Origin of the sequence: Halorubrum aethiopicum (assembly GCF_001542905.1) — an archaeon.
In the GTDB taxonomy this organism is placed as follows: domain Archaea; phylum Halobacteriota; class Halobacteria; order Halobacteriales; family Haloferacaceae; genus Halorubrum; species Halorubrum aethiopicum.
In genome coordinates this window covers 779,236-834,426 of sequence record NZ_LOAJ01000001.1, presented here as the reverse complement: position 1 = coordinate 834,426, position 55,191 = coordinate 779,236, and the positions used below count along the sequence as shown (strand labels likewise).

Annotated in this window: 54 protein-coding genes (1 of these 54 only partly in view); 19 read left to right on the top strand and 35 right to left on the bottom strand. The window is 70.5% G+C overall.

The features are described 5' to 3' along the window. Positions 1-41 precede the first annotated feature (41 nt). The 3 genes from AXA68_RS03995 to rio1 all read right to left on the bottom strand — a co-directional run bounded on the left by AXA68_RS03995 (position 42) and on the right by rio1 (position 2,500). Entirely contained in the window at positions 42-584 is a 543-nt protein-coding gene (locus AXA68_RS03995) for a KH domain-containing protein (protein WP_066413137.1), read from the bottom strand. A gap of 116 nt (positions 585-700) precedes the next feature. Then, positions 701-1,471: a hypothetical protein gene (locus tag AXA68_RS03990; RefSeq protein ID WP_066413135.1), complete on the bottom strand. Its 771-nt coding sequence runs from the start codon at positions 1,469-1,471 to the stop codon at positions 701-703. A 60-nt stretch (positions 1,472-1,531) separates the two neighbouring features. Then, the gene (gene rio1 / locus AXA68_RS03985) at positions 1,532-2,500 is read right to left on the bottom strand and encodes a serine/threonine-protein kinase Rio1 (RefSeq protein WP_066413127.1); all 969 of its coding nucleotides are present in this window, start codon (positions 2,498-2,500) and stop codon (positions 1,532-1,534) included. Between the two features lie 123 nt (positions 2,501-2,623). On the opposite strand from rio1, the gene AXA68_RS03980 reads away from it, so the two are divergent. Beyond that, positions 2,624-4,669 (top strand): DUF460 domain-containing protein, encoded by a 2,046-nt coding sequence (locus tag AXA68_RS03980; RefSeq protein WP_066413124.1) that lies wholly within the window; start codon positions 2,624-2,626, stop codon positions 4,667-4,669. Positions 4,670-4,730: 61 nt separating this feature from the next. After that, positions 4,731-5,717 carry a tyrosine--tRNA ligase gene (locus tag AXA68_RS03975; protein WP_066413122.1) on the top strand — a complete coding sequence of 329 codons (987 nt, stop codon included), beginning with the start codon at positions 4,731-4,733 and terminating at the stop codon, positions 5,715-5,717. A 39-nt stretch (positions 5,718-5,756) separates the two neighbouring features. Here AXA68_RS03975 and AXA68_RS03970 read toward each other — a convergent pair whose 3' ends face one another. The 3 genes from AXA68_RS03970 to AXA68_RS03960 form a co-directional block, all read right to left on the bottom strand. Then, positions 5,757-6,500 carry a topoisomerase DNA-binding C4 zinc finger domain-containing protein gene (locus AXA68_RS03970; protein WP_066413119.1) on the bottom strand — a complete coding sequence of 248 codons (744 nt, stop codon included), beginning with the start codon at positions 6,498-6,500 and terminating at the stop codon, positions 5,757-5,759. A 66-nt stretch (positions 6,501-6,566) separates the two neighbouring features. Beyond that, the gene (locus tag AXA68_RS03965) at positions 6,567-7,886 is read right to left on the bottom strand and encodes an amidohydrolase (protein WP_066413116.1); all 1,320 of its coding nucleotides are present in this window, start codon (positions 7,884-7,886) and stop codon (positions 6,567-6,569) included. A gap of 72 nt (positions 7,887-7,958) precedes the next feature. Continuing rightward, a complete protein-coding gene (locus AXA68_RS03960; RefSeq protein WP_066413104.1) occupies positions 7,959-9,242 on the bottom strand; it encodes an MFS transporter in 1,284 nt (427 codons plus the stop codon). A 182-nt stretch (positions 9,243-9,424) separates the two neighbouring features. Here AXA68_RS03960 and AXA68_RS03955 point away from each other — a divergent pair, with 182 nt between their 5' ends. Together AXA68_RS03955 and AXA68_RS03950 are read left to right on the top strand one after the other, a co-directional pair. Beyond that, positions 9,425-9,766, top strand: coding sequence for a dihydroneopterin aldolase family protein (locus tag AXA68_RS03955; RefSeq protein ID WP_066413101.1), 342 nt, complete (start codon positions 9,425-9,427; stop codon positions 9,764-9,766). Between the two features lie 182 nt (positions 9,767-9,948). Then, a complete protein-coding gene (locus tag AXA68_RS03950) occupies positions 9,949-11,181 on the top strand; it encodes an aminotransferase-like domain-containing protein (RefSeq protein WP_066413099.1) in 1,233 nt (410 codons plus the stop codon). Positions 11,182-11,223: 42 nt separating this feature from the next. On the opposite strand, the gene AXA68_RS03945 is transcribed toward AXA68_RS03950, so the two are convergent. After that, complete coding sequence (locus AXA68_RS03945; protein WP_066413096.1) at positions 11,224-12,225, bottom strand: D-2-hydroxyacid dehydrogenase; 1,002 nt, start codon at positions 12,223-12,225, stop codon at positions 11,224-11,226. 117 nt (positions 12,226-12,342) lie between these two features. Then, positions 12,343-13,410, bottom strand: coding sequence for an ABC transporter ATP-binding protein (locus tag AXA68_RS03940; RefSeq protein ID WP_066413093.1), 1,068 nt, complete (start codon positions 13,408-13,410; stop codon positions 12,343-12,345). Between the two features lie 360 nt (positions 13,411-13,770). Here AXA68_RS03940 and AXA68_RS03935 point away from each other — a divergent pair, with 360 nt between their 5' ends. The 4 genes from AXA68_RS03935 (at position 13,771) to AXA68_RS03920 (ending at position 17,292) form a co-directional block, all read left to right on the top strand. Beyond that, positions 13,771-14,805: an ABC transporter substrate-binding protein gene (locus tag AXA68_RS03935; protein ID WP_066413091.1), complete on the top strand. Its 1,035-nt coding sequence runs from the start codon at positions 13,771-13,773 to the stop codon at positions 14,803-14,805. 7 nt (positions 14,806-14,812) lie between these two features. After that, entirely contained in the window at positions 14,813-15,718 is a 906-nt protein-coding gene (locus AXA68_RS03930; protein ID WP_066413090.1) for an ABC transporter permease, read from the top strand. Positions 15,719-15,721: 3 nt separating this feature from the next. Next, entirely contained in the window at positions 15,722-16,591 is an 870-nt protein-coding gene (locus tag AXA68_RS03925; protein WP_066413087.1) for an ABC transporter permease, read from the top strand. Positions 16,592-16,794: 203 nt separating this feature from the next. Next, a complete protein-coding gene (locus AXA68_RS03920) occupies positions 16,795-17,292 on the top strand; it encodes a hypothetical protein (protein ID WP_066413084.1) in 498 nt (165 codons plus the stop codon). Between the two features lie 33 nt (positions 17,293-17,325). Here the strand turns inward: AXA68_RS03920 and AXA68_RS03915 are convergent, their stop codons facing one another. The 6 genes from AXA68_RS03915 to AXA68_RS03890 form a co-directional block, all read right to left on the bottom strand. Next, the gene (locus AXA68_RS03915) at positions 17,326-18,693 is read right to left on the bottom strand and encodes an ABC transporter ATP-binding protein (protein WP_066413080.1); all 1,368 of its coding nucleotides are present in this window, start codon (positions 18,691-18,693) and stop codon (positions 17,326-17,328) included. After that, positions 18,690-19,808, bottom strand: a complete 1,119-nt coding sequence (locus tag AXA68_RS03910; RefSeq protein WP_066413078.1) for an ABC transporter ATP-binding protein — start codon at positions 19,806-19,808, stop codon at positions 18,690-18,692. The genes AXA68_RS03915 and AXA68_RS03910 overlap by 4 nt, the downstream gene beginning before the upstream one ends. 7 nt (positions 19,809-19,815) lie before the next feature. After that, a complete protein-coding gene (locus AXA68_RS03905) occupies positions 19,816-20,802 on the bottom strand; it encodes an ABC transporter permease (RefSeq protein ID WP_066413076.1) in 987 nt (328 codons plus the stop codon). After that, on the bottom strand, positions 20,802-21,797 hold the full coding sequence (locus tag AXA68_RS03900; protein WP_269799185.1) for an ABC transporter permease: 996 nt from the start codon (positions 21,795-21,797) through the stop codon (positions 20,802-20,804). Before AXA68_RS03900 ends, AXA68_RS03905 begins: the two co-directional genes overlap by 1 nt. Before the next feature lie 202 nt (positions 21,798-21,999). Next, entirely contained in the window at positions 22,000-23,634 is a 1,635-nt protein-coding gene (locus AXA68_RS03895) for an ABC transporter substrate-binding protein (RefSeq protein WP_066413072.1), read from the bottom strand. 103 nt (positions 23,635-23,737) lie between these two features. Next, positions 23,738-25,393, bottom strand: coding sequence for a GTPBP1 family GTP-binding protein (locus AXA68_RS03890; protein ID WP_066413069.1), 1,656 nt, complete (start codon positions 25,391-25,393; stop codon positions 23,738-23,740). Positions 25,394-25,559: 166 nt separating this feature from the next. On the opposite strand from AXA68_RS03890, the gene AXA68_RS03885 reads away from it, so the two are divergent. Beyond that, positions 25,560-26,405: an HFX_2341 family transcriptional regulator domain-containing protein gene (locus AXA68_RS03885; protein ID WP_066413067.1), complete on the top strand. Its 846-nt coding sequence runs from the start codon at positions 25,560-25,562 to the stop codon at positions 26,403-26,405. A gap of 381 nt (positions 26,406-26,786) precedes the next feature. On the opposite strand, the gene AXA68_RS03880 is transcribed toward AXA68_RS03885, so the two are convergent. Next, entirely contained in the window at positions 26,787-27,809 is a 1,023-nt protein-coding gene (locus AXA68_RS03880) for a transcription initiation factor IIB (protein WP_066413065.1), read from the bottom strand. Between the two features lie 160 nt (positions 27,810-27,969). Here AXA68_RS03880 and AXA68_RS03875 point away from each other — a divergent pair, with 160 nt between their 5' ends. Beyond that, entirely contained in the window at positions 27,970-28,491 is a 522-nt protein-coding gene (locus tag AXA68_RS03875; RefSeq protein WP_066413063.1) for a DUF7858 family protein, read from the top strand. 80 nt (positions 28,492-28,571) lie between these two features. Here the strand turns inward: AXA68_RS03875 and AXA68_RS03870 are convergent, their stop codons facing one another. From AXA68_RS03870 to rnz, 3 genes are all read right to left on the bottom strand, one after another. Beyond that, on the bottom strand, positions 28,572-29,357 hold the full coding sequence (locus tag AXA68_RS03870) for a cell division inhibitor (RefSeq protein ID WP_066413061.1): 786 nt from the start codon (positions 29,355-29,357) through the stop codon (positions 28,572-28,574). Positions 29,358-29,451: 94 nt separating this feature from the next. Further along, on the bottom strand, positions 29,452-29,871 hold the full coding sequence (locus tag AXA68_RS03865) for an HIT family protein (RefSeq protein WP_066413059.1): 420 nt from the start codon (positions 29,869-29,871) through the stop codon (positions 29,452-29,454). A 64-nt stretch (positions 29,872-29,935) separates the two neighbouring features. After that, positions 29,936-30,868: a ribonuclease Z gene (gene rnz, locus AXA68_RS03860; RefSeq protein ID WP_066413057.1), complete on the bottom strand. Its 933-nt coding sequence runs from the start codon at positions 30,866-30,868 to the stop codon at positions 29,936-29,938. 88 nt (positions 30,869-30,956) lie between these two features. Between rnz and AXA68_RS03855 the strand changes: the two genes are divergently transcribed. Next, entirely contained in the window at positions 30,957-31,331 is a 375-nt protein-coding gene (locus tag AXA68_RS03855) for a DUF7538 family protein (RefSeq protein ID WP_066413055.1), read from the top strand. Positions 31,332-31,433: 102 nt separating this feature from the next. Here the strand turns inward: AXA68_RS03855 and AXA68_RS03850 are convergent, their stop codons facing one another. Beyond that, entirely contained in the window at positions 31,434-31,934 is a 501-nt protein-coding gene (locus AXA68_RS03850; protein ID WP_066413053.1) for an MOSC domain-containing protein, read from the bottom strand. Positions 31,935-32,166: 232 nt separating this feature from the next. Between AXA68_RS03850 and AXA68_RS03845 the strand changes: the two genes are divergently transcribed. Beyond that, on the top strand, positions 32,167-34,113 hold the full coding sequence (locus AXA68_RS03845; protein ID WP_066413052.1) for an ABC transporter ATP-binding protein: 1,947 nt from the start codon (positions 32,167-32,169) through the stop codon (positions 34,111-34,113). A gap of 24 nt (positions 34,114-34,137) precedes the next feature. Here AXA68_RS03845 and AXA68_RS03840 read toward each other — a convergent pair whose 3' ends face one another. Continuing rightward, a complete protein-coding gene (locus AXA68_RS03840; RefSeq protein ID WP_066413051.1) occupies positions 34,138-34,455 on the bottom strand; it encodes a DUF5789 family protein in 318 nt (105 codons plus the stop codon). Positions 34,456-34,573: 118 nt separating this feature from the next. Here AXA68_RS03840 and AXA68_RS03835 point away from each other — a divergent pair, with 118 nt between their 5' ends. Beyond that, positions 34,574-35,350 (top strand): creatininase family protein, encoded by a 777-nt coding sequence (locus AXA68_RS03835; RefSeq protein ID WP_066413050.1) that lies wholly within the window; start codon positions 34,574-34,576, stop codon positions 35,348-35,350. A 5-nt stretch (positions 35,351-35,355) separates the two neighbouring features. Here the strand turns inward: AXA68_RS03835 and AXA68_RS03830 are convergent, their stop codons facing one another. The 4 genes from AXA68_RS03830 to mdh all read right to left on the bottom strand — a co-directional run bounded on the left by AXA68_RS03830 (position 35,356) and on the right by mdh (position 37,499). Next, complete coding sequence (locus AXA68_RS03830; RefSeq protein ID WP_066413048.1) at positions 35,356-35,640, bottom strand: hypothetical protein; 285 nt, start codon at positions 35,638-35,640, stop codon at positions 35,356-35,358. A 97-nt stretch (positions 35,641-35,737) separates the two neighbouring features. Then, positions 35,738-36,139: a DUF5790 family protein gene (locus AXA68_RS03825; RefSeq protein ID WP_066413046.1), complete on the bottom strand. Its 402-nt coding sequence runs from the start codon at positions 36,137-36,139 to the stop codon at positions 35,738-35,740. 171 nt (positions 36,140-36,310) lie between these two features. After that, the gene (locus AXA68_RS16615) at positions 36,311-36,472 is read right to left on the bottom strand and encodes a hypothetical protein (protein ID WP_157884775.1); all 162 of its coding nucleotides are present in this window, start codon (positions 36,470-36,472) and stop codon (positions 36,311-36,313) included. A 112-nt stretch (positions 36,473-36,584) separates the two neighbouring features. After that, on the bottom strand, positions 36,585-37,499 hold the full coding sequence (gene mdh, locus AXA68_RS03820) for a malate dehydrogenase (RefSeq protein ID WP_066413044.1): 915 nt from the start codon (positions 37,497-37,499) through the stop codon (positions 36,585-36,587). Positions 37,500-37,681: 182 nt separating this feature from the next. On the opposite strand from mdh, the gene AXA68_RS03815 reads away from it, so the two are divergent. The 3 genes from AXA68_RS03815 (at position 37,682) to AXA68_RS03805 (ending at position 41,573) form a co-directional block, all read left to right on the top strand. Next, positions 37,682-38,275, top strand: a complete 594-nt coding sequence (locus AXA68_RS03815; protein WP_066413042.1) for a DUF7474 family protein — start codon at positions 37,682-37,684, stop codon at positions 38,273-38,275. A gap of 61 nt (positions 38,276-38,336) precedes the next feature. Next, entirely contained in the window at positions 38,337-39,689 is a 1,353-nt protein-coding gene (locus tag AXA68_RS03810; protein WP_066413036.1) for an MFS transporter, read from the top strand. A 69-nt stretch (positions 39,690-39,758) separates the two neighbouring features. Further along, positions 39,759-41,573 (top strand): histidine kinase N-terminal 7TM domain-containing protein, encoded by a 1,815-nt coding sequence (locus tag AXA68_RS03805; RefSeq protein WP_066413034.1) that lies wholly within the window; start codon positions 39,759-39,761, stop codon positions 41,571-41,573. A 54-nt stretch (positions 41,574-41,627) separates the two neighbouring features. Here the strand turns inward: AXA68_RS03805 and AXA68_RS03800 are convergent, their stop codons facing one another. Next, positions 41,628-42,371, bottom strand: coding sequence for a DNA polymerase sliding clamp (locus AXA68_RS03800; protein WP_066413032.1), 744 nt, complete (start codon positions 42,369-42,371; stop codon positions 41,628-41,630). Between AXA68_RS03800 and AXA68_RS16610 the strand changes: the two genes are divergently transcribed. Further along, positions 42,358-42,732, top strand: a complete 375-nt coding sequence (locus AXA68_RS16610) for a hypothetical protein (RefSeq protein WP_157884774.1) — start codon at positions 42,358-42,360, stop codon at positions 42,730-42,732. The genes AXA68_RS03800 and AXA68_RS16610 overlap by 14 nt on opposite strands. Before the next feature lie 196 nt (positions 42,733-42,928). Here AXA68_RS16610 and AXA68_RS03790 read toward each other — a convergent pair whose 3' ends face one another. Next, positions 42,929-44,308, bottom strand: coding sequence for a phosphoglucomutase/phosphomannomutase family protein (locus tag AXA68_RS03790; RefSeq protein ID WP_066413017.1), 1,380 nt, complete (start codon positions 44,306-44,308; stop codon positions 42,929-42,931). A 542-nt stretch (positions 44,309-44,850) separates the two neighbouring features. Between AXA68_RS03790 and AXA68_RS03785 the strand changes: the two genes are divergently transcribed. Both AXA68_RS03785 and AXA68_RS03780 read left to right on the top strand, forming a co-directional pair. Continuing rightward, on the top strand, positions 44,851-45,384 hold the full coding sequence (locus AXA68_RS03785) for an NADPH-dependent FMN reductase (protein WP_066413014.1): 534 nt from the start codon (positions 44,851-44,853) through the stop codon (positions 45,382-45,384). Beyond that, positions 45,381-45,809, top strand: coding sequence for a rhodanese-like domain-containing protein (locus AXA68_RS03780; protein ID WP_080505148.1), 429 nt, complete (start codon positions 45,381-45,383; stop codon positions 45,807-45,809). Before AXA68_RS03785 ends, AXA68_RS03780 begins: the two co-directional genes overlap by 4 nt. A 270-nt stretch (positions 45,810-46,079) precedes the next feature. On the opposite strand, the gene argF is transcribed toward AXA68_RS03780, so the two are convergent. From argF to AXA68_RS03735, 9 genes are all read right to left on the bottom strand, one after another. Next, complete coding sequence (gene argF, locus AXA68_RS03775; RefSeq protein WP_066413012.1) at positions 46,080-46,994, bottom strand: ornithine carbamoyltransferase; 915 nt, start codon at positions 46,992-46,994, stop codon at positions 46,080-46,082. Positions 46,995-47,187: 193 nt separating this feature from the next. After that, positions 47,188-48,297 (bottom strand): [LysW]-lysine hydrolase, encoded by a 1,110-nt coding sequence (locus AXA68_RS03770; protein WP_066418347.1) that lies wholly within the window; start codon positions 48,295-48,297, stop codon positions 47,188-47,190. Positions 48,298-48,401: 104 nt separating this feature from the next. Beyond that, positions 48,402-49,529: an aspartate aminotransferase family protein gene (locus tag AXA68_RS03765; RefSeq protein WP_066413009.1), complete on the bottom strand. Its 1,128-nt coding sequence runs from the start codon at positions 49,527-49,529 to the stop codon at positions 48,402-48,404. Beyond that, positions 49,526-50,515, bottom strand: coding sequence for an acetylglutamate/acetylaminoadipate kinase (locus AXA68_RS03760; protein ID WP_066413003.1), 990 nt, complete (start codon positions 50,513-50,515; stop codon positions 49,526-49,528). Before AXA68_RS03760 ends, AXA68_RS03765 begins: the two co-directional genes overlap by 4 nt. Further along, complete coding sequence (gene argC, locus AXA68_RS03755; RefSeq protein WP_080505147.1) at positions 50,512-51,630, bottom strand: N-acetyl-gamma-glutamyl-phosphate reductase; 1,119 nt, start codon at positions 51,628-51,630, stop codon at positions 50,512-50,514. Before argC ends, AXA68_RS03760 begins: the two co-directional genes overlap by 4 nt. Next, positions 51,627-52,577: a lysine biosynthesis protein LysX gene (gene lysX, locus AXA68_RS03750; RefSeq protein ID WP_066418343.1), complete on the bottom strand. Its 951-nt coding sequence runs from the start codon at positions 52,575-52,577 to the stop codon at positions 51,627-51,629. The genes argC and lysX overlap by 4 nt, the downstream gene beginning before the upstream one ends. Positions 52,578-52,617: 40 nt before the next feature. Next, the gene (gene lysW / locus AXA68_RS03745; RefSeq protein WP_066413002.1) at positions 52,618-52,806 is read right to left on the bottom strand and encodes a lysine biosynthesis protein LysW; all 189 of its coding nucleotides are present in this window, start codon (positions 52,804-52,806) and stop codon (positions 52,618-52,620) included. A 217-nt stretch (positions 52,807-53,023) separates the two neighbouring features. After that, positions 53,024-54,544, bottom strand: coding sequence for an argininosuccinate lyase (argH, locus tag AXA68_RS03740; protein ID WP_066413001.1), 1,521 nt, complete (start codon positions 54,542-54,544; stop codon positions 53,024-53,026). Next, a protein-coding gene (locus AXA68_RS03735; protein ID WP_066412995.1) for an argininosuccinate synthase crosses the window boundary here: on the bottom strand, positions 54,545-55,191 show its 3' portion. It continues 577 nt past the right edge of the window; 647 of the gene's 1,224 nt are visible here — the last part of the coding sequence; its start codon lies beyond the right edge, outside the window; it ends in the stop codon at positions 54,545-54,547. It abuts the gene before it with no gap.

The following is a 55,191-nucleotide window of genomic DNA, read 5'->3' as shown; positions in this document are numbered from 1 at the left end:
CGGAGGCGGGCGAGCGGAACTCTCGCGTCCCGTGTGGAATCCTACCGCGGCGCGTTGAAGCTCACGTCGTCGTTCAGCTCGTTGGACTTGCGCTCGAGATACGAGTACACCGCGCCGTGGGGCGCGCCGTCGAGCAACATCCCCACCGCCCGCCGGACGACCTGAAGCTCCTCGGGGCCGCCGACGGCCCCGACCGTGGTGCCGTAGACGACGACGTTGGCGCCGGTCAGCTCCTCTATCAGCTCGCGGGTCCGGCCGTTCTCGCCGATGATCCGGCCCTTCTTGCGCTGGAGGTCGTTGTCGTTGCGGGTGTGCTCGGTCAAGTCGATCAGCTCCAGCGTCCGGAGGTCGTGATCGAGGATCGACAACGCGGTCTCGGGTTTGAACCCCCGCCCGATCGCCTTGATCACGTCCGGCGCGACCAGCGCGGCGACTGGGTCGTCCGTCTCCTCGATGGCGACGCTGCCGGACTCCGAGTCGATGTCGAGTCTGACGCCCGCCCGCTCTTCGATCTCCCGCATCGTCTCGCCCCCGGAACCGATGACGACGCCGATCCGGTCCTGCGGAACCGTCACGTGTTGCATACACCGAACTACCCGGCGGAGCCTTTTAAACGTGTTCCGCGAGCCGCGGTGTGTGTCCGGATACCGGGCGCGTGCGGCCGGCTACCGTGGATTCTCCGTCGTCCGACCGCGGACGCTCACGCCGACCACGACACCGAGCGGTCGACGACGCGGTACCCCTGCGCCGAGAGGACCGCCCCGACGTACCGCTCCGCGACCAGCGTCTGCGGGACCGACCGCAGGTCGAACCGGCGGTCCGTCGTCATCTCGATGTCGGCGATCGTCCCCGCGTCGCCCTCACGTATCGACACGTGGTAGGTGCCCCACGGCCGCCCGCCGGCCGTGGCGCTCACCTCGAGGGTTTCGACCGCGTCGTCGCCGGACGTGACCGCCCCGGTGTCGTCCGTGACCGCCCCGTCGGCGCCGATCCCCGGCGACCGCACCTCGACAGCCATCGAGATCGACCGCAGTCCGAACAGGTAGGAGAGCTCGTAGGTCGCGCGGGTCGCCGGGCCGTCGTCGGATCCTCGTCGCTCGCCGCTCTCGTCGCCGCCACCCGCGCCGTCCCGATCCTCGCCGTCCGGGTTGATCTCGTCCGCGATCGCCCACTGGAAGGCGAGGACCGGCGGGGTGGCGCTCCGGAACGCGGCGACGACCGCGGAGGGATCCGCGTCGGCGACCAGCCGCGTTCGCCCGCTCCGGGACACGAGCGGGATGCGGACGAGGGCGACGACGCCGACCGCGACCAGCACGGCCGGGAGGGAGTCGAGCGACAGGAACGCGGCGGCGGCGACGGCGACGACGAGGAGGGCGACGAGCCAGCTGACCGCGCGCTCGACGCGGTGGTATCTCCGGACGGCCGACGCGACTTCGGGAGGGATCTCCGCGGCATCGTTGCTGGAGGGCATGGAGGCTCGTCGACCGGGACGCAAATCAGTACTTCCCTTCGGACACTCGCTCGCCCGGACTCACTCCTCCGGATCGTCGGTCGGATCGGAACCCGGCTCCTCCCCCGGCTCGCCGCTCGGGTCGGGCTCCGGTTCGGTCACGTACGCGCGGAGGTCGTCGGGGTCGACGTCGATCCCCTGTCGCGTGAAGAAGGTCGCGACGTTCTCGCAGTCGCGCTCGAGGAACTCCTCGGCGTTCGGGTGGTGAACCGTCACCGCCTGTCCCAGGTCGATGACCACCAGCTCGCCGTCGTGGATGATCATGTTGTACTCCGAGAGGTCGCCGTGGATCAGCCCGGCGCGATACAGCCGGCGCATGTACTCGCGGACGACCTCGTAGGCCGTCTCGGGGTTCTCGACGTCGACCTCGCTCAGCCGCCGGGCGCGGTCCTCGGCGTGACCGACCAGCTCCATCACGAGCACGTTCCGCTGGACCGCGATCGGTTCGGGGACGCGAACGCCCGCCTTCCGGGCGCGTTTCAGGTTCGCGAACTCCTTGCGGGTCCACGCCAGCACGACCGCCTTCTTGTCGTTCGCGATGCCCTCGAAGCGCGGGTCGCCCTCGAGGTACTCGCGCATCTGCCGGAAGTTCGAGGAGTTGATCCGGTACACCTTCACCGCGACCTCGCGGTCGGGCGTGACGCCCGCCGGACCGCCGCCCGCGGCCGCGGATCCCGGCTCCGGCCGCTCGCCCGCCTTCCCGCCGAGCGCCTCGAAGACGCTCGCCTCCTTGCCGGTCGACACCGGCCCGCCGAAGGCGTCGACGTAGCCGTCCTGGACCAGCTTGTACACCGCCGCCAGCGTCGCGTCGTCGAAGACCGACTCCTGGAGTTTGAACTGCTCGGTGTCTTTGATCCGTTTGCGGAACTCGTCGAACTCGCGGTCCTGCCGCCGGGCGATCCGGTCGGCCTCCGTGTCCGAGACGTCCAGCTCCTCCCACTCGTCGCCGGGCTGGTCCTCGGGCTCGAGCAGCACGAACTCCTCGCTCATTCGTCCGGTCTTCGCCGGGGCGACGTATAAGCGGGCGGGTCGGACCCGGAGTCGACCCGGGGGGTCACGCAGGCGATCACCCGCGGCGTGGGGTATATACGGCCGAGCGGCCTATGTGTCTCCGTGACATCCCGGACCATCCGCGCCCGCGACCGGCCGGTGTTCGGCGTCGACGTGCAAAGCGGCGACGTTCGCGGCGACGACCCCTCCTACGCGCTCGTGATCCTGGACCCGGTCGACGACGACGACCCCGACGCCCCCGACGCGGAGGGGCCGCTCGCGCGGATCACCCGCGACGTGGTCTCGCTCCGGAAGCTCCGCCGGCTGATCGACGACCGCGAGCCGCTGTACGTCGCCACCGACAACGCCTACGAGCTGGCACCCGACAAGAACGCGCTCGTGGGGCTTCTGCGGTCGCTGCCGGACGGCACCCGGCTCGTTCAGGTGACCGGCGCGGAGCGGCCGGAACCGCTCTCGCGGGTCGCCTCCAGACACGGGATCCCGTACGGGAAGAAGCCGATGGCGGAGGCGGAAGCGGCCGCCCGGCTCGCGGCCGCCAACGTCGGCCACGAGGTGACCGCCTTCACCGACGAGACCACGGTGAAGGTCTCGCGCGGGCGCTCGACCGGGAAGGGCGGGTGGAGCCAGGACCGGTACACCCGCCGGATCCACGGCAACGTCCGGAAGCGGACGCGACAGGTCCAGTCGAAACTGGAGGAGGCGAACCTCGAGTTCGACCGGGAGGTGACGGAGAAGTACGGCGGCTACGCGAACGCCGTCTTCACCGTCGAGGCCCGCCCGGAGGAGATCCCCGTCTCGAACTCGCGGGCGGGCGACGTCCGCGTGGAGGTCGAGCGCGAGCGCCGCGACGGGATCGAGTACGAGCCGCTCGTGAAGCGCCGCGACCGCGTCATCGTCGGCATCGACCCCGGAACGACCACTGCGGCCGCGGTCGTCGGCCTCGACGGCACCGTCCACGCGCTCTACTCCTCGCGGACGGCCGACACGGCGGAGGTGACCGAGTGGGTGATCGAACAGGGGCGGCCGATCATCGTCGCCGCCGACGTGGAGCCGATGCCCGAGACCGTCGAGAAGTTCCGCCGCTCCTTCGACGCCGCCGGCTGGCGGCCCACGACCGACCTCCCGGTCGACGAGAAGCTCCACCGGACGCGGGAGGCGAGCTACGGGAACGACCACGAGCGCGACGCGCTGGCGGCCGCGCTGTACGCCTACGACGCCCACGCCGACCAGTTCGAGCGGATCACGGAGAAGACGCCCCCGCGGCTCGACCGCGAGGAGGTGATCGCGGGCGTCGTCGCCGGCGGCGCGTCGGTCGAGGCCGTTATCGAGGACCTCCGGGCGGACCGCGACGGCGACGGCGAGACGGACGGACCGGCGGCCGAGGAGGACCCCACGGAGCCGGAGCGAACCGAGGAGGAGGAGACGATCCGGCGGCTCCGTGACCGGGTCGACCGGCTGGAGTCACACGCCGAGTCGCTGGAGGCGGACCTCGCCGAGCGCGACGAGCGGATCGCGGAGCTGGAGGCCGAACTCGAGGAGGCGAAACGCGAGGAGCGGATCGAGGCGCGGAGCCGCCGGATCGTCTCGCGGCTCGAACGCGAGACCGACCGGCTGGAGCGGGAGCGCGACGAGGCCCGCGAGACGGTCGCGGAGCTGGAGGGGAAAGTGGAGACGCTGAAGGAGCTGTGGCGGCTCGACCACTCCAACTTCGAGGACGTCGCCGAGGGGCAGGGGCTCGTCAGCGTGAAGGTCGTCGAGCAGTTCACGCTCGACGCGATCGACGCGGCCGACGAGGCGTACGGGCTCGTCGCCGGCGACGTGGTGTACCTCCGGGACGCGTCGGGAGCCGGCCGGCGGACCGCGGAGCGGCTCGCCGAGACCGACCCGCGGGCGGTGATCCGCGACGGCAACCTCTCCGAGGTCGCGGACCGCGTGCTCTTCGATCACGGGATCCCGGTCGTTCCCGCGTCGGCCGTTCCCGTCCGCGAGGTCGACGAGCTCGCCGTCGCCGAGGAGGCGGCACTGGAGGCCGCCGTCGACGACTGGGAGTCGCGCGCCGAGCGTCGCCGACGCGACGAGCGGGCCGAGCGGCTCGACCGGATCATCTCCGAACACCGGGCGGGAACGAGACTCGAGACGGAGGAGTGATCGTCGGGGCGGACGGGCCGTTTCCAGAAGTCATATGCCGAGCGGCCGCGGTATCGTAGCCATGGACGCCCACGAGCGGATCACCCGGAACACGGCCGAGGTGGTCACCGAGGAGGAGATCGAGACGCTGGCCGACGACCCCGACGGGAAGCGGGCGTACGTCGGCTACGAGCCCTCCGGCGTTCTCCACATCGGTCACATGCTCACGGCGAACAAGCTGATCGACCTCCAGGAGGCCGGCTTCGAGGTCACCGTCCTGCTCGCGGACGTCCACGCGTACCTCAACGACAAGGGGTCGTTCGCGGAGATCCGAAGCACGGCGGAACGGATGCGCGACCAGTTCATCGCCTACGGGCTCGACGAGTCGAACACCCAGTTCGTGCTCGGCTCCGACTTCCAGCTCGACGAGGACTACACGCTCGATCTCCACGCGCTCGAACTGGAGACGACGCTCGCGCGCGCCGAACGCGCCATGGCCGACATCAAGTCCGGCGACTCCGTGAAGGTCTCACAGGCGGTCTACCCGCTGATGCAGGCGCTCGACATCCCGTACCTCGGCGTCGACCTGGCGGTCGGCGGGATGGAACAGCGGAAGGTCCACATGCTCGCGCGGGACGTGCTCCCGAGCATCGACCGCGAGCCGCCGACGAGCCTCCACACGCCGCTCATCGCCGACCTCGGCACCGGCGAGGGGAAGATGTCCTCCAGTACGGGCGTCACCATCTCGATGGAGGACTCCCGCGAGGCGATAGAGGAGAAGGTGAACAAGGCGTACTGCCCGCCGACGGCCGACCCCGAGCCGACCGAGGAGGGCGTCGAGCGCGAGAACCCCGTCCTCCAGGTGTTCGAGTACCACGTCTTCCCCCGGTTCGAGACGGTCGTCGTCGAACGCCCCGAGGAGTACGGCGGCGACCTCGAGTACGCGGAGTACGAGGCCCTCGAGGCCGACCTCGAGGCCGGCGAGCTCCACCCGGCGGACGCCAAGGGCGCGCTCGCGGCGTACCTCGACCGGCTCGTCGCCCCGGGTCGCGAGCAGCTGGCCGAGTAGCCGCGACGACGACCGCGGCCGCCGTCGAGTCCCCCGTACTCAGCTCCCGCGACCGACCGGACAGGTCCCATCGAGACAGCGTCGTCCAGTGGCGGTCTCGAACGTCGGCAGCCCGCAGTCGCACTCGTCGACGGCGACGCCCGACGGGATCGAGAGGGTCGTCTCGCAGTCGGGATCGTTCTCGCAGGCGAGGTAGACGCGTCCGGGCGCGTACCGGACCCGGAGGTCGCCCTCGCAGTCCGGACACTCCCAGACGCGGTCGAACCGGTCGCGGACCGCCTCGAACAGCGGGTCACACGACGGGTCCACACAGAGGTGGAACGCCTCGCCGCGCTCGACGCGGATCTTCGGCAGCCCGCACGCCTCACAGGTCGCGTCGGTGACGCTCGCCCCGGCGGGCAGTCCCCAGCGGCGCTCGCAGTCGAGACAGACCACGTCGCCGCGCGAGCGCACGAGCGACCCGCCGTCGTCGGGACAGGTCCCGACCGGGATCCCGGCCTCGGTGACCGGGAGCGCCCGGCTGGCGGTCGCGGCCTCGGCGACGACGCGGAGCCGCCGGGATCCGTCCCGCGCCGTGACCGTGAAGCCCGCCCCGTCGCCCTCGACGACCACCGACTCCGGACGGGTGAGCCAGGCGACGGGCTGGTAGCCGTCGGCGTCGTGGACGAGCGTGGTGTTGTCGGGCTTGATCAGGACGACGACGCGACCGCGGTGCGTGCGGGTCCGGTCGCCGCGTTCGGTCACCCGACAGTCGCCGGCGAGGACGCGAAGGCGTGCTGGCATGCGCGGTCTGGCCGCGGCATGCGTCTTAAGCGGTCGGCGACGGGGCGGTGGCGGCGCGTCGGCGGCTCACGAGCCGTCCTCGACCCGCGAGACGAGGTCGCTCGCGGCCGCGGCGGCGCGAGCCTGGACCGCGTCGGCGTCGAGCGTCAGGACCTCCCGGTCGCGCATGAGGACGCGGCCGTCACAGACGGTGTGGCGCACGTCGCTCCCGCGGACCGCGTACGCGAGGTGCGAGACCGGGTCGTGAACCGGCGTCAGGTGCGGCCGATCGAGGTCGACGACGGCGAGGTCGGCCGCCTCCCCCGCGGCGATCCGGCCGCCGGGAAGCCCGAGCGCGTCCGCGCCGCCCGCGGTCGCCATCTCCACGACGGCCTCGGCGGGCACCGCGCTCGCGTCGTCCGCGGCGAGTTTGCCCACCATCGCGGCGTCGCGCATCTCGTCGAAGAGGTCGAGGTCGTTGTTCGAGGCCGCCCCGTCCGTGCCGAGCGCGACGGTGACGCCCGCCTCGCGCAGGCGCTGGACCGGTGCGGTCCCGCTCGCGAGCTTCATGTTCGAGGCCGGACAGTGGACGGCCGCGGTCCCCGTCTCCGCAAGCAGGTCGATCTCCGCGTCGTCGACGTGGACGCAGTGGGCGAGGAAGTTCCCCTCGCCGAGCGCGCCGAGGTCGTCGGCGTACGCGAGGGGTCGCTCGCCGCGCTCCTCGACGATGGGGTCGACCTCCTCGCGCGTCTCGTTGGCGTGGAGGTGGACGGGGATTCCCCGATCGGCGGCGCGTTCGATCCCCTCGCGGAGGTACTCCTCGCCGACCGTCGTCAGCGAGTGGGGCATGAACGCGGTCCGTACCCGGCCGTCCGCCGCGCCGTCGAGGTCGGCGGCGACGGCGAGGCTCTCCTCGACGTCCGCGACCGCTTCCTCCTCCCCCTTCCCGACCGTGACGACGCCGTGGCCGAGGCGTGCGCGCACGCCAGCGCGGTCGACCACGTCGGCGACGCGGTCGGTCGCGAAGTACATGTCCGCGAAGGCGGTCGTTCCGGACCGGATCATCTCTAAGACCCCTAACTCGGCCCCGACCTCGATGTCGTCGTCGGTGAGTTCGGCCTCCGCGGGCCAGACGTCCTCGCGGAGCCACGCGTCGAGCGGCTTGTCGTCCGCGTAGCCGCGCAGCAGCGTCATCGAGACGTGGGTGTGCGCGTTGACCAGTCCGGGGATCACCAGTCCGTCCGTCGCGTCGAGGGTCTCAGCGTCGTCGTCGACGTGTTCGGCGACCGTCTCGTCTCCCCCGACGGCGAGGACCGTCCCCGCCTCGCGGTCGACGACGACGTCGCCCTCGCGCACGCGACCGTCGGGGTGGAGGACCCGTCCGCCCGTGATACACAGCGTGTCCATGCGGGTCGGTTCCGCGCCGCGGGCCTAACCCCTTCCGTTCGTCGTCGAGGCTCGGTCGTCGTCGAACCCTGCCTACTCCGCGTCGACGACCGAGTACAACGCGAGGGCGACGACCGCGCCCGCCGCCGGGATCAGGGCCAGGAGCAGGAACGTCCGCGCGACGCTGGTGAGATCGAGGAGGATGCCGGCGAGCGCCGCGCCGGCCGCGCCGATGCCGAAGTTGGCGAGGTAGGTGTAGCCGTACGAGAGCCCGCGGCCGTCCGGCGGGCTGTAGACGGCGATGGCGGCCTGGTACAGCGGCTGGATCGCGAAGAGGACGAAGCCGAAGACGGCGCTGATCGCGACGAGCGGCCAGAGCCCGGCCTCGGCGACGGGGATGAACGCCGCGGCGAGGACGACGAGCGCGCCGAAGACCGCCGCCAACCCCGCCGACACCGGGATCCGGTCGGTGAGCTTCCCGCCGACGTACTGGCCGGCGATCCCGACCGTCAACAGCCCCGCGTAGAGGTAGGAGGCGAGATCGAACTCCTCGGCCATCGGGCTGTCGGGCGCGAAGAGCCCGATGCCCGAGACGTCCGGGAGGTACCCCCCGAGCACGTCCGGCAGGAACGTGAGCACGCCGCGGTAGAACACCCCGTTCATGAGGACGACCGCCATCGCCAGCGTGAACCCGAGGGTGAAGAGCGCCCGGCTGTCGGCGAGGAACCCGGCCAGGGAGTCGGGACCGCCGGACCGGTCGTCGCCCGCGGTCCCATCACCGTCGGCTCCGCTTCCCTCGTCGTTCCCGCCGACGTCGACGGCGGCCATCTCGTCGAACTCGGCGGTCAGCGCGTACGCGACGGCGAGCACGGCCGGCACGACGAGCAGCGCGGAGACGAGCCGCCAGTCGAAGACGATGAGCAGCGAGGCGGTGACGAGCGGCCCGAACGCGATCCCCAGGTTGCCGGCCATCCCGTGGTAGGCGAAGCCGGTGCCGCTCTCGGAGACGCCCGTCGAGATCAGCGAGAGTGACGCCGGGTGGTGGACGCTCGCGAAGACGCCCCACAGCGCGAGCGCGAGCGCGATGGTCGCCGTCCCCTGGGCGGCGCTCAGGAGGAGGAAGGACGCGCCCATTCCCGCCAGCCCGATCAGCACCATCGACTTCGTGCTGTAGCGGTCGGCGAGGATGCCGCTCGGGAGCGCCCCGATCCCGAAGAGCGCGTAGCCGACGGCGACGATGGTGCCGATCGTCGCGGTCGTCACGGAGAACTCCGAGAGCCAGATCACGACGAGGATCGGGATCGAGAGCTCGTAGGTGTGGACGATCGCGTGGGACACCATCGTGAACGCCACGATCGACCGGCCGTTCTCGTTCATTCACGTCCACGACGCTCGGCCGGTGGGTAAAGCGTATCGAAGGCGGCGGGGGACGCGGGAACCGAAGCCGGCGGGAGATGCGGGAACCGAAGCCGGCGAGGGACGCGAGCCCCCGCACCGAACCGCCCCCGACGACGCGGCGGCTCCGAAGCTTCTTACGCCGACGGACCGCGCCTTCGACCATGGCCACCGACGCCCAGCAGGCGTGTTTCGAGGCGGGTATCAAGTTCGGCTCGCTGTACCACCAGTTCGCGGGGACGCCCGTGAGCCCGGCGAGCACGCGGAGCCTGGAGGCCGCCATGGCGGAGGCGATCGAGAACCAGCCGTTCTGTGAGTCGGTGGACGTGACGATCCACGACGACCGCGTCGCCGACGCGATCGACCACGCGAACGGCTACACCGAGCTGACCGGCTCGCTCATGGACGTCGAGATGCGGATCGACTACGAGGGCGTCGTCGTCGACACCCGGATGGAGATGGTCGACGGCTACCCGCTCATGGAGCTGGCCTCGGTGAGGGAGTGACCCGAGGTCGGTCCGGATCCCTCGGGGGACACGCTCCCCCGTGACCTCGTTCGCGTTCGTCCGGAACGGAACGCAGTATCCCGAACGATCAACACACTATATTGTCAATATGTGGTTGATCATTCGAGTTTTCCGGACAGTAGGTTTATGATATTGAAGCCTCAGTCGGTAGACGATACCGAATGAACGGATCCGAATCGGACGATCTCGATCACCTGTTCAGCGAGACGGTCCGGGAGACCATGGACGGCTCCGTCTACGGCGCGTGGCGGTCGATCCGGGACGCGGACGCCGTCCCGCTGAGCTTCGGCTTTCCGTACCCCGACTCGTTCCCGAACGGGGAGCTGGTCTCGGCGGCCGAGTCCCTCTTCGAGTACGAGGGCGACTGCGCGCTCCAGTACGGCGGCGGCGAGTACGCCGACGCGCTCCCGGAGGTGATCGCCGAGCAGGCCCGCGACCGCGGGATCGACTGTACGACCTCGCAGATCCACGTGACGAACGGCGCGACGAACGCGATCGACACGGTGTGTCAGACCTTCCTCGACGCCGGCGACACGGTGTTCGTCGAGGCACCCACGTTCATGGGGGCGTTGCGGCTGTTCCGCAACTACGGGGTCGACATCGAGGGCTGTGAGATGGACACGGAGGGCCTCGACGTCGCGGCGCTCGAAGCGGAGCTCGCCGCCCGCGAGGCGGCCGGAGAGCCGCTCCCCAAGCTGCTGTACACGATCCCCAACTTCCACAATCCGACCGGGGTGACGCTGTCCGCGGACCGCCGGAAGCGACTCTGCGAGCTGGCGGAGACGTACGACTTCCTGGTTCTCGAGGACGACCCGTACGGCCAGCTCCGGTACGACGGGGCGGAGCCGCCGCCGATCAGGGCGCTGGACGAGAGCAGGCGGGCGGTCCGGGTCAACACGTTCTCGAAGACGATCGCGCCGGGCGTCCGGACCGGCTGGGTCATCGCGGAGGAGTCGTTCGTCGAGCAGTTCGATCGGGTCAACGCGGGCGGAGAGCCGAGCTACACCCGCGGGCTCATCGCCCGCTACGCCGAGGACGGCCGGCTCGACCGAGCCATCGAGGAGCTGTGTGCCGGGTACAGCGAGCGTCGTGACCGGATGCTCGAGAGCCTCGCGGAGCGGATGCCGCCGGGGACGTGGTGGAGCGAGCCCGAGGGAGGGTTCTTCGTCTGGGTGGAGTTCCCCGAGGGCGTCGACGCGGAGGCGATGCTTCCGGACGCCATCGACGCGGGCGTGACGTACCTTCCGGGCTCGTTCTTCTACCCCGACGACGGGGGGACGCGCAACGCCCGGATCTCGTTCAGCCACGCCTCGCCCGCCGAGATAGACGAGGGGATCGCGGCGCTCGCGAGCGCGGTCCGTGCGGAGACGTCGGCGATCGAGGCGGACGACTGAACCGGCCGGAGGAGACTCGTCCGGAGGCGGGGGCGGACGACCTCAGACGACCCGGTTCCGGAGGTTCTCGAGCTCCCCATCGACGTACCGTTCGTAGTTCTCCTCGAACAGTTCGCCGATCCGGTCCGCGTACTTCGGGGTGGTTCCCGCCATGTGGGGCGTGATCACCGCGTTCGGCAGGTCCCAGAGCGGCGACTCCGGCGGGAGCGGCTCCTCCTCGAAGACGTCGAGTGCCGCCCCGCGGATCCGGTTCTGTTGGAGCGCGGTCTCGAGCGCGGACTCCTCGACCACCTCGCCGCGCGCGACGTTCACGAGGACCGCGTCCGACCGCATCGACATGAACTCCTCGGCGCCGATCAGGCCGCGCGTCGCCTCGACAAGCGGGCAGGCGAGGACGACGTAGTCGGAGCGGGCGAGAACGTCCGGGAGCCCGGAGGGCGGATACGCCTCGTCGACGACATCCGGGGCGGTCTCGGGGGTCCGTTTCGTGCCGATCACCTCCACGTCGAACGCCGACGCCAGCTCCGCGACGCGCGTGCCGATCGCGCCGACGCCGACGATCCCGAGGGTCTTCCCGCGGAGCTCGCCCGCGGAGTAGCGCCGCCAGATCCCGTCGCGCTCCTGTTGGCGGATCCCCCTGTGGATCCGGCGCTCGAAGACGAGCAGGTAGCCGAGCACCTGTTCAGCGATCGGGTTCGCCGCGACGCCCGCGGCGTTCGTCACCGCGATCCCCCGGTCCGCGAGCCCGTCGAGGTCGTAGGAGTCGACCCCGGAGTTGAGCGTCTGGATCCAGTCGGGCGCGGCCCCCTCGGGAAGGTCATCGCCGACCGGCCGGACAGTCAAGACGACGTCCGCGTCGCCGATCGTCGCGCCGGACTCCGCGGCGGTCGTCGCCGTCCGGATCCGGTCCGTCGACGGGAGCGCCGCGTCGATCCGGGAGCGCAGTTCTCGGACGAAATCGGTGCCGAAGACGGCCGGGACGCTGTGATGGACCAGCACGTCCGTTTCGGCGGCGTCGGCCGTCGAATCGACGCTCCCTCTCATGTGGGGTCGGCACGTCGGTGCTCGGGATCGATACGTCCGTTCGCGGGCCCGAGGCGGTCCGCCGGGTCGATCGGGTTCGCCGCCGACCCCTCGACCGCGGGCGCTCGGTCGGGAAGGCTACTTCGCATACACGCTCATCGCGTCGGCGTTGAGATCGACGGAGACCTTCTCGGAGTCGGGGAGGTCCGAACGACCCTGGACGGCGACGTCGAGGTCGGGCAGCGAGTCGTCGTCGGGCTCGATCACCAGATTGGTCCGCTCGCCGTGGAAGAAGCGGTTGACGATCGTGCCGTCTATCGTGCCGGCACCCGACTCCACGAGGTCGACCTCCTCGGGCCGGATGGACGCGACCACGTCGCCTTTCAGGGCGGAGTCCCCGAGATCGATCGTCATCTCGGTTTCGGCGTCGAGCTGGAGCCGCGGCGGGTGCGTCGTGTTCTCGACGACGCCCTCGAGGAGGTTCGTGTCGCCGATGAAGTCGGCGACGAACGCGGTCGCCGGCTCGCGGTAGATCTCCTTCGGCGTGCCGATCTGTTCGATCCGGCCGTCGTTCATCACGGCGAGGCGGTCGGACATGCTCATCGCCACGTCCTGGTCGTGTGTCACGTAGAAGAACGTGCTCTCGACGCGGTCGTGGATCTCCTGGAGCTCGACTTGCATCTGTTGGCGCAGCTTCCGGTCGAGACTCGAGAGCGGCTCGTCGAGAAGGAGGATGTCGGGTTCGTTCACCAGCGCACGCGCGATCGCCACGCGCTGTTGTTGTCCGCCCGAGAGGTCCTGCGGTTTGCGGTCCTTGTATCCCGACAGGTCCACGATGTCGAGGTACTTCTCGATGAGCCGTTCGCGCTCGCCGGCGTTGACGCCGTCCTTCTTCAATCCGTAGCCCACGTTCTCCGCGACCGTCATGTGGGGGAAAAGCGAGAGGCTCTGGAACACGAGGTTCGTGTTCCGCTTGTTCGGCGGGCGGTGAACGACGTCCTCGCCCTCGATGCGGATCGAGCCGTCGGTCGGGGTCTCGAAGCCGCTTATCATCCGCAGGGTGGTCGTCTTCCCGCAGCCGGACGGGCCGAGAAGCGAGAAGAACTCGCCGCGCTGGAGGTCGATGTCGATCCCGTCGACCGCGGTCGTGTCGCCGAACTCCTTGCGGACGCCGTCGAGCTGTACCGCCGTCATTGATGTCGTCATATCGCGACCGAAGACGCGGGCGATACTTAACTTTTTGTCCAGTGAAGACGATTATATTCGAGAGAACATATACCTTAATCACATAAAATATGATATTCCACAAAATATAGCTCCAAAAGACTCTGTACGATCATCGCATCTCTGATCGGTGCGGAGAGGAGCCGAGGAGCCAGTCAAGAATAACACGATCGTTACCCGTATTCGGGAAAATATGAAAACATCGATATCATATAAGGCTGATTCCCCGATGAACATGTCTTTTGTAGAGCAGATTTATTACATATGAGTAGCAGTCGATTCACGACGATGGTAGACAGACGGCAATTCATCAAGGCGGCAGGCGCGACCGGCGTTACGGGTATGGCGGGCCTGTCAGGGTGTATGGGCGGCGGCGGCGGAACGACGGTGTCGATCCTCACGTGGACGGGATACGACGCGGTCAACGACCAGGTGGAAGAAACGCTCGATGACGTGTCACTCGAGATCTCGGTGGCGGACGGCTCCGCGAACATGTTCTCCACCGTGAACGCGGGTGGCGGCGAGGAGTACGACATCGTCATCCCGAACAACGAGTACGTCCCGCGGTTCATCGACGCGGACCTCGCGGCGCCGGTGAACACGGACGTGATGACGAACTTCGACTCGCTGTATCCCACGTTCCAGAGCGCGGCCGAGGGCCAGTTCTCGGACGGGGGAGAGATGTACGGGGTCCCCGTCCAGTTCGGGTGGTACGCGTACGGCTACGACAGCTCGGTGCTCCCCGAGGACCACGACCACTCCTACGACGTGCTCTTCAGCGAGGAGGTCGAGGGCGTCGACCTCACCGGTTCCATCACGCTGTACGACGGCTACTACAAGTCGATCATGGCGACGGGGCTCGCGCTCGGCTACACCGACGCGTTCGAGGGCGACACCGTGTCGTTCACCGACGAGCAGCTCACGAACATCGAGGAGACGCTGATCGACTTCAAGCCGAACCTCCTCGGGTTCATCCACGACGAGGAGACGCTCACGCAGGACTACCAGAACGGGAACATCATCGTCTCGTTCGCGAACCGGAGCACGCACGTGGGGATCATGAACGACGTCGACAGCGTGGAGTTCTCCCAGCCGGCAGAAGAGGAGCTCACCTGGTTCGAGGGGGCCGTCGTCACCTCCGGCTCCTCGAACAAGGAGGCCGCCTTCCGGGTGTTGAACGAGTACATCTCCCCCGAGACCGGCGCGGCGCTCTCGGAGAACCGGAACATCATGAACACCTCACAGGCCGCGATGGACAACATCGAGGCGGAGGCGCTCCAGATCGAGCCGGGCGTGCTGGAGGGAATGATCCCGTTCAAGCCCGCAGAGCAGGACGACGCGTGGATCGAGATGTTCGAACGGGTCAAGAACGCGTGAGAACGAGATGAGCACCATCCAAGATCTCGGCGACGCGTTCGAACGGCGGGGAAAGCGGGCGAAGCTCGCGCTCATGGTGGGACCGGGAGTCGGATGGCTGCTCACGCTGATACTGGTCCCGACGGCGTTCCTCGTGATGGTGAGCTTCGCGGAGGTCAGCAGCTCCTACGACGTCGTGTGGTCATTCTCGGTGTCGAACTATCGCGAGCTCTTCGTCGGGGAGAGCGGCTTCCTCCAGACGCCGTTCGTCGACTCCTTTTTCCTCTCTCTGCGCATCGCCGGGGCCACCACGTTCCTGACGGTCGTCCTCGCGTATCCGGTCGCGTACCTGCTCACGCGGCTCTCGGGACGGCGGTTCAAGGTCGTGTTGTTCGCGGTGCTGGTGCCCTTCTTCACCATCTTCATCGTGCGCATCTACTCCTGGCTCTCGCTTTTCGGCAGCCAGGGACTGATCAACTCGGCGCTGCTCGCGACGCCGCTGGTCTCCGAGCCGCTCGGGATCTTCGAGTACGGGATCGTGGCGGTGATCATCTCGCTCACGCACGCCTTCTTCCCGTACATGCTGTTGACGCTGTACTCGAGTCTCGAGGGGATCGACTACGGCGTCATCGAGGCGTCGCGGGACCTCGGGGCGACGCGGCTGGAGATCGCGAAGGACATCGTGGTCCCGCTGTCGGCACAGGGGCTGATCACCGGCTGCGTCTTCGTGTTCGTCCCGGCGCTCGGGACGTTCATCACGCCGCAGTTCCTCGCGCGCGGGAAGTTCCTCATGATCGCCGAGGTGCTCACGGCCAGAATCAACGAGCTGTACGCCATCAACTACGGTGCGGCGGGGTCGCTGTTCCTCATCATCCCGACCCTGATCGCGTTCGCGATCGTGATGCGTACCACCAGCCTGGAGGCGATGGGGTGACCCATGGCGGACAGTGAAGGACACGGTCGGCTGTCGCGGCTCGTCGGCGAGCCCGGACTGACGGGGACCGTCTCCGTCGACCGGGTCGTGAGCGCGGTCGCCGACTACGGCATGTGGGCGCTGACGATCGGGATCATCGCCTTCCTCTGGCTCCCGCTCTCGCAGATAATCGCGCTCTCGTTCATGGAGAACTCGGCGGTGCTGTTCCCGTTCGAGGGGGTCACCCTCGACAACTACGTCAGCCTGTTCACCAACGAGGGGCTGCTGGCGGCGGCCAGACAGAGCGCGTTCGTGGCGACGGTATCCGCCCTGGTCGCGACGGTGATCGGCGTCCCGCTCGGGTTCGCCATCGCCCGCCACGAGTTCCGCGGCAGGGGGATGCTCAGGGGGCTCGTCATCGTCCCGCTCCTGATGCCCGGGATCATCATGGGGATCTCGCTTCTTATCCTGTTCCGCGTGATCGGGCTCTCGCCCGGCTTCTTCGGGACGGTGCTCGCTCACTCGGTGTACGGGCTGCCGTTCATCGTGCTTCCCGTGGTCGCCAGGCTCGCCGTGTTCGACCGCAAGCTCGAGGAGGGCGCGCGCGACCTCGGCGCGGACGGCCGGAGCGTGCTGAAAGACGTCACCCTCCCGATCATCTCGCCCGCGATCGCCGCGGGCTTCGTGTTCGCCTGGCTCCGCTCGTTCGAGGACTTCATCCGGGTCTTCTTCGTCGGCGGAACCATGGACGCGCTCACCAAGGAGATGTACGGCATGGTGGTGTACTCGCAGGGGACGGAGGCGATGGACCCGATGGCGACCCTGATCGTCGTGGTCGTCGCCTCCGCGCTGGCCGTCGCGATCAACTTCCGGGACATCCTCGAGTACGTCTAGCCGTCCGTTTCCACGCGGTCTCTTTTCCGTCTCGGCCGAACCGGATCGCCTCCGGTCGAGCGCGTTCGACGGCGACCGACGACGACCGCCCGAAACGGTTTAGCGCCCCGGAGCGTGAGAGGGAGACGAACGGAGCGGAGTCGACGACCGGCCGAGGAACGGGCCTCGGCCGGGGACTGACGCCGATCGCCGCGAACAGAGAGATGGTCCAACGACGCCACGACGACTCGACCGACAGGACGGGTTTCGACGACACGAAGAACTACCTCAGCGACGCGCTCGGGCGGGTCGTTCCCGACCGGCTCGCCCGCCGCGCGGTCACACTCGCGGTCGAGACCGACCGGACGGAGTACGCGCGCGGCGACCCGGTCGAGATCACCGTCCGGCTTCGGAACCGGCTGCCGGTGCCGGTCGAACTCGAGACGACCACCCGTCGGCAGTGGGGGTGGCGCGTCGACGGCGTCCTCGAGGCGACGGACGAGAGACGCTACGTCAGGGCGGACTCGGGGACCGTCGGGTTCCGCGCGGGCGAGACGAGAGTCGCGACGGCCACGTGGAACGGCCGCTTCAGGCGCGAAGGCGGGACGGGACTCGACCGGTCGGTCCCTGCCGACCGGGGCGAACACACGATCTCCGCGTTCCTCGCCGTCGCGGACCCTGAGCCGCACCACGAGGACTCGACGCGGATACGGATCCGGTGAGACGGGAGGATCGCGTTCGACCCGGCGGCGCGTTCAGTCGTCGGCCTCGCCGACGCCGACGCTCCCGGAGACCGCCGCGCCGGCGGACGACTCGAGCTCCGTCTCCTCGCCGGCCGCGACCGCCTCGTCGCGGGCGAGGTGACAGGCGGTGTAGTGGCGCCCCTCGCCGTGTTCCGGCGGCACCTCGTAGGCGGGCTCCTCGGTCGCACAGACGCTGCGATCGGCGAACGACTCGGTCAGCAGCCGCTCCGCCTCCGCCCACTCCCCGGCGTCGACGTGGCCGATCGCCTCGTCGACGAGGGTGCCGGCCTCCCCGTCGGGCTCCGCGTCGTCGAAGTAGCGCCGACGGATCTCCGCGCGGTCCGTCGTCTCGAAGGACCGCCGTTTCACCGCGCGCTGGAACTCGACGACGCGCCGCCACTCGCGGTCGCTCATCTCGTACTCCTCGGGCCGTATCAGCGAGGGACACCGCGTCCGGAACCGACAGCCGGAGGGCGGATCGATCGGCGAGGGAACGTCGCCCGTGAGCAGCGCGGTCCGTCCCTCGCTTCGGGGGTCCGGAACCGGGATCGCGTCGAGCAGCGCCCGCGTGTACGGGTGTTTCGGGTTCTCGAACAGCTCCTCTTTGTCCGCGATCTCGACCAGCTGACCGAGGTACATGACCGCGACGCGGTCGGAGATGTGCCGGATCACGCTCAGGTCGTGTGCGATGAACAGGTAGGTGAGGTCGAACTCCTCCTGGAGCTCCCGCATCGTGTTGAGCACCTGCGCCTGAATGGAGACGTCGAGCGCGGACACCGGCTCGTCACAGACGATGAAGTCGGGGTTCACCGACAGCGCGCGCGCGAGGTTCACCCGCTGGCGCTGACCGCCCGAGAACGCGTGGGGGTAGCGGTTGTAGTGTTGCGGGTCGAGACCGACCTTCTCCAACAGCTCCTTGGCGCGTTCCTCGCGGCCCTCCTCGTCGAGCATGCCGTGCGCCTTCATCGGCTCCTCGACGATGGGACCGACCTTCATCCGCGGGTCGAGCGAGGACTGCGGGTCCTGGAAGATCATCTGCATGTCCTTGCGCTTCCGGCGGAGCGGCTCGCCGGAGAGCGTCGCCAGGTCCTCTCCCTTGAAGTAGACGCTCCCCGAGGTGGGTTCGAGCAGGCGGAGCACCGTCCGAGCGAGCGTCGACTTCCCGCAGCCGGACTCGCCGACGAGCCCGAGCGTCTCCCCCTTCTTGATGTCGAAACTGACCGACTCGACGGCGCGAACGTCCCCGCGCCGTCGTTTCACGAAGGGGAACTCGCGGTCGAAGGTCACGCCCCCGAGCATGCCGCCCTCCTCGGAGAAGTACTTACACAGGTCCCGAACCTCGAGGAGCGGGTCGTCGCCGCCCTCGTCGAGTCCGCTCATTTCTCACCCCCCGTCTCGGTGAGTCCGGCGTCGAACCCGCCGGCCGTGTCGGTCTCGATCGGTCGGCTCTCACCGTACCCCACGTCGAACGCGTCGTACTTCACGCACGCCGCGGAGTGCATTGGCTCGCCCTCCTCGGCGAGGTCGCGCGGCTCGGGGTGGACCTCGCGACACACCTCCCGCGCGTCGGGACACCGGGAGTGGAACCGACAGCCGGAGGGCGGGTCGATCGCCTCGGGCATCACCCCCTCGATCGGGTCCAGCTCGTGGACCGTCTCGTCCGGCCGCGGCATCGAGTCGAGAAGCGCCTTCGTGTACGGGTGTTTCGTGTCGTAAAACAGGTCGTCGACGGTCGCGTGTTCGATGATCTCCCCGAGGTACATGACGTTCACGCGGTCGCAGATCTCCGCGACGACGCTCATGTCGTGTGTGACCCAGATGAACGAGGTGTCGTACTTCTCCTGGAGCTCCTTCACCATCTCGAGGATCTGCCCCTCGACGGTGACGTCGAGGGCGGTCGTCGGCTCGTCGGCGATTATCAGGTCCGGCTGACACGCGAGCGCCATCGCGATGAGGACGCGCTGGCGCATGCCGCCGGAGAACTGGTGGGGGTACTCGTCGTAGCGCGACTCCGGCGCGGGGATCCCGACCTCCCGGAGCATGTCTATCGCCTCCGCTTTCGCCTCCTCCTCCGAGAGGTCCCGGTTGAGTTCGATGAACTCCCGGAGCTGGCCGCCGACGGTGAAGACGGGGTTGAGAGACTCCATCGGGTCCTGAAAGATGATCGCGATCTCCCGCCCGCGGATCTCCCGACGCATCTCCTCCTCGGTGAGCATGTCGTCTCGGGGACGGAGCTCGCCGTTTCCGTCCTCCTCGAGGCCGAAGAGGGTCCGCCCCTTGAAGGTGATCTCGCCGTCGACGATCTCGCCCGGGCTCTCGACGAGCCGGAGGAGACTCGAGGTCGCGACCGACTTGCCGGCCCCGGACTCGCCGACGAGGCCGACGATCTCGCCCTCGTGGACGTCAAAGGAGATCCCGTCGACCGCCCGAACGGTTCCGTCTTCGGTGAAGAACTGCGTCTTGAGGTTCTCGACGCTGAGTAGTGGTTCGCTCATGTGGATATCAGTTGTTGATCCGCGGATCGAGTGCGTCCTGGAGCCCGTCACCCAGAATGTTGAACCCGACGACGGTCACCAGGATGGCGATGCCGGGCCAGAGGCTGAACGTCGGTGCCGGAAGCATGTAGCCGCGCGAGGCCGAGAGCATCTGGCCCCACGAGGGGGTCGGCGGCTGCGCGCCGAACCCGAGGAACGAGAGCCCGGCGACGATGAGGATGCTCACTCCGACCTGGAGCGTCGCCTGAACGAGCACCGGCGCGAAGCTGTTGGGAATGACGTGTCTGAGGATGATGTTCCGGTCTTTCACCCCCGCCGCGCGGGCGGCCTCGATGTAGTCCTCCTCGCGGATCGAGACGACCCGCGACCGGATCAGCCGGTTGAACACGGGGATCGCCGTGATCCCGACGCCGATCATCGCGAACGTGAGGTCACGCCCGAAGGCGGTCATGAACGCGATGACCAACACGAGAAACGGGATCGCGTAGATCGTCTCCGTGACCCGCTGAAGCACGTCGTCGATCCAGCCGCCGTAGTAGCCGGAGACCGCGCCGACGAGCGTGCCGCCGGAGAGCCCGATCGCGGTCGCCATGAACCCGACGGTCATCGCGACGCGGGTCCCGTAGATCACGCGCGCGAGCAGGTCCCGGCCGCGGTGGTCGGTGCCGAGCGGGTGCTCGAGTACCCCCTGACCGAACTGGTTCTCCATGCCGACCGGCGGCAGCAGGCGCTCTACCCGCTCCGGGTCGGTCTCGGGGTTGTACAACACCGCCTCGGCGACCGCGTAGTCGAGCAGGTAGTAGTCGACCGCGGCGAAGGCCGCGACGAACGTCATGAAGCCGACGATGTAGATCCCGATGCGCGCGGTCGTGTCGCGCCGCACCTCCCTCAGCGTGTACCGGAGCCCGACGCGGGTCTCGACCCCCTCACCGCCGTCCCCGTCCCCGTCGCCGTCCGGTACGTCGTCGTCCGAAGTTGCGCTGTTGATCGACATCAGTCTTCACCGTAGGTGACCCGCGGGTCGAGGTAGCTGTACGTGACGTCCGTGATGATCACGCCGATCACGTACACGAACCCGAACACGAGCGTCGTCCCCATGATCAGTTCGTAGTCCTGATTGTTGATCGCCGTGATGATCAGCCGGCCCATCCCCTGTATCTCGAAGACGGTCTCCGTGAGGACGGCCCCGCCGAGCGCCGTCGACAGCCCGAGGCCGATTATCGTGATCACGGGGAGCTGTGCGACCTGAAAGGCGTGTTTGCGCACGATGGTCGACTCGGGGACGCCGTACGCCCGCGCGAGCGTGACGTACTCGCCCTGAAGGGAGTCGACCATCGAGGAGCGCTCGATCCGCGTGATCTGCGCCATCTGGAGCGTTCCCAGCGAGATCATCGGCAGGAAGAGGTGATGGGCCGCCTGGCGTATCACCTCCCACTGGGTCGAGGCACCCCGAACGTCGGCCGGGTTCGCCCACGGGAGGACGAGTCCGCGCGCGGGGAACCAGCCGAGGTGGAACGCGAAGACGATGATCAACACGAGCCCGATCCAGAACGACGGGGTCGAGACGCCGATCAGCGAGACGAACCGGGAGACGTGGTCCGCCGGCTCGTTCCGCCGCTTCGCCGAGATCACGCCGAGCGGGATCGCCGTGACGATCGCGAACGCGAACGCCGACAGCATGAGCAGAAGCGTCACCGGCAGCCGCAACATGATCATCTCGAGCACCGGCCGGTCGTAGTAGATGCTGAGCCCGAGGTCCCCCGTGGCCACGCCGGCGAGGTACGTCAGGTACCGCTCGTGGATCGGGCGGTCGAGGCCGTACCGGGCGCGTATCGCCTCGACCTGCTCTTGAGCCGGGGTGGGGCCCAGCATGATCTCGACCGGATCGCCGGGGATCTGGTTCGCGAGAAAGAACGTGATCGTCACGATACCGATGAGTACGGGTATCGCCTGTGCGAGCCGCCAGAGTGTGTACCGAAGTAGACTCACTGTCGTGGGTTCCTCGTTGTGGTCGATCCAGTTTGTCGCTGTCGCTTGTCCGTTTCGCCCGAGTCGACGCGGTTACGCCGACGATCGCGGGGGCGTCCGAACGCGTCCGCGAACCGCGCGGGAGGTTCGCGCTCGTTTCGCGGACGATCGCGTTCGTCCCGCGAAGGTCCGGCGGAACGCCTCCGCCGTTCGCCCGATCAGTTCACCGCGAGACCGAGACGCCCTCGATCTGGATCTCGCTCGAGATGGGGTGTGCGCTGAAGCCCTCGACGGCGCTGCGGACGCCGTAGGAGTTGTTCAGGTTGTACGCCGGGAGGTGGACCCGCCCCTCGAGGAGCGTCGTCGTCGCGTCGACGTAGAGCTGCCGGCGCTCCTCGCGGTCGGCGGACTCGCGGGCCTGCGTCAGCATCTCGGAGGCCTCGTCGTAGCCGTGGAAGGTCCCGTTGGTCACGCCGTCCGCCTCCTGGCTCAGGAGGTTGTACGCGAACGCGTCCGGGTCCGGGGCACCGGACCACCCGAGCGTGTACATGTTGTAGTCGTCCTCGCTATTGGGACCGTCGTCGCTCTGGTAGGTCTCGGTGAACGTTCCCCAGTCGAGCCGCTGGACCTGGACGTTCTCGAAACCGGCGTTCTGGAGGCCGTCGCCGATCGAGATGCCGATCTGTTCGCGCATGTCGTCCGGCGGGACGATGATCCGCCAGTCGTAGTCCATCGGGACGCCGGCCTCCTCGAACAGCGCCTGCGCCTCCTCGACGTCCTGTCCGTGCGGGATCTCGGACCACTCGTCGACGGGGAAGTCCCACTCCTCGGAGATGGACGACGGGTAGGGGCTGTACTGTCGCACCCCGGACGGCTCGACGAAGTTCTCGATCGCCTGGTCCATCGAGAAGCAGTAGTCGACCGCCTCCCTGACGAGGGGGTCGCTCGTCGGACCGTCGGCGCAGTTGAACGCGAGGTAGAAGTAGCCGACCCCGGGTTCCTGGGTGATGCTTGCGTTCTCGTTGCTCTCGACGGTCTCGTACAGCTGCGGCGGGATCGTCTCGATGATGTCGACGTTGCCCGTCTCCAGTTCGGTGACCCGCGTCGTCTGCTCTTCGATCGGATCGAACTCGATCCGCGCGATCTCCGGGAGGTTGTCGCCGTCCCAGTAGTCGTCCCACCGCTCGACGGTCGCGTAGTTCTCCGGCTCCCACTCGACGAGCTGGTAGGGCCCCGAGCCGACGGGGTCCTGGTTGTACGCCTCGGTGTCCTCCTGACGGACGGAGGCGTTGACGACGCTGCGGACCATGGCGATGGTGAACGCGCCGTACGGGTACGAGAGGTCGAACTGCGCGGTGTGTTCGTCGATCGCCTCCGCGCTGTCGATCATGTTGACCTCCGGGGCGTTCTCCGTCTGCTCCTCGACGGGGGCCGTCATCGTGTGGATGACGTCCTCCGCGGTGACGGGGTCGCCGTTCTGGAACTCGGCGTCCTCACGGATCGGGACGATGAATCGCGTGCCGTCCCGCTCGACGGTCGGCATCTCGGCGGCGATCTTCGGTTGAATGCCGACGCCGTCGCCGTACTCGTAGATCCCGTCGAAGATCTGGCCCGTGATCTGGGCGGAGGGCACGTCGTTCATCACGACCGGGTCCATGTCGAGTGGACCTTTCACCTGCGCGAAATACAGCGTCGAGCCGTCACCACCGCTTCCGTCGTCGCTTCCGCCGTCACCGCTTCCGTCTCCGCCGCCACCGCCGGCACAGCCGGCGAGGAGGACCGACGTCGAGAGGGCGGTTCCGCTCGCGAGGAGCCGTCTGCGGCTCAGATTTCGTCGTGGTGTATCGTTGCGGGGCATACGACCGAACTCATAGTAGGGAAAACATAAATGTTGTTGATCGTTTCGTAAGGATCCGCCGGGCTCACGGGAGGATCCTCAATTATCACGTCGGCGTTGGATATTATTCTTGTGAATCAGCTCCCGACGGCTCCTCCGGGTTCACGTCGCGAACGGTTCCGACACCCTTGCTCGATCCCTCGCGGAAGACGAAGCGCTGACCCTCCTCGATCAGGTACGGGCGGAACTTGAATCGCACCCGAGTTCGGCCGGTGTCGCCCGGCAGAAGCCGTCCCTCCTCGGGCGCGAACGCGGCCGCCTCCGAGACGGTCTCGACGTGGACGACCGGCTCGTACCCCTCGCGGATCCGCGTCGGGTGGTTGAGCACCATCACCTCCGCGTCGAACTCGCGGACCGGCTCGGGGTCGGCGTCGCGGGGCACGAGGGCCATCCCGCGTTCGATCTCCGCCTCGTCGACGCCCTTCAACGCGATCCCGACGATCCGGCCGGCCTTCGCCTTGTCGACGCGGTGGTAGTGCATCTCGATCGACCGGACCTCCACCTCGCGGAAGGAGCCGTCCGCCATCGGGCCGAGGAGGAGCTCGTCGCCCGCCTCGACGGTGCCGGAGTTGACCGTTCCGGAGGCGACCGCGCCGACGCCCGTCACCTTGTAGCTGCGGTCGACGTACATCCGGAACGTCCCGCGTTCCGGCGTCGCGCGCTTCGGTAGCGCCTCGAACAGCCGGTCGAGCGTGTCGACGCCCTCCTTCGTCACCGCGCTGGTCCGGACCACGGGGACGACCCCGTCGCCCACCTCCGCGACCGCGACGTCGACGCCGTGACGGTCGAGCAAGAGCGGGGTCTGGCCGGCGTCCCGGAGCGTCGACTCCACCTCGCGTTCGACCGCGGCGAGCCGCTCGTCGCTCACGGCGTCCGCCTTCGTGATCGCGACGATCGTCGGGAGTTCGGTCGCGAGCAGGATCCCGAGGTGCTCGCGGGTCGTCGCCGTCGGGCCGTCGTCGGCCGCGACGACGAGCAGGCCGTAGTCGAGCTTCTGGCCGACCAGTCCGCGGATCGTCGTGTGGAGCCACGGCTCGTGGCCCACGGTGTCGACGAACGAGACCAGCCGGTCCGCCTCCTCGACGATCCGCGCGCGGTCCGACTTCCGGTGGGGGTTGTCCATCCGGACCGCGTCGTCCGCGTCGTCGGCGAAGCCGTACACCGCGTACGAGAGGTCCGCGGAGAGGCCGCGCTCGACCTCGTGGGGCTGGACGTCGAGGAAGCCGCGCGTGCCGCCCTGGCCGTCGTCGGCCCGGCCGGTGACGAGCGTTCCGACGAGGGTCGATTTCCCGTGGTCGACGTGGCCCGCCGTCCCGACCACGAGGTGGTCGTCGTCGGCCTCGAACATCCCGCCCTCGCGGACGGTCGCGAGCCCGACGAGCCCCGCGGCGTCGCCGTCGCCGTCGGCTCCGGCGCTCCACGTCTCCACGTCGGCGATGTGGGCGTCCGCCTCCTCGGCGAGCAGCGAGAGCACGTCCATCGTCTCGGAGAAGGCCTCCGGCGGGACCCCCGCGAGCCCGCCGTCGTCGGTGACGCCGAGGACGTACGTCGCCTCGCCGTCGCCGGAGAGCACCCGGTGGCGGAGCTGTGCCACGAGCGATTCCATGCGGCCGTCGGCCAGGTGGACCTCGCGAGTGAGCCGTTCCTTGAACTCGATCGCCCCGCCGTCGCGCTCGCCGCGCTCGATGGCCCGCCGTAACGCGGACCGGTCAGCGCTCATGGAGGTTCGTAAGCGACAGCCGGGCTTAACGGTTTTCGTGGTAGCCGTCCCCACGTCACGTGATCGGTACGGAGCGCTCCGGAGACCGGACGACCCGCTCGCGACGGGTCGGAACCGTACGGTGGCGTACGCAGGGGTTTAACCCGTCCCCGCGGGGAGGGGAGGCATGGACACAACGGTCCCACGGGTTTCCGAACGGCGCGTCCACGTCGCGCCGCTCGGCCACGAACACGACCGGATCGTCGAGCCCCTCCGCAGCCACGGCGCGGACGTGGCGTACCTGCTCGCGGACGCGCCCGACCGCGACGCCGACCGCGGCACCGTCGACTTCGAGGCCGCCGCCGCCGGTCCGGACGGGAGCCGCGTCGACGTGGACCGGCTGACCGACTACCAGCGCGACGCGTGGGCGGAGATCGCCGAGTTCGCCGCGGTCCGCGCGTTGCCCGTGGAGCTCGCGGACGTGTACGACGTGCTCGGCGTGACGACCACCGTCGCCGCCCGCCACGACGCGGGCGAGCCCGACGGCGACCGGCTGTTCGCCAACGTCTCGACGGGCCCGCGGATCGCCGCGGTCGGCGTCGCCATCGCGTGTATGGTCGTCGGCGCGCGGCCCTACAGCGTCGAGCCCGAGGTCCACCGCCACGACGTGACGGAGACGCCGCTCACCGCCGGCGTCGCGGCGACCGTCGACCTGCCGATCTATCCGATGGACGCGCCGACGACGGACCAGGTCGCGGTGCTCGGGCGGCTCCGCGAGCGGGCCGACCGGAACGTGACGACGGACAAGTGGAACCTGATCCAGTGGGCCCGCGAGCGCGACCTCTCGTTCCTGCGCGAGGCCGGCGAGAGCCGGACCGCGAAGTACCGCGCGCTGGAGACGCACGTCCTCTCGCCGCTCCGCGACCGCGGCTACGTCGAACTGGAGGACGTCGGGCGGTCGGACACGGTCCGCCTCACGGAGATCGGGCGGCGCGTCTTCTTCGCGTTCCAGCACAAGCTCGAGGAGTCCTGAGACCGTCGCCGGCTCGATCGGAGGCGGGGCCACGAACCGTCGCGGATCTCTCGGAGACGGATCGACGAACCGTCACGATCCCGCTGTCGCGATCCCGCGTGTCGTGCGGACTGTACGGTTCGTCCGGACTGTCGATGGCTAACGTAGAACGGTCGACCGGGCGTCGGTGTAGATGCGTGACGCCCCGTCGGGCGGGCGCGGCATCCGCCCGCCCTCCCTGCCCTCCACCCGCCCCCACCCTCCGCCCTCCCCGCTCGCCGACGCGGTCCCCGCTGACGCGGTCGCGGTCGCCCGGCGGGCGTCACGGACGACGGTTCGCCCGTCGTTTTTTCTGGTACGGAGCGCTCTCGCGCCTCCTCGGCCTCGACGGGCGCGGCGGGATCACTCCTCCCGCAGTTCGACGTACGTCCGGCGGACCGTCACGGGCGTGACGCCCGCGACGTCGGCGGCCTCCTGCTGGGTGTAGTCGGCGTCACACTGGCGCGCCGCGGTGTACAGGCAGGCGGCGGCGACGCCGACGGGGTTGCGGCCGTTCGCGATCCCCTCCTCGACGGCGCGGTCGGCGAGGTGGCGGGCGCGCGCCTCGACGGCGGAGTCGACCTCGAGCTCGCTCGCGAACCGCGGGAGGTACTCGGCGGGCGCGGCCGGACCGATCGGGAGGCCGAGCTCGCGGTTCATCGCGTCGAAGGCCGCGCGGTGTTCCGCCTCGGTCGCCTTCGCCTCCGCGCACACCTCGCCGACGGTCCGGGCGACGTCGGCGGTGCGGCAGGCGACGTAGACGCAGGCGGCCGCGAACCCCTCGAGCGAGCGCCCCCGGAGCAGGCTCTCCGACTGCGCGGAGTCGAAGAGCGCGCAGGCGGTGTCCCGGAGGCTCGTCGGCAGCTCCAGCGCGCCGGTGAGCCGCCGGATCTCGGTGTAGGCGTACACCTTGTTGCGGTCGCGCTTCGTGGAGATCCGCGCGCGGTTGTGCTGGGTGCGCATCCGGGCCATCCGCCGGCGCTTGCGCCCCTTGAGCCGGGTCGAGCGGCCGATCTCCGTCGAGAGCCCGCGGTCGTGCCGCGAGCGCGTCAGCGGCGCGCCCGTGCGCTTGGGGTCCGTGTCGTCGTCCGCGAACGAGCGCCACTCGGGGCCGTGGTCGATCCGGTCGGCCTCGAGGACGAGCCCGCAGTCGACGCAGGCGCGCTCCGCGCTGTCGAGTTCGGTGCGACCCCCGCACTCGGGGCACTCCTCGTCGCGGACGGCGGGCGCGGTCGAGGTCGTCTCGGCGGCGTCGGCGGTGCCGACGCGGTCGGTGCGGTCGGTGCGGTCGGTGCGGTCGGCGCGATCGACGCGGGCGGACGTCGAGGCGGCGCGGGGGTTCCGGGAACGGCGCGAACGGACGCGAGTCGAGGGTGCCTTGCTCATCACACCTGAACCTCGGTCCCGATCCCTTACTTAAACCCCGGTGGATCGGGGGGTGAACGGCCGGATCGGCGCGCTCGTACCGACCGGTAACCGGTCGGTGATCGGCGTCGACCCCGCCGGAGTAGGTGGGTTTATCTACCCGAACGCGAGACCGGTTGCCATGACGCTGTCGGACATCGCGGCGGGTCTCGAGGTGACCGCCAGCCAGCACGACCGGGGGGTCGCCGTCGCCGACGACACGGAGACGCCGCTGGCCGATCGCCTGCGCGAGCACGCCGAGGACCTGCCGTGTACGCCGGAGGCGACCGCGACGCTCGTGGACGCGTACACGGCCGGCCGGAGCGTCGGCGACGCCGCCGCGGACGCCGGGGTCGCGCCCATGACCGCCGCGAAGGCGCTTCACCGCTGTGGCGTCGCGGGCGTCTGCCCGCTCGCGCCGACCCGTCGCGGGGTCGTCCGCGACTGGCTCGACGGCCGGATCGCCCGCAGCGAGGCGGCCGCGCTCGTCGGCGGCGACGATGCGGACTTCGCGCTCGCGACCTACGTCGAGACCCACGACCCGCTCCCGGCGGTCGCGGACGTGGTGGACGCGAAGCTCGCGGGGTCGTCGCCGCTCGGCTCCGGTCTCGGCGCGGACGATCCCCTCGACGACGCGCTCGGATCGCCCGGCGACCTCCGCTGACCGGGGACGCCGGGATCACGACGAACCGGCCGGACGAACCGTCCTCCCGCGGAACCGTTCTCCCGCAGAACCCTCCTCCGCTATGACCGGATCCGTTCGAGCAGCCCCGCCTCCGAGAAGTCGACCTCGAGCGTCGTATCGAAGAGCCGGGCGTACGCGTCGGCGACCGCCCGCGGATACGCTCCGTCGCCGGTCGCGGCCGCGGGCGCGGCCGCCACGCGCGGGTCCGTCGCCGGGAGGGTCACGTCGGCGTCGGCGGCCGATCCCTCGGGCTCGCCGTCGATCCCGCGAGACACCGCGACCGTCGCGTCGACGCTCGCGCCCACGTCGGCGACCCGGCCGTGGAGCCGCTGGAGGGCGTCGCTGCCGTGCGGGGTGGCGGGACGGACCGCGGCGACGCTCTCCGCGGCCGTGACCGCCGCGACCGCCTCGTTCGACGCCACCGGCGACGCGTCGACGATCACCGCGTCGTAGGCGGTCGCCGCCTCGTCGATCCGCCGTTCGAGCCTGCGCGCCGCCTCGGCGGTCTTCGCGCGGGCGACCCGCTCGAACGGGGCCCGAGCGGGGACGACGTCGGCGCGGCCCGACAGGGTCCCGCGATCGTCCCTGCCGCCGGATCCTCCGCCGCCCGCGATCGGGTACGCCGCCGCCGACAGCGACGCGCCGGCCTCGTCGGCGACGAGCGCCGTGAGGTCGGTCCCGATCCGGCCGTGGACGTACTCGGAGAGCCCCTGCGTCGCGAACGCGGCGTCGATGACCGCCACATCCCGACCGCCGCGCGCGCCGACCGCCGCCAGCTCGACGGCCGTCCGTGTCGTCCCCGCGCCGCCGGTCGCCCCGACGAGCGCGAGCGTCGTCGCGTACATGACCGCTCCTCGCCGGTTCCGCGAATAACTCCTTCGAACGGCGGCGGGAGAGGAGCGTGGCGGCCGCGTCGGATCCCCGCGGCCCGTCGTCCGCCTACTCGGAGATCCGCGCGGCGATCGCGTCGAGGTCCTCGTCCGAGAGGTCGGGGCGCTTCCCGGCGACCGCGTGGATCGGCGCGCCGCCGTCTCCCTCGAACCGCGGGACGACGTGGGCGTGGACGTGGGGGACCTCCTGGCCGGCCGCCTCGCCGTCGTTGATCCCGACGTTCGCCGCGTCGGCGTCGACCGCGTCCTGGACGCGGGGCGTGAGTTCGCTCACGGCGTCGAACACGGCGCGCGCGAGGTCGGCGTCGAGGTCGCCGACGCGCTCGGCGTGCGCCTTCGGGATCACGAGCGTGTGGCCGCGCGCGAGCGGGTTAGCGTCGAGGAACGCCAGGACGTCGTCGGTTTCGTACACCGTTCGCGCGGGGATCTCGCCGTCGACGATCGAACAGAAGATACAGTCGTCGGACATACGCGGGGGGTCGACGCCGCGACGTATCAAGGTTTCCCGAACCGGGATCCGGAACCCCTCCGAGTCACTCCTCGGCGTCGGGGAACGGGACCTCGATCAGCGTACCGTCGTCGGGGAGGAGACACTCGCCGTCGAACGCCTCGCGAGCCTCCCGCAGGATGGGCGACGCGTCCGCCGCGTACCGCGAGGAGACGTGAACGAGCGCCAGCCGCTCGGCGTTCGCGCGGTCCGCGATCGACCCGGCCTCGCGGCCCGTCGAGTGGGCCGTGTCGCGGGCGCGGTCGGCCATCCCCTCCGCGAAGGTGGCGTCGTGGACGAGGAGGTCGGCGTCCGCCGCGACCTCGACGGTGCGCTCGCGGGGTCGGGTGTCGGCCGTGTAGACGAGCGTCCGGCCGGGGCGCGGCGGCCCGACGACCTGCTCGGGCTCCACGACGGTTCCGTCCGCCAGTTCGACCGACTCGCCGGCGTGGAGCCGCCCGAACGCCGGACCGACCGGGACGCCGAGCTCCTCCGCCTTCGGGCGGTCGAACCGGCCGGGACGGTCCGCCTCCTCGAGGACGTACCCCTGTGAGACGGTGCGGTGTGTCGTCTCGAAGGGGCGGACCTCGTAGCCGTCGGCGTCGAGCGCGACGTCGCCGGGGGCGACCTCCTCGATCCGGATCGGGAACCCCGGCTGGTGGTTCGCGACGTGGACGAGGTCGTGGAGGTCCTCGCCGGTTCCCGGCGGGCAGTGGATCGAGAGCGGCTCGGTCCGGTCGTTGAACCCGAGCGTCTGAACGAGCCCGGGGATCCCGAGGACGTGATCGCCGTGGAGGTGCGAGACGAACACGTGATCGATCCCGAAGCCGGTGCCGGCCCGCATCATCTGGCGTTGGGTGCCCTCGCCGCAGTCGAACAGCAGGCGGTCGCCCTCGCGGTTGACAAACAGGGCGCTCGGCGCGCGCTCGGTGGTGGGGACGGCACCGCCCGTCCCGAGGAAGGTGACGCGAAGGGACATACGCGCCCTGCGGCCGGCGGGGGTAAACTCCTTTCGAGCCGCGGCCGCCGGTCGAAGACGACATGAGGCTCCCGCCCCGAGACCGGGCATGCACGACGAGATCGCCGCGCTCGTCCGCCAGGAGGGATGGCGCGCGGAGGGGGCCGCCGCCCGCGTCCACTACGACGGCGGCGGCGACCGGGTCGCGATCGAGTTCTACGCCGCCGCCGAGCGCGTCCTCTACTGGACCGTTCCGGAGGGAGCGGGGACCGGGACGGGGAGCGGGCGCGAGAGCGAGAACCGGGGCGCGACCGCCGACGCCGGCACCGTCGAGACCAATACTGCCGGCACCGCCGGAACAGATACCGCCGGCACCGCCGCGCCGATCCCGCGAGAGACCGTCCCGGACCCGCTGCGGCGGCGGATCCGCGAGGACCTCGACGCCGCGGGGATCGACCCCGACGCCGAGCGACGCGGCGTCTGAGTCGATCCCCGCGTCGAGCGTCGTCGAGGCGTCGCGAAACGCCGGCGACGTGTTCGGTGACGAACCCGGCGACCGCCGTCTACGGCGGGACCGACGACGCGGTCACCACACGACCTCGTCGGCGACGGCGATCGTCCCCGACTCGACGATCCGGGCGTCGAGCCCGCCGCGGTGTTCGAGCGCCGCCTTCGCGTCGGGCTGATCGGCGTGTGACGCCATGTACCCGCAGGGCTCACAGAGCCCGGTCCCCTCGAGGACGACCTCGCCGACGCGGAACCGCTCCCCGACGAGGTGGTTCAGCGCCACCCCGCGCGTCGTGACGTTTCGCCGGTGTTCGCCGGCGGCGAGGTCGACGTCGTACGCCTCGGCGGCGGCCTCCACCGCCTCGGCCTCGATGAGCGTGACGTCGCTCGGATCGAGGTCGTCGCGCTCGTTGTAGATCCCCTCGCCCCTGAAGTAGCGGTCCCCCCTCAGCCCCCGACCGGCGACCGCCTCGACGGACTCCCGCGGCTCGGGGTCGCCGCCCGTGTCCGGGGCGACGTGGATGCGCTCGACCGTGCCGGTGCGGGCGTCGCGCGCCGACGCTTCCTTCGCGTGTCCCATTGCCGTATCCGTTCGATCGGACGATAATAAACCCACGTCGTCGCCGGCGCGGCAGGGGCCGTTGACGCCACCGAACGACGGATCGGTCTCGATCGGTTCGATCGCAGCCGAGGGCGAGACCGGTGAGGTCGCTCAGAGAGGAAGCGCCGATAGCGGCCGTTCTCTCCGGATTCTGTCGGCCGGGATCGATCCGAAGGAAACGCACTTGCCTCGCGGTCCGATAGGGCGTGTGATGAGTAGCGCCGAGTGGGAGGACGACGACCCGTTCGAGGAGCAGCGCGCGGAGGTCGAGAACCCGATGAAGCGGCTGTTCGCCGAGTACGGTCGCCCGTACCTCCCGCAGGTGTCCGTCGGAGTCCTCGCCAGCGTCTTCGCGCGGCTGCTCGACCTCCTCCCGCCGCTCATGCTGGGGATCGCCATCGACGCGGTGTTCTACGAGGACGCGCTCTTCAGCGAGCAGATCCCGCTCGTCGTGCTCCCGGACGCGTGGCTCCCGGCGGGCCGGGGCGAGCAGTTCTGGTTCACGGTCGCCGTCATCGCCGGGGCGTTCGCGCTCGGCGCGGCGTTCCACTGGGTCCGCAACTGGGGGTTCAACGCCTTCGCCCAGCACATCCAACACGACGTGCGGACCGACACCTACGACCGGATGCAGCGGCTGAACATGGAGTTCTTCTCCGACAAGCAGACGGGCGAGATGATGTCCATCCTCTCGAACGACGTGAATCGCCTCGAGCGGTTCCTGAACGACGGGATGAACTCGCTGTTCCGGCTCGCCGTGATGGTCGTCGGCATCGGCGGACTCCTCGTGTGGATCAACTGGCAGCTCGCCCTCGTGGCGCTTCTACCCGTTCCGGTCATCGCCGGATTTACCTACCTCTTCATCAAGACGATCCAGCCGAAGTACGCCGCGGTGCGCTCCTCCGTCGGGAAGATGAACTCCCGGCTGGAGAACAACCTCGGCGGCATCCAGGTGATCAAGTCGTCGAACACCGAGCCGTACGAGTCCGACCGCGTCGACGACGTCTCGATGGACTACTTCGACGCCAACTGGGACGCGATCGGCACCCGGATCAAGTTCTTCCCGGCGCTGCGCGTGCTCGCGGGGATCGGCTTCGTGTTCACCTTCGTGGTCGGCGGCCTCTGGGTGTTCGAAGGGAGCGCGCCCGGCCCCTTCTCCGGCGACCTCTCCGTCGGGATGTTCGTCGTCTTCATCCTCTACACCCAGCGGTTCATCTGGCCGATGGCGCAGTTCGGCCAGATCATCAACATGTACCAGCGGGCCCGCGCCTCCTCCGAGCGCATCTTCGGGCTGATGGACGAGCCCTCGAAGCTCGAACAGGACGCCGACGCCCCGGACCTAGTCGTCGAGGAGGGCGAGGTCGTCTACGACGACGTCACCTTCGGCTACGACGACGAGCCGACGATCCGAAACGTCGACTTCGCCGTCGAGGGCGGCGAGACGCTCGCGCTCGTCGGGCCGACCGGGGCCGGGAAGTCGACCGTGCTCAAGCTGCTCCTCCGGATGTACGACGTCGACGAGGGCGAGATCCGGATCGACGGCCAGGACGTGAGCGAGGTCACGCTGCGGTCGCTGCGCCGGTCGATCGGCTACGTCGGGCAGTCGTCGTACCTGTTCTACGGCACCGTCCGCGAGAACATCACCTACGGGGCCTTCGAGGCGACCGACGAGGAGGTCCGCGAGGCCGCGAAGGCGGCGGAGGCGCACGCGTTCATCGAGAACCTGCCCGACGGCTACGACACGATGGTGGGCGAACGCGGCGTGAAGCTCTCGGGCGGCCAGCGCCAGCGGGTCACCATCGCCCGCGCGGTGTTGAAGGACCCGGACGTGCTCGTCCTCGACGAGGCCACCTCGGACGTGGACACGGAGACCGAGATGCTGATCCAGCGGTCGATAGACCGGCTCACGGCCGACCGCACGACGTTCGCGATCGCCCACCGGCTCTCGACGATCAGGGACGCCGACACCATCCTGGTGTTGGAGGACGGCGAGATCGTCGAACGGGGGAGCCACGACGAACTGCTGGAGAACGGGCGGCTGTACGCGCACCTCTGGGGCGTCCAGGCCGGCGAGATCGACGAGCTACCCCAGGAGTTCATCGACCGCGCCCAGGAGCGGACCGCGCGCGTGCTCGAGGACGCCGAGGGCGACGACGACTAGCGAGGGCGACGACGACGAGCGGCGTTACGGCGAGCGCCGGCTCCAGTCGCCCGTCTCCCGCCCGATCGTCTCCGGATCGACGGGGTTCCCGGTCCCGTCGACGCCGACGACCGCGAGGATCGCGTCGCGGACCTGCTGGGGTTCGCGGAACGTCGCCAGGTCGGTTCGGCGCAACACCTCCTCCAACCGGTCGGTTCCGTCGGCGTGTTCGAGCTCGAAGCCGCCGTACTGCTCTATCAGTTCCTCCTTCGTCACCGGGTAGGCGTGCTCGCGGATCGCCGGCTTCAGCGGGCCGAACCGGACGCCGTAGACGGCATCCGGGGTGGTCTCGTCGTCGGACATACTCGCCGATCCACGCCCGACGGATTAAGTTCCGGGGGCGAACCGCGCGGGAGGCGGGACCGCGACGCACCGGGCGGCCGACCGTCGGCTATACGGTGCCGCTCGACGCAGGGGAGGTATGCGACTCGCGGACGCAACCTGGACCGACGTGCGGGACGCCGACGTCGACGTCGCGTTCCTCCCGGTCGGCAGCACCGAACAGCACGGCCCCCACGCGCCGCTCGGCACCGACACGCTGAACGCGGTCGCGGTCGCGGAGGCGGCCGCGGCGGCGTACGACGCGGAGCCGCGCGCGGGCGTCGCCGAGGGCGTCCCCCGCGGCGAGGCGCTCGTCGGGCCCCCGATCCCCGTCGGCGTCGCCGAGGAGCACCGCGCGTTCGACGGGACGATGTGGGTGAGCCCGGACACGTTCCGCGCGTACGTCCGGGAGGCGGCGGCCTCGCTCCCGGCACACGGCGTCGACCGCGTCGTGTTCGTGAACGGCCACGGCGGGAACGTCGAGGCGCTCGCGGAGGTCGCCCGCCGCTTCTCCCGTGACCCCGCACACGACGGCTACGGGGTGGCGTTCACCTGGTTCGAGGCGGTCGGCGAGCACGCGGGCGACATGGGTCACGCGGGGCCGCTCGAGACGGCGCTTCTGCGCGCGACGACCCCCGACCTCGTCCGCGAGGACCGCGTCGACGACGCGCGCGACGGCGGGGCCGACCGCTGGGGGGAGTGGGTCTCGGGCGTGAACCTCGCGCACGACTCCGAGGAGTTCACCGACAACGGCGTCGTCGGCGACCCGACCGCGGGCGACGCCTCGCGCGGCCGGGAGCTGCTCGACCGCGCGAGCGACGCGCTCGCCGAGCTCGCGCGCGCGGTCGCCGATCGGGACCTCGAAAACGACGGGTAGCCCGCTCAGATGAGGTCGTCAGGGTCGTGGGCGTCGCGCATCCGCCGCGCCTCCGCGGCGTAGCGCTCCCGTAGCTCGGGGTCGTCGACGGACCCGAGCTCGCCCGGGCCGGCCTGGACGGCCGCGGTGGTGTCCCGCACGTCCGAGAAGGACGTGAGCGCGCGCTCCTTCCGGAAGTACCGCTCGCCGTCGGGCGTGGCGTACGTGAGGATCACCATGTTCTGCTCGTCGTCGGAGTAGGTCCGCTCGACCAGCCAGACGCGAACGGCCTCCGCGGTGGGCTCCGCCATACCCGCGGGTTCGACCGCGCGGACCATAAACCGAGGAGGGCGTTCCCGTTCGCGGGGAGGAGCCAAGATGGACCGAGATCGCGGAGGGACGAGGGAATTACTCGCCGTCGTCCGCGGCGTCCTGGAGCGCGCCGCGGATCGCCGGGATCGTTCCGGTGAGCGACGCCACCTCCTCGGCGGCCGACTCGATGTCGCCGACGAGCGACTCCAGGTCGGCGATCCGCGCCTCGAGGTCCTCGGCGTCCTCGAAGGCGTCGGCGCGCTCGCCGAGGACGTACGCCTTCTTCGCCGAGCGCACGTGGTCGACCGCGTCGCCGGCGTCCAGCGCCGATTTGAGCCCGTTGAGCGCGCCGAGCACGTTCTCGGCGTCCGTCACCCACACGTCGTCGGGGTCGGGGAGCTCCTCGCGGGCCGCCTCGAGGTGCGCTTCGACCTCCTCGCGGGTCTCCTCGGCCGCCTCCCCGAACAGGTCGTCGTCGTCGAACGTGGACTGGCTCATGCGGGGACCGATGTGCCGACGCGGTTTATATTCGAGCCCGAAAGCGAAAGTGAAATCGGTCGATAGCGAGCCCTTGCGCGGGATCGAGGCGAGTGGAGATCAAGCCGAGTGGAGATCGAGGCGAGTGAACACCGAGGCGAGGGCGGACCGCTTCGGATCGATCGGAGTCGCTCAGACCCGACCGAGGAGCTCGAGGGTCACGAGGAGGATCGCGAGCGTCAGGAACCCGACGAGGACCGCCAACGTCCGTAGCCACGGGAGCACGGTCTCGGCGTCCGGGGTCGCCGCGATGAGGGGACGGTGCGTCCGGGGATCCGGGTCCGACGCGCTCATGGCCGGGAGTCGGGAGCCGATCCACGTGAAGTCGACTATGAGGGAAACGTCCGGGATCGGAGGGCTCGGGAGCCGTACGGAGGGATCCGGACTCCCGGGGAGGTCGCGTCGCCTACGCGATCTCCTCGTACTGCTCGGAGAGCTTCTCCGCGGCCTCGTCGAGGAGCTCGGTTTCGTACTCGTCGAGGTCCCACTCGATCACCTCCTCGACACCGTTCGACCCGAGCTTCGCGGGGACGCCGAGCGCGGTGTCGTCGTAGCCGTACTCGCCGTCGAGCACGACCGAGCAGGGGAGCACCTCGCCGGTGTCGTTCAGGATCGCCTCGACGGTGTGGGCGACGCCGGTGGCGGGCCCCCACTGGGTCGCGCCCTTCCGGCTGATCACGTCCATCGCGGACTCCTGGAGGTCCGCGAGGATCTCCTCGCGCTCGTCGGCGTCGAACTCGGGGTCCCGGCCGTTCACGCGCACCTTCGAGAACACCGGGGCCTGCGCGTCGCCGTGCTCGCCGAGGATCGTCGCCTCGACGTTCTTCACGGGCGCGTCGAACCGCTCGGAGAGGACGTACCGGAAGCGCGCGGAGTCGAGGCGGCCGCCGAAGCCGACCACCTGGCCGCGGTCGCGGTCGCCCGCCTCGTAGAGGTGACGGTTGAGGAGGTCGACCGGGTTCGAGGTGGTGACCGTGACGAAGTCGTCGTTGTGCTCGGCGATGGAGGAGCCGATGTCCTCCATGATCGGCGCGTTGTCGCCCGCCAGGTCGATCCGGGTCTGGCCCTCCTTGCGGGGGATCCCGGCCGTGATGACGACGACGTCGGAGCCGGCGGTGTCCGCGTACTCGCCCTGTCTGACCGTCGTGTTCGAGTCGTAGGCGACGCCGTGGTTCGCGTCCGCTGCCTGTCCGATCGTCGTCTCGCGCTGGTCCGGGATGTCGACGAAGACGAGCTCGTCGACCACGTCGCGCAGTGCGAGGTTGTAGCCGGCCGCGGCTCCCACCGTTCCCGCCGCGCCGATCACGCTGACTTTGGTCATGCCACCTGATACCGCGGCCGGGCGGCGAGTAAACGTTTCGGAAGGACCGACCCGATCGGCCCGCGTCGCGGCCCCTCGAATTTTCCGTCGTCTTCCCGGCTCCCGTCGTCTCCCCGATCGCCTCGCTCTCCCGCCGTGCCGTCGCGAAAACCCTAACTCCGGGCGCGACGCAGGGGGGCGTAGTGCCGACGTTCCGCTACCCGTGTCCCGGCTGTCGGACGACCAACAGCCTCCACGACGCCGACTGCGAGTTCGAGGGCGTGAGCTGGCCCACCGTCGAGAAGGCGTACACGGACCTTCTGGCCGTCCTCACCGCCGAGCCCGACGGACTTCCCGAGCCGGCGCTGCGCGAGGCCGTCCCCGGCGAATGGGGCGGACTCCACAAGGCCGCGCTCGGCGCGCTCGAACGCGAGCAGCGCGTCGTCCGCGAGGACGACGACCTCAGGCTGCTCACCGCCGCGGAGTTCAAGGAGCTCGTCTCGGAGCCGACCCGGGAGCCGATGCGCACCGTCTACGAGCGCGGCTCCGTCCCCGGCTGTCACGACAACGCCGTCTTCGCGATGGTCGCGTGGTACGAGATGGTGGGGCTCTCCTGGCCGGAGACCAAGGAGAACGTCGTCGAGTGGCTCCGCACCTCCGGCGCGTGGGACCGCGGCGGCTTCGAGGAGTCCTCGCCCGAGGAGCTGGTCGAGTCGAAACGCCACGTGTACGACGCGGGATACGGCTGGAAGGAGAAGGGACAGGCGGCGAAACGCGTCATCGAGCGCCACCGATGACCGCCGTCCCGGTCCTCCCGGTCGCCCCGGCAGACCCGGCCGACCCGGGCGGACCCCCGCCGTGACGCATCCGGAGGCGGCGACCGCGTCGGTCGGCGGCGTGTCGAACCCGCGGCGCGCGCTCGCGGTCGTGATCGGCGTCGTGTTCATCGACCTCGTCGGGTTCGGGATCGTGATCCCGATCCTGCCCTTCTACGTGCGCTCGTTCGGGGTCAGCGACGCCTTCATCGGGCTGATAGCGGCCTCCTACTCGCTCGCGCAGTTCCTCGCCGCGCCCACGCTCGGCCGGCTCTCGGACCGGGTCGGCCGCCGGCCCGTCCTGCTCGCGTCGCTCGCGGCGGCCGGGGTCGCGTGGGTCGTGTTCGGCTACGCCGGCGCGACGGGGGCGCGCTTCGGGACGGTCGCCGCGCTCGCGACGCTTTTCGGCTCCCGAACCCTCGCAGGGGCGATGGGCGGCAACATCGCGGCCGCGCAGGCGTACGTCGCGGACGTCACCCCGCGGGACCGCCGTGCGGGGGCGCTCGGGCTGGTCGGGGCCGCCTTCGCGCTCGGGTTCGTCTTCGGGCCGGCGATCGGCGGGCTGCTCGCCGCCGACGCGGTCGTCGCCCGCGCCGACGCGCTCCTCCCGGCGTTCGTCCCCGCCACCCCGTACTCGCTGCCGAGCTTCGCCGCCGCGGCGATGAGCTTCCTCGCAGTCGGGGTGGGCTTCGTCCTCCTGGAGGAGCCGGACCGCGCCCGCGGGACCGCGTCGCGGCGGACGACCGTCGTCGGCCAGTTCCGGGACGCGCTCGCGTCCGTCGCGCTCCGACCGCTCACGGTCGCGTACTTCGTCGTCGCGGTCGCGTTCGCGGGCGTCCAGGTGATGTTCATCCCCTACGTCGCCGACGCCTTCGGCTACGACGCGACCGCCGCCGCGCTGCTTCTCACCTACGTCGGCGTCCTCGGCGCGGTGAACCAGGGCGTGCTCGTCGGGCGGCTCTCGCGGGTCGTCCCCTCGCGGACGCTCGTCGCGGCCGGGTCCGTCCTCCTCGCCGGCGCGCTCGTCGCGCTCCCGGGAACGGGCGTCGTCGACCGGTTCGCCGGGGACATCGCGCTCGGCGGTCCGGGGTGGCTGACCCTCCCGCTCGTCGCGCTGCTCGTCGCGCTCGCGGCGCTGTCGCTCGGGAACGCGCTCGTGAACGTCTCGCTGGCGACGCTCGTCTCGGCGTCCGCCGCCGACGACGAACAGGGGGCGGCCTTCGGGGTGACGCAGGGCGCGTCGAGCCTCGGCCGGACCGTCGGCCCGCCGCTGATGGCGGTGTTGTACACCGTCGCGGTCGCGTCGCCGTTCCTCGTCGGCGCGGTGCTTCTCCTCCCCGTCGCCGTCGCCTTCGGCCGGCGATCGGGAGACGGCGACGCGGACCGCCCCGGCTAGATCGGACGGCGGACGACGGGGCGATCGGCCCGCGACAGGTTTACGCCGCCGGTCGCCGTCGGAGCCGACATGGGTCCCGCCGGCGTCCCCGCGCTCCCGTTTCTCCCGCCGTGGCCCGCGCTCGGCTCGCTCGCGGGCGGCGTCGGCGCGCTCGGACTCGCGTGGGCGATCCGCCGCCACCGCGGCCGACCCGGCGTCGACTGGTTCCTCGTCGTGTTCGCCGCGCAGGCGACGTGGTGTCTCTCCTACGGATTCGGCCTGCTCGTCGAGGGGGCGACCCTCCGGGCCGTCCTGGAGGCGACGACGTGGCTCGGCATCGTCTGGACGGGGATCGCCTTCCTCGGCTTCGCGCTCGCGTACACGGGACGGAGCGACGTGATCCGGAGCCGGCTGTTCGTCACGATCGCCGGGTTCGGCCTGCTCTCGACGCTCGTCCTCGCCACCAACCCGGTCCACGGCGCGTTCTGGACGGGGTTCGAACCCGATCCAGTCCTCGGCGTCGCGACGGTCTCGTACGTCCTCGGCCCGTGGGCGTACCTCGTCGTCGCCGTCGAGTCGGTGCTCGTCGCGAGCGCGGTCTTCCTGCTCGTCGACACCCTGCTCAGCTACGGGCCGCTGTACCGCCGGGAGACGGCGGCGGTGGCGTTGAGCTCGCTCCCGCCGGGGTTCGCCTTGGTCGCGTGGACGCTCGGGATCGGCCCCGTCCCGCAGCTCCGGCTCGCGCCGCTCATGTTCGTCCCGCACGTCCTGCTCGACGCGTACGCGTTCAACCGCGCGGAGATGTTCGACCGCCACCCGACGACCAGCCGTGCCGCCGAGCGGACGGCGATAGACGACCTCCCGGATCCCGTCATCGCGCTCGCGCTCGACCGCCGGATCGTCCGGCTGAACCCCGCCGCGGAGACGCTCATCGGCGTCGACGCGGAGAGCGCGCGAGACCGCCCGCTCGAGGCGTTCCTCGACGTTCCGGTCGGCGACGAGGAGGGTGAGATCGACGACGCCGACGAGGAGGTCACGGTCGCGGCGGCCGACCGCCGCCGCACGTACGCGGTGTCGACCTCGCGGCTGACCGACCCGAACGGGACCCACGTCGGGTACACCGTCGTCCTCTCCGACGTCACCGAACGCGAACGCCGCCGCCAGCAGCTCGAGGTGCTCAACCGGGTGCTCAGACACAACCTCCGCAACGACGCCGGCGTCGTCCACGGCTACGGCGGGCTGCTCGCGGAGCGGCTCGAGGACCCCGAACTCGTCCGAATGGCCGACGCGATCGAGCGACGCGCCGGCGCGCTGGCCGCGCTCGGCGAGAAGGCCGGCACCGTCGAGTCGCTGCTCGACGACGCCGAGCCGACCGCGGTCGACGTCGTCGAGGCGGTCGAGAGGGTCGTCGCGGAGGCACGCGAGCGCGACCCGGACGCGACCGTCGACCTCGCGGTCGAGATCGGAGACGGCGGGGCGGGAGCGGACGGATCGACCGCCCGGCTCAGGGCGGACGCCCTCCGGACGATCGTCGAGAACGTCGTCGAGAACGCGATCGACCACCACGACGGCGCGGGCACGGAGCGCGAGGACGGGGGGCCGTGGGTCCGGGTGAGGCTCCGACGCGAGGACGCGGACGGCGGGGAGGGGTCGGAGAGCGACGAAAGAGCGGGCGGCGACGACCGGTTCGTCCTCGTCGTCGAGGACGACGGGCCGGGGATCCCCGACCACGAGGTGAACGCGGTCGAGTCCGGTCGAGAGACCGCGCTCGAACACGGCTCCGGGCTCGGGCTGTGGGTCGTCGAGTGGGCCGCCGGCGCGCTGGGAGCGGAGGTGGCGTACGCCGACCGCGACCCGCGCGGGACGCGGGTGACCGTGGAGATTCCGGCCGTGAGCGTGGAGTGACGGGAGCGATCCGGAGATCGAGAAGGAAGGCCTGAGACGGCGGTTATCCGCGGCTCAGTCGCTCTGGATGCGGGGCGCTAGCATGTAGGTCACCTGCCCCAACCCCTCGCCGAAGGCGTAGTGGAGCTTGACGGGGAACTCCTCGCCGAGCTCGACGGTGACCTCGGCGTCGCCGGGGATCGCCTTGTTCATGTCCTTGAGGTAGTCGAGGCTGAAAAGGGAGTCCGCGGCCCCGGCGGTGAGCGCGATGAGGTCCTCGCGGGCGAGCTCGAGGTCGACGTCGTCGGTGTCGCCCTCGGCCTCGATGAGGAACGTCTCCGCGGTCTCGTCGACGCGCAGGCGGATGTGGTCCGAGACCATGTCGGCGGCCTTCACGCCGCGGTCGAGCTGTGCGCCCTCGACGACAATCTCGGCGGGGAGGTCCAGGTCGGGGATGTCCGGCTCCTGTCGGATGGAGTCCGGGTCGATGAGCGCGAGGGTGTAGGAGAGGCCGTCGGTCTCGATGTGGAGCTTGCGGGTCTCCTCGTCGAGTTCGAGGTGGATCAGGTCGCCGGAGTTGGCCATGCCGGCGATGTCCTCGAGGCGGGCGAGGTTGACGCCGATGACGCCGCCGTCGGCCTCGTAGGACTCGAACGCGGCGGCCTCGAGGGTGAGATCGACCATGCCGACGTTCGCCGGGTCGACCGCGCGGATCGAGAGCGCCTCCTCGTTCAGGCGGATCTTACACTCGTCGACCAGCACGCTCACCGAATCGAGCGCGTCCTGCAGCGTCGACGCGCTCACGATGGCCTTGAACATATACGTTCGGCTAGGGCGGTATCCCCTAAAAAGACACCCGATCGGAACTCGTCGACGACGGCCGCGAACCGGCCGCGAGGGACGGTCAGAGCCCTCGGATCAGTCGGGCGATCGCGGCGACGACGAGCAACACGGCGCGGACGAGACGCAGGCGTTCGATCCGGCGCTCCGGGCGGTCGGAGGAGTCGCCGAAGCGATCGACGTCGCCGTCGCGGTCGGCGTCACCGTCATCGTCGCGGTCGGCATCGCAGACGACATCGGCGTCATCGTCGGCGGCTGCGTCACCGTCGCCGGCGGCGTCGCTGTCGGTGTGATCGGACCCGAGATCGTCGGATCGGGCGGGCGGATCGGACGGATCTGACGGAGCGGGTGGAGCGGACGGATCCGGCGAGTCCGGTCGCCTCGGGGGGTGGTCGGGGGCGTCGATCATGAGAACACGGCGTGATCACCGGGTGCGCCGCGCCGACGGCTACACGCGTAATTCGGAAATAACCGAGCCGAACGGAAGGCGGAAGTGAAAGTCGTCGAGGCCGGCGGCGACGGCGACGACGACCGGCTCACACGAGCGGTTCGACCAGTTCGCGGCCCTCGGCGAGCAGCGAGTCGACGCGGGCGTCCGAGTCGGCTTCGGCGTACACCCGCAGCTTCGGCTCGGTTCCCGAGGGGCGGACGAGCAGCCAGGAGCCGTTCTCCAGGAGGAGCTTGAACCCGTCGAGCGTGACGACCTCCGCGACCGCGTGGCCGTCGACCGACTCGGGAATGTGGTCGTCCAGCTCCTCTAGGACCGCCTCCTTGCGGTCGTCGGGGCAGTCGATGGACACCTTCCCGGCGGCGATGTGGCCGTGCTCGTCGAGCAGGCGGTCGACGCGGGCGTCGAACGGCTCCGCGTCGGCGGCGTCGGCCGCGAGCAGCGCCATCAACACGCCGTCCTTCTCGCGGACGTGCCCGCGCACGGAGAAGCCGCCGGACTCCTCGCCGCCGAACAGCGCGTCGTGTTCGCCCATCGCCTCGGCGACCCACTTAAAACCGACGGGGGTCTCGTACACCTCCTCGCCGTGCGCCTCCGCGATCCGGTCGACGAGGAACGTGGTCGAGACGGTCCGGACCGCCGGGCCGGAGTCGCTCTCCAAGAGGCGGTCGTAGCAGGCGGCGTAAAACAGGTTGGCGTCGAGCACGCCGCGCTCGGGCGTCACCACCGCGACCCGGTCGGAGTCGCCGTCGTTGGCGACGCCGAGGTCCACGTCGCTTTCCGGATCCGTCACCACGTCGGCGAGTTCCTCGAGATGCTCCGCGCTCGGCTCGGGGGACTCGCCGCCGAAGGTCGGATCGCGGTCACAGCGCAGGCGGCGCACCTCCGCGCCGGCGGACTCGAGGAGCGCGTCCGTCACCCCGCGGCCGCTGCCGTGCATCGCGTCGTACGCGATCGTGGTCCCGTCGAGGTCGGCGTCGACGAGGTCGCGGGCGGCCTCGGCGTGCGGGGTCACGAAGTCGTGGCGGCTGACCTCGCCGCGCTCGCCCTCGGGGAGGAGGTCCGGCTCCGCGAGCCGGGAGACGACGTCCTCGGTCACCTCGGGCAGCGCGGGCGCGCCGTCGCTCGGGATGAACTTCACGCCGTTGTACTCCGGCGGGTTGTGCGAGGCGGTCACCATACACGCGCCCGCCAGCCCCTCCTCGACGATGCCGTAGGCGATCAGGGGCGTGGGGACGTCGCGTTCGGGCAACAACACGTCGAAGCCGTTCCCCGAGAGCACCTCGGCGAGGCTCTCTGCGAACCCCTCGGAGGTCTCGCGGGCGTCGTACCCCACGGCGACCGGCTCGTCGTGGCCCGCCGCCTCGAGGTGGTCGGCGACCGCCTGCCCCACGATCCGCACGCGCTCGTCGGTGAAGACGTCGAGCGTCGCTCGCCAGCCGTCCGTGCCGAATGAGATCTGGTCCATGTCCGCTCCCTCGGCGGCCGGGACCATAACGTCCGGTGTCGCTCGCGAACCTTGCGCGGGCGAATCGGGGGCACGAGAGGACGACGGGCGGTCAAGGTAGGCGAAAGAGTGAGCGATCAATTCCGGTGGCGCGCCTCCGAGTGCCCCGAAGGGGCACGAGGAGCCCGCGAGGGACGCTGCGAACGAAGTGAGCAGCGAGGCTGGGGAGGTGTGAGGTGCGGGGCTGTGCGGGGCGGGGTGGGACTCAAAGGGGCAGTCGCGAGGACGACGGCGGCCGACGTAAGCACCGCAGCAAGCAACGCGAGCGAGGAGCGCACCGAGGGTCTCGTGAGCGAAGCGAACGAGACCTCGGAAGTCGCAGCGTCGAGTGAAACGAGACGCTGCGACTTCCGGTGCCCCCGAGTTCTCGCGACTGGGGCTTTGGCAGTGTTCACCGCGCCAGCAACGATCCCGTTCTACTCTCCTCGATCTCGATCGAAACACCCGTACAACTAGCATGACGAACCGCCCGCGTTTTTGGTTCCCCGGCTCGAATCCGGCGTATGACACGGATCGTCGCGATCTCCGGCAGCCGTCGGGAGGCGAGCACCACGAAGACCGCCCTCCGGGTCGCGCTCGCCGCCGCGGCCGACGCCGGCGCGGAGACCGACCTGATCGATCTCGGCACGGTCGACCTCCCGCTGTATCACCCCGACGAGGACGACCAGGGCGACAGCGAGCGACTGAAACGGCGCGTTCGCGAGGCCGACGGCGTGCTCGCCGGCACCCCCGTCTACCGCGGCTCCTACTCCTCGACGTTCAAGAACTTCCACGACTTCTGCGGCTCCCACGAGTACGAGGACACCGCGGTGGGGCTGCTCGCGACCGCCGGCGGCGGATCCTACGGCGGCACCCTCGAGCACCTCCGGTCGACGTTCCGGAACGTCCACGCGTGGGTGGTCCCCCACGAGGTCGGGATCCGCGGCGCGTCCTCCGAGATCGACGACGACGGCCGGATCCCCGACGACGACCTCCGCGGGCGGACGGAGCGGCTCGGCCGGGTCGTGACCGAGCACGCGGAGCGGCTGCGAGGATGAACGGGATCCGCCCGGACGAGTTGGACGAGCGTCTCGGCGGCGAGCGTGAGGACGGAAACGGGAACGGAGATGGGGACGGAAACGGTGACACAGACGCGGACGGAGACGCCCCCTTCGTCCTCGACGTCCGCCCGGCGGAGGCGTACGAGTCGGACGCGATCGACGGGAGCCACAACCTGCCCGTGTACGGGGACCTGCGTGCGGGCGACGAGTCGGCGTTGCGGTCGCGGCTGGAGGAGATCCCGCGGGACCGGGAGGTCGTCACCGTCTGTAAGATGGGGATCGTCGCGAAGCGGGCGACGAGCGTCCTCGAGGAGGAAGGGTACGACGCGAGGACGCTCGCGGGCGGGATGAGCGGCTGGAACGGCTATCGGGCCGGATCGCTCGGGTACAAACTCCGGTCGCTGTGGTGGCGGATCCGGTAGGCCAGCGGTCGTTCTCGGTAGGCCAGCGGTCGCCCCCGAGCGGCCCCGATCGCCCCGAGTGCCTCCGGTCGTCTCCAGCGAGCGACGGCCGGCGGAGGTCGCCTCTCGCCTCCCCAGCCTCGCACCGGCCGCGCCGCCGCGGCTCCGGCGGCGCGGCCGGGTGCTCCCTCGCGCGCGTGCCGCTCTGACTCCCGTCGGTCGTCCTCACGGATCGCGCACGCCGAAGCGGGCGGTCAGCGTAGTCGGAGCCGGTGAGGTCGACCGGGTCGGTTACGATCCGGGTTCGACCTCGTCCTCGAGCAGTTCGACGAGCAGCGCGTTCTGCGCGTGCATCCGGTTCTCCGCCTGCTCCCACACGAGCGCGCGGGCGGACTCGAGCACGTCGTCCGTGATCTCCTCGCCGCGGTGGGCGGGGAGACAGTGCATCACCTTCGCGTCCGTCCCGGCGAGGAGGTCGGCGTTCACCTGGAACCCGTCGAAGGCGGCGACCTTCTCGTCGCGCTCGTCCTCCTGCCCCATCGACACCCAGACGTCGGTGTAGACCGCGTCGGCACCCTCGAGAACGCTCTCGGGATCGGTGGTCGGCTCCACGTCCGCGCCGAAGGCGGCCGCCCGCTCGAAGACGGCGGGGTCCATCCCGTACTCGGCGGGCGTCGCCACCCGCACGTCGATGCCCGCCATCGCCGCGCCGACGACGAACGACTGCCCGACGTTGTTGCCGTCCCCGATCCACGCGACGGTGGCGTCCTCGCCGACCGACTCCCGGATCGTGAGGAGATCCGCGAGCGTCTGACAGGGGTGTGCCTCGTCGGTGAGCCCGTTGATCACGGGGCAGTCGGCGTGTGCGGCGAGCGTCTCGACGTCGCCGTGGTCGAACAGCCGCGCCATCACGGCGTCGACGTACCGCCCGAGCACCCGCGCGGTGTCGCGCAGCGGCTCGCCGTGGCCGAGCTGGAGGTCGTCCGGCCCGAGGAACATGGCGTGGCCGCCGAGCCGCGTCATCCCCGTCTCGAAGGAGATCCGCGTCCGCGTCGAGGGCTTCTCGAAGATCATCCCGAGCGTCGCGTCCGGGAGTCGCGGATCGGTCTCGCCGGCCTTCATCGCGGCCGCGCGGTCGAGCAGGGCGTCCAGTTCGGCCGGCGTCACGTCGTCGATGTCGAGGAAGTCGTCGGTTGCGAGTGGCATTGGTGTGGATTCGGATGGTGTGAGTTCGGATGTTCGGGTGGTGCGGGCGGTTCAGGTGGTTCGGGTGGTGTGGGCGGTTCAGGTGGGTCGAGTGGTTCGGGTGGATCGGGTGGATCGAACGTTCGATCGCGTGTGATGACGGACCGGAACGACGTCGTCGAGAAGGGAGCGCCGCGGCGCGCGGCCGCGACGCCTATCGTCGGTCGCGACAGACGTCGGCGAGGACGGTCGTCGCCCGGTCCAGTTCGGAGAGGGGAAGCCGCTCGTCGGGCGCGTGGTCCAGCTCGGAGTTGCCGGGACCGTAGGTGACCATCGGGCAGTCCCACTCGGCCGCGAAGAGGTTCATGTCGCTCGTCCCGGTCTTCCTGAGCAGGCGCACGTCGCCGCCGGCCCCGCGGATCGCGACGCGGAACGCCCGCGCGAGGTCGGTCCGCGGGCTCTCCATCACCGGCGGGATCGGCTCCTTCCAGTGGACCGACCCGGTCGAAAGCTCCGCTTCCGCCAGCTCGTGGACCTCGTCGACGGTCCGCGCGGGCGGCACCCGGACCTGGACGTCCATCGCGGCCTCGACGGCGAGGCCGTCGTCGGTCAGCCCGCCGTCCATCGAGACGGGCTTCGTCGTCACCTGCTCGAAGACGGGCGTCTCCGGGTCCGCCGGCGTGAACGCCTCCTCGACGCCGTGCCACCAGTCGATCGCGTGCTGGATCGCGTTGGGCTCCGGCCGCGAGGAGTGGCCCGACTCGCTCGTGTTCACGTACGTGCCCGCGAGGAAGCCGCGGTAGCCGAGCGTAATTCCGTCCCAGCCGGACGGCTCGCCGTTCACCACCGCGTCGGGCGCGTCGCGGTCGTCGACGAGGTGGCGCGCGCCCCGCGAGCCCGTCTCCTCGCCGACGACGCCCGCGAAGGAGACGCCGGTCTCGACGGCGGCGACCGCCATCGAGACGAGCGGGCCGGTCGCGTCGACCGACCCGCGACCCCACAACACGGGCTCGCCGGGCTCGCCCACCCGGACGTCGCTCGCGCCGAGGTCGTCCACGTCCTCCGGGGCCGGCCGCACCTCGACGGGGATGTCGCCGGGGACGGTGTCGACGTGCGAGGTCAGGAGGACCGCGTCGTCCGCCGGCGCGCGGACGTTCCCGACCTCGTCGATCCACGCCTCGCGGCCGTTGGCCTCGAAGAAGTCGACGAGCCGCTCGGCCGCCGCCGCCTCCTCGCCGGACGGCGAGGGAATGGAGACGAGGTCGTACAGCAGCTTCCGGGCCGGCGTGTCGCAGGCCTCGGGGTAGCCGCCGCCGGCGACCACGTCGGTGCCGGCGTCGTCGCTGTCGGCGGTGCCGTGATCGTCGCCGGCGGCGTCGCCGCCGGCGGGAGCCTCCTCGGCGTTCCCGGCCGCGTCGGGCGCGGCGGTCACGCGATCACCTCCTCGAGGGCGTCGACCACGCGGTCCGCGTGCTCGCGCTCGACCGTCAGCGGCGGGAGCAGCCGCAACACGGTGCGGCCCGCCGGCAGCGCGAGGATCCCGTGGTCGATAGCGAGGTCGCGGAGCAGCCGGTTCGAGCCGCGCTTCACCTCGATTCCGACCATCAGTCCCTCGCCGCGGACCTCGCGCACGTCGTCGCCGAGGCGGTCCTCGACCTCCTCGCGGAGGTACGACCCCACGTCGGCGGCGTGGTCGGCGAGCCCCTCGCGCTCGATGACGTCGAGGGTCGCGCCCGCGGCCGCCGAGACGACGGGGCCGCCCGAGAACGTCGAGCCGTGATCGCCCGCGTCCGCGGCGACCCAGTCGCGACACAGCGTCGCGCCGACCGGGAGCCCGCTCGCGAGCCCCTTCGCCGTCGTGAGCACGTCCGGAACGACGCCGTGCCGCTCCGCGGCCCACATCGAGCCCGTGCGGCCGAGTCCGGTCTGGATCTCGTCGAGGACCATCGCGGCCCCGGCCTCCTCGGTCGCCTCGCGAACCGCCTCGAGGTACGCCGTCGGGACGGGGTTGATCCCGCCCTCGCCCTGGAGCGGCTCCAGGATCACGGCCGCCGTCTCCTCGTCGACGGCCTCGCGCATCGCCGCCTCGTCCCCGTACTCGACGAACTCGACGCCGCCGGCGAGCGGCTCGAATCCCTGCTTGTACTTCTCCTTCCAGGTGGTCGCGAGCGCGCCCATCGTCCGGCCGTGAAAGCCCTGGGTGGTCGCCACGATCTTCTCGCGGCCCGTCGCGTGCCGCGCGAACTTCAGGGCGGCCTCGTTGGCCTCGGTGCCGGAGTTACAGAGCCAGACCGCGTCCATATCGCCGGGCGCGACCTCGGCCAACTGCTCGTACAGCGCCGTCCGCGTCGCGTGCGGGTACGACGCCTGGACGTACAACAGCTCCTCCAGCTGGCTCGTCGCGGCGTCGACGACCTCGGGGTGACAGTGGCCCACCGGGGTACACGCGTAGCTCGCGCCGAAGTCGAGGTACTCGTTGCCGTTCGCGTCGGTGAGGTACACCCCGTCGCCGGAGGCGATCTCGATCGGCTTCTCCGAGAAGACGAAGCCGCTCATGCGTCGACCGCCTCCGTCTCCTCGGCGTCGCCGTCTTCGGCGTCGTTAGTGGCGTCGGAGTCATCAGTGGTCTCATCCGCGTCGCCACCGCCGCCGTCCGTCTCGTCGAGCGCCGACCGCTCGATCGTGGTCCCCAACCCGCCGAGGGCCGCGAGGACCGGGTCGTCGGCGTTGGCGTCCGCGATGACGACGCGGGCGGATCCGCCGGAGAGCGCCTCCGTCGCCGCCATCACCTTCTTGCCCATGAACCCCTCGGCCGCCGACTCGAGCGCCGCGAGGTCGTCGGGCGTCGCGGCCGAGTCGATGAGCGTGTCGGGGTCCTCGGGATCGGCGTAGACGCCGGCCACGTCCGTGAGCAGGACGAGATCCGCGCCGAGCGCGCCGGCCACCGCGGCCGCGGCGCGGTCCGCGTCGGCGTTGACGGGCGTGACGCCGCCGTCGCTCTCTCTTCCCTCCATCGGGGGCGAGACGACGGGGGTGTAGCCGTCGGCGAGCAGGCCGGCGAGCAGGTCGGCGTTCACCGACTCGATCCGTCCCGAGTGCTCGCCGCGCTTGATCTTCTTCTTGCCGTCCTCGAGGACGCGGACCGCCGACTTGCGCGGCCCCGAGAGGAGCCCGCCGTCGACGCCGGAGAGGCCGACCGCGTCGACCCCCGCCTCGCGGAACAGCGCGGTCAGCTCGGTGTTGAGCTTGCCCGCCATCGCCATCGTGAACGCCTCCATCGCGTCGGCGTCGGTGAACCGGCCGGTGACGCCGGAGGCGGACTCGACGTACTCGGGCTCCATCCCCAGCCGCTCGATGGTCTCGTCGACGACGGTCGAACCGCCGTGGACGACGACGACCTCGCGGCCCTCCGCGGTGAGGTCGGCGACGTCGCCGACCGCGCCGGCGGGGTCGACCGCCTTCGCGCCGCCGATCTTGACGACGACGGGGGGATCGCCGGCGGCGTCGCCTCCGCCGTCGGCGACCGCGTCGGAGCCGCTCATGGCGACCCCACGGGGTGAAGTCCCCCGAACTCCAGGCCGGCGGTCTCGGGCAGGCCGAGCGCGACGTTCGCCGCGTGGACCGCCTGGCCGGCGGAGCCCTTGGTCATGTTGTCGATCGCCGAGAAGACGACGACGCGCCGGTTGCCGGGGTCGAGCTCGAAGCCGACCTCGCCGTGGTTCGTTCCGGCCACCGACTTCGGCTCGGGGTAGCGGTAGACGCCGCCCCCGCCGGAGACGACCCGCATGAACGGCTCGTCGGCGTACGCGCCGCGGTACCCCTTCCAGAGGTCCCCCTTCGAGACGGGCTCGTCGGGGAAGACGTGACAGGTCGCGGACGCGCCGCGGACCATGTCGACCGCGTGGACGGTGAAGGAGACGGAGAGGCCGAGGTACGCCTCGATCTCCGCCTCGTGGCGGTGGCCGGTGGGCGCGTACGGCCGCACGACGCCCGAGCGCTCGGGGTGTGAGGAGGCCGCGCCGCCGCCCGCGCCACCCTCCGAGGAGCCGACCTTCACGTCGACGACGACCTCGCCGTCGTCGGGCCCGAGCACGCCCGCGTCGACGAGCGGCTTCAACCCGAGGATCGTCGCCGTCGCGTTACAGCCGCCGCCGGCGATGAGGTCCGCGCCGGGGAGGTTCTCGCGGTTGAGTTCGGGGAGCGCGTACTCCGCGCGCTCTAAGTACTCCGGCGACTCGTGGCCGTCGTACCACTCGTCGTACATGGCCGCTTCCGGCAGCCGGAAGTCCGCGGAGAGGTCGACGACCGTGTCCGCGACCTCGAAGTACTCGTCGACCCGGCCCATCGAGACGCCGTGCGGCGTCGCCGAGAACAGCACGTCGACGGACTCGAGGTCGTCGGGGGAAGAAAACCGGAGGTCGAGGTCACGGAGGTTCGGGTGCGAGCGACCGACGGTCATGTTGTCGGCCGACCGCGAGGTGGCCTGGACGACGTCGAAGTTCGGGTGGCCGGCGAGCAGGCGCAACAGCTCGCCGCCGGTGAAGCCGGTGCCGCCGACGACGCTCGCGGTGTAGGTCTCGGCCGCGGTCTCCGTCTCGGCCGTCGCTTCCGCGTCCGCCTCGGCGGCGGCGTCCGTCCCCGATCCCGTGCCGCTCATGCGACGACCTCGTCCGCGTCGGTCGAGTCGTCGGCGGCGTTCGTGTCGCCGTCCGAGTCGCCGCCCGCATCGCCGCCGTCGGCCGCGAACGCCTCGGCTTTCGTCTCCAGCCAGTCGACGACCCGCGCGGGGACGTCGACGTCGCTCGCCTCGGTGAGCGCCTTGAACTCGACCGTGTGGTTCACCTCGTGGACGGTGTACTCGCCGGAGCCCTCGCCGCCGACCTCCATCAGGTCGACGCCGAGCATCCCGCCGCCGACCGCCTCCGAGGCGCGCTCGACGAGTTCGAGCGCCCGGTCGTCGAGGTCGAACGACTCCGTCGTCCCGCCCTTCGCGGCGTTCGTGAGCCAGTGTTCCGACGAGCGCGTCATCGCGGCGACCGGCTCGCCGTCGACCGCCACCACCCGGATGTCGCGACCGGGCTTGTCGACGAACTCCTGGACGTAGAACACCTTGTGCTCGTAGTGGCCGAGCGTCTCCTTGTGCTCGAGGATGGCCTCGGCGGCGCTGCGGGTGTCGATCTTCGCCATCAGCCGTCCCCACGAGCCGACGATGGGTTTGAGCACGCAGGGGTAGCCGAACTCCTCGATGGCCTCCATCGCGGCCTCCTTCGTGAACGCGACCTCCGTCGCGGGCGTGGGAACGTCCGCCTCCGCGAGCGCCAGCGAGTTCTTCGCCTTGTCCGCACAGACGTCACCGGTCTCCGGGGAGTTCACCACGGGCACGCCGTAGCTGTCGAGGAACTTCGTCGCGTACAGAGAGCGGCTGGTGGAGAGACAGCGGTCGACCACGATGTCGAGGTCGGCGACGTCCGCCGTCGTCGACTCCAGGCCGAACCGCTGTTTGCGCACGTCGATCTTCTCGACGTCGTGGCCGCGGTCGCGGAGCTCCTCGAGGAGCAACTTCTCGTCGCGGCGGATCCGCGAGTAGAGGATCCCTACGCGCATGTCGACCACTCGCGTGTCGCCGTCGTGACTGTCGTGACCATCACTCCCCCCAGTCCTCCTCGAGCTCGGGAGCCTCCTCCAGCGTGACGGGGTCGAGCGAGATGACCTCCAGCTCGGTCCCGGTGACCGGGCTGTCGATGATCTCGCCGACCTCGACGTCGGCCGGAAGCTCGATCTCCTCGCCCGTGATCGGGTCCTCTGCCAGCACCGGATCGGTATCGGTCGTCATCGTGGGAGACACTCGCCGACGTGTACACATAAACCCATCGAAAATATAATTTTGTTTACAATACATGGAGCCCCCGCTAACGGTCGGAAAGGCGATTTCAGCCGTCGTGTGAAATCCGGTGACAGATCTCAGTAATTAGATGTCCCCTCGCGGGGACGGCGGCGATCGCGGCGGTCGCGGCGGCCGCTCGAGCGTCGAGTCCGCCACGAGAACGATCTCACACATACGTCGCCACCTCGGTCTCCAAGCGGTCCGCCGCGTCGGCGAGCGCGTCGCGGCGCGTCGCCAACTCCTCGGCGTCGTCGTCGAGTTCGATCCCGCTCGCCGCGAGCGCGTCGGCGACCGCGTCGGGCGCGGGCCCGCCGGCGGAGTCGCGGCTCGCGACGCTCTCGGTCGGGTCGAGCGCGGCCTCCACGTCCTCGCGGCTCACGTACGCCGAGAGGGGCTCGCCCGTGATCCCCCGTGCGGCCTCGTCAACTTTTGCGGCCGCGGTCGCCGGGTCGTCGGCGTCGTCGATCCCCTCGGCGGCGGCCGCGACGATCTCGTGGGCCGTCCGGAAGGGCATGCCGCCCATCGCGAGCAGGTCGGCGACGCCGGTCGCCGTCGAGAAGCCGTCGCCGGCGGCGGACGCGAGCGTCTCTTCGGCCCAGTCGGCGGTCGCGACGGCCCCCGCCGCCACCTCCGCCGCCTCGCGCACGTCGTCGGCGACCGCGAAGACGCTCGCGTGCGCGCGCTGGAGGTCGCGGTTGTACGCGCGCGGCAGCCCCTTCAAAAGCGAGAGGGTCCCCGTCGCCTCGCCGATCGCGTCGCCGGCGACCCCGCGGGTCAGTTCCAGCGTGTCGGGGTTCTTCTTCTGGGGCATGATCGACGACGTGGAGGAGTAGTCGTCCGACAGCTCCAGAAAGCCCTTGTTCGAGAAGAGGATCAGGTCCTCCGCGAGCCCCGACAGGGTGGTCGACAGCGTCGCACAGGCGGTCGCGGCCTCCGCGAGGAAGTCGCGGGCGGAGGCGGCGTCCATCGAGTTGCGGACGAGCCCGTCGAACCCGAGGAGGGCGGCAGTGCGCTCGCGGTCGACGTCGAACGGCGTGCCCGCGAAGGCCGCCCCGCCGAGCGGCGAGCGGTTGGTCCGGTCGTACGCGCCGAGCAGGCGCTCCGTGTCGCGGGCGATCCCGCCCTCGTACGACAGCAGGTAGTGGCCGACCGTCGTGGGCTGGGCGGGCTGGAGGTGGGTGTAGCCCGGCATCACGGTCTCGGCGTGCGCCTCTGCGACCTCGAGGAGCGCCTCCCGCAGCGTCAGCGTCGCCTCGGCGGCGGCGAGCAGGTCCTCGCGCAGGCGGTAGCGGATACACGTCGCCACCTCGTCGTTGCGCGAGCGCGCCGTGTGCATCCGGCCGCCGTCGGGGCCGATCCGGTCGATGACGGCCGTCTCGATCGCCTCGTGGACGTCCTCGCCGTCGGGGAGCGCGCCGTGGCCGGCGGTCTCCACGTCGTCGAGCGCCGCGAGGATCTCGCCCGCGACCGCGTCGTCGACGATCCCCTGCTCCGCGAGCATGACCACGTGCGCGCGGTCGACCGCGAGGTCGGCCGCGAAGATGGCGTCGTCGGCCGCGAGACTCGAGAGGAACGCGCGGGCGGGGCCGCCGCTGAATCGGTCGCCGCGGACGGCGGTGCCGCTTTCGGCCGAATCGCCCGCGGTCTCGGCGTCGTCCGCCGTCGTGCCGGGATCGTCGTCGGTCATCTACTCGTCCGTCTCGCCGGAGCCGTCCGTGGCGAGTTCGGGCTTTTTCACGCCCGCGCTCACGTCGTTGGCGAGGCGCTCCTGGAGCCCGTGGTACTTCGCGACGCCCGTGGCGTCCTCCTGGGCGATGCCGGCGACGTCCTCGGTGTTGAACGAGGCCATCTCCTCGGAGTACACCGCGTACTCGGAGTCGCGGGCGACGACGCGGCAGTTGCCGCCGGAGACCTTCACGGTCGCCGTGCCGGTCACCACGTCCTGGGTCTCGTCGATGAAGGCGTTCAGCGCGTCGACGACGGGCGCGAAGACGAGGCCCTGGTAGGCCTTCTCGGACCACTCGTGTTCGATCCCCTTCTTGAACGAGCGCTCGTTCTTGGTCAAGACGAGGTCCTCGAGGGCCTGGTGAGCCGTGAGCAGGACGGTCGCGGCCGGGTGCTCGTAGTTCTCGCGCACCTTCAGCCCGAGCATGCGGTCCTCCATCACGTCGGTGCGGCCGATGCCGAACTCGCCCGCGTACTCGTTGAGGTACTGGATCAGCGAGACGGGGTCCATCTCCTCGCCGTCGACGGCGACGGGGACGCCCTCCTCGAAGGTCACCTCGATGGTCGTCTCGCCCTCGGGCTCGGCGGTCCACTCGTAGATGTCCTCCG

Coding starts and splice junctions, on each gene's coding strand:
- AXA68_RS03885 (WP_066413067.1), top strand. CDS start 25,560: ATGGACACAACGGTCCCACGGGTTTCCGAACGGCGCGTCCACGTCGCG.
- AXA68_RS03875 (WP_066413063.1), top strand. CDS start 27,970: ATGACGCTGTCGGACATCGCGGCGGGTCTCGAGGTGACCGCCAGCCAG.
- AXA68_RS03920 (WP_066413084.1), top strand. CDS start 16,795: ATGGTCCAACGACGCCACGACGACTCGACCGACAGGACGGGTTTCGAC.
- AXA68_RS03960 (WP_066413104.1), bottom strand. CDS start 9,242: ATGAACGAGAACGGCCGGTCGATCGTGGCGTTCACGATGGTGTCCCAC.
- AXA68_RS03800 (WP_066413032.1), bottom strand. CDS start 42,371: ATGTTCAAGGCCATCGTGAGCGCGTCGACGCTGCAGGACGCGCTCGAT.
- AXA68_RS03995 (WP_066413137.1), bottom strand. CDS start 584: ATGCAACACGTGACGGTTCCGCAGGACCGGATCGGCGTCGTCATCGGT.
- AXA68_RS16610 (WP_157884774.1), top strand. CDS start 42,358: ATGGCCTTGAACATATACGTTCGGCTAGGGCGGTATCCCCTAAAAAGA.
- AXA68_RS03940 (WP_066413093.1), bottom strand. CDS start 13,410: ATGACGACATCAATGACGGCGGTACAGCTCGACGGCGTCCGCAAGGAG.
- AXA68_RS03925 (WP_066413087.1), top strand. CDS start 15,722: ATGGCGGACAGTGAAGGACACGGTCGGCTGTCGCGGCTCGTCGGCGAG.
- argC (WP_080505147.1), bottom strand. CDS start 51,630: ATGAGCGGCACGGGATCGGGGACGGACGCCGCCGCCGAGGCGGACGCG.
- argH (WP_066413001.1), bottom strand. CDS start 54,544: ATGACCGACGACGATCCCGGCACGACGGCGGACGACGCCGAGACCGCG.
- AXA68_RS03835 (WP_066413050.1), top strand. CDS start 34,574: ATGCGACTCGCGGACGCAACCTGGACCGACGTGCGGGACGCCGACGTC.
- AXA68_RS03830 (WP_066413048.1), bottom strand. CDS start 35,640: ATGGCGGAGCCCACCGCGGAGGCCGTTCGCGTCTGGCTGGTCGAGCGG.
- lysW (WP_066413002.1), bottom strand. CDS start 52,806: ATGACGACCGATACCGATCCGGTGCTGGCAGAGGACCCGATCACGGGC.
- AXA68_RS03955 (WP_066413101.1), top strand. CDS start 9,425: ATGGCCACCGACGCCCAGCAGGCGTGTTTCGAGGCGGGTATCAAGTTC.
- AXA68_RS03915 (WP_066413080.1), bottom strand. CDS start 18,693: ATGAGCGGACTCGACGAGGGCGGCGACGACCCGCTCCTCGAGGTTCGG.
- AXA68_RS03790 (WP_066413017.1), bottom strand. CDS start 44,308: ATGGACCAGATCTCATTCGGCACGGACGGCTGGCGAGCGACGCTCGAC.
- AXA68_RS16615 (WP_157884775.1), bottom strand. CDS start 36,472: ATGAGCGCGTCGGACCCGGATCCCCGGACGCACCGTCCCCTCATCGCG.
- AXA68_RS03965 (WP_066413116.1), bottom strand. CDS start 7,886: ATGGACACGCTGTGTATCACGGGCGGACGGGTCCTCCACCCCGACGGT.
- lysX (WP_066418343.1), bottom strand. CDS start 52,577: ATGCGCGTAGGGATCCTCTACTCGCGGATCCGCCGCGACGAGAAGTTG.
- AXA68_RS03905 (WP_066413076.1), bottom strand. CDS start 20,802: ATGTCGATCAACAGCGCAACTTCGGACGACGACGTACCGGACGGCGAC.
- rnz (WP_066413057.1), bottom strand. CDS start 30,868: ATGTCCCTTCGCGTCACCTTCCTCGGGACGGGCGGTGCCGTCCCCACC.
- AXA68_RS03785 (WP_066413014.1), top strand. CDS start 44,851: ATGACACGGATCGTCGCGATCTCCGGCAGCCGTCGGGAGGCGAGCACC.
- AXA68_RS03930 (WP_066413090.1), top strand. CDS start 14,813: ATGAGCACCATCCAAGATCTCGGCGACGCGTTCGAACGGCGGGGAAAG.
- AXA68_RS03805 (WP_066413034.1), top strand. CDS start 39,759: ATGGGTCCCGCCGGCGTCCCCGCGCTCCCGTTTCTCCCGCCGTGGCCC.
- AXA68_RS03880 (WP_066413065.1), bottom strand. CDS start 27,809: ATGAGCAAGGCACCCTCGACTCGCGTCCGTTCGCGCCGTTCCCGGAAC.
- AXA68_RS03825 (WP_066413046.1), bottom strand. CDS start 36,139: ATGAGCCAGTCCACGTTCGACGACGACGACCTGTTCGGGGAGGCGGCC.
- rio1 (WP_066413127.1), bottom strand. CDS start 2,500: ATGAGCGAGGAGTTCGTGCTGCTCGAGCCCGAGGACCAGCCCGGCGAC.
- AXA68_RS03845 (WP_066413052.1), top strand. CDS start 32,167: ATGAGTAGCGCCGAGTGGGAGGACGACGACCCGTTCGAGGAGCAGCGC.
- AXA68_RS03895 (WP_066413072.1), bottom strand. CDS start 23,634: ATGCCCCGCAACGATACACCACGACGAAATCTGAGCCGCAGACGGCTC.
- AXA68_RS03950 (WP_066413099.1), top strand. CDS start 9,949: ATGAACGGATCCGAATCGGACGATCTCGATCACCTGTTCAGCGAGACG.
- AXA68_RS03865 (WP_066413059.1), bottom strand. CDS start 29,871: ATGTCCGACGACTGTATCTTCTGTTCGATCGTCGACGGCGAGATCCCC.
- mdh (WP_066413044.1), bottom strand. CDS start 37,499: ATGACCAAAGTCAGCGTGATCGGCGCGGCGGGAACGGTGGGAGCCGCG.
- AXA68_RS03850 (WP_066413053.1), bottom strand. CDS start 31,934: ATGGGACACGCGAAGGAAGCGTCGGCGCGCGACGCCCGCACCGGCACG.
- AXA68_RS03765 (WP_066413009.1), bottom strand. CDS start 49,529: ATGAGCGGCTTCGTCTTCTCGGAGAAGCCGATCGAGATCGCCTCCGGC.
- argF (WP_066413012.1), bottom strand. CDS start 46,994: ATGCCACTCGCAACCGACGACTTCCTCGACATCGACGACGTGACGCCG.
- AXA68_RS03780 (WP_080505148.1), top strand. CDS start 45,381: ATGAACGGGATCCGCCCGGACGAGTTGGACGAGCGTCTCGGCGGCGAG.
- AXA68_RS03890 (WP_066413069.1), bottom strand. CDS start 25,393: ATGAGCGCTGACCGGTCCGCGTTACGGCGGGCCATCGAGCGCGGCGAG.
- AXA68_RS03970 (WP_066413119.1), bottom strand. CDS start 6,500: ATGCCAGCACGCCTTCGCGTCCTCGCCGGCGACTGTCGGGTGACCGAA.
- AXA68_RS03975 (WP_066413122.1), top strand. CDS start 4,731: ATGGACGCCCACGAGCGGATCACCCGGAACACGGCCGAGGTGGTCACC.
- AXA68_RS03910 (WP_066413078.1), bottom strand. CDS start 19,808: ATGAGCGAACCACTACTCAGCGTCGAGAACCTCAAGACGCAGTTCTTC.
- AXA68_RS03990 (WP_066413135.1), bottom strand. CDS start 1,471: ATGCCCTCCAGCAACGATGCCGCGGAGATCCCTCCCGAAGTCGCGTCG.
- AXA68_RS03870 (WP_066413061.1), bottom strand. CDS start 29,357: ATGTACGCGACGACGCTCGCGCTCGTCGGGGCGACCGGCGGCGCGGGG.
- AXA68_RS03945 (WP_066413096.1), bottom strand. CDS start 12,225: ATGAGAGGGAGCGTCGATTCGACGGCCGACGCCGCCGAAACGGACGTG.
- AXA68_RS03935 (WP_066413091.1), top strand. CDS start 13,771: ATGGCGGGCCTGTCAGGGTGTATGGGCGGCGGCGGCGGAACGACGGTG.
- AXA68_RS03840 (WP_066413051.1), bottom strand. CDS start 34,455: ATGTCCGACGACGAGACCACCCCGGATGCCGTCTACGGCGTCCGGTTC.
- AXA68_RS03855 (WP_066413055.1), top strand. CDS start 30,957: ATGCACGACGAGATCGCCGCGCTCGTCCGCCAGGAGGGATGGCGCGCG.
- AXA68_RS03760 (WP_066413003.1), bottom strand. CDS start 50,515: ATGAGCGGCTCCGACGCGGTCGCCGACGGCGGAGGCGACGCCGCCGGC.